Origin of the sequence: Phaeodactylibacter sp. (assembly GCF_022763345.1) — a bacterium.
In the GTDB taxonomy this organism is placed as follows: Bacteria; Bacteroidota; Bacteroidia; order Chitinophagales; family Saprospiraceae; genus Phaeodactylibacter.
The window spans coordinates 1-57671 of record NZ_JALEGS010000035.1; the positions used below are offsets into that span (position 1 = coordinate 1).

Sequence of the window (57671 nt, forward strand, 5' to 3'; positions counted from 1 at the left end):
GCAAAGCGCAAGTTTGGCAGGGGCTAGCCCCTGCCAAACTTGATTGGAACTACTATTTTACAATTATAGACTGTCTTAAGAAGCATAAGTCTACAGGGGGAGCCTTTATTACACCGAACGTCACATCGTTGATTTCACTGAAAGGGGAAAAGGTGGCTGGCGAAGCACTCGGTATCCAAAAATCTACAGATAGCCTTGGTCAGGTAATAGGCCCAATTATCGGTAGTTGGCTACTGACTTTGAATACATTCTTACCTTATTTACTAACAGGGATAATGGTGCTCTTAGTTGCCGGATACCTTCTCATCAGCAAAAAAATCATGATTCTATATGGAAGCAATTAATAAGGGGAAAAGCTTCGGAGAAAAATACACTCTTTTGATTCATCTGTTGTTTGGTGTTGTCATATTTTATTTTTTGGTCCACCCGCTAACGATGGTTATTTATTGGTTTGAAATGAACGACAAACCATTTACCACCCGTCAATTTTTGGAAATCGCTCCTGACAGGATGATGGATTCTTTTTCCTTTCAGATGACGGGCATGGCTATGGCCTTCGTATTGATTGGGGCATTAGTCGGCCTGGGTTCGGGGCTGTACTACCGAAATTTATTGCAGCAAGCAGCAAAACTGAGAAGGCAGGATAAACAACTTAAGGGGAGCCTTTTATCAATTATTAAAGAAGGGGAAAGTGATCAAGTAGAATTTAAATCTTCTTTGAGATTTGATTACCACCAAAACGCTATCAATAAATCCCTCGAGGGGGTAATAATAAAAACTATTGCCGGATTTATGAACACAAGCGGTGGAACACTACTCATCGGGCTGGATGACTCTGGGAATATTCTTGGTCTTGAACAAGACTATCAATCACTAAAAAAGAAAAACCGAGATGGCTTTGAGCTACAACTGTATCAGCTGATCACTAATGATATCGGCATTGAGTTTTGTACTCTTGTTGAAATTGATTTTTATGACTTGGATGAAAAAGATGTCTGCGTGCTACGAATAAAGGCAGCAATATCACCGGCTTATGTACATAGTAAAAACAAAACGTCCTTTTATATCCGAACCGGCAATTCCACTAAACCCTTAACAATTCAGGAAGCAGTGAAATACATAAATGCTCGGTGAGGAAAAAATTAATTGTAGACAAGAGCAACTCTACCTACCAAACAAGCTCTCAGTAAGCAACGGTCTGATTCAACCCGGAAATATATATATATAACTCCACTTATAGCTTAGCAAGATTTAATAAACATTGCCTAAAAAACCGCAAGTACTCCTGTCAAAAGATGTCTAACTTCATAACAGCAAATTAACCATCAACTAACCATCGCTGAATTATGAAAAACGACAAGAAATTTTTAATGCAATTTCTCTTTTTCCCCTTTCTGTTGCTTTGTATGAGTTTAACTACATCCAATGTATACGGGCAGGAAGAATGGACAGCACCTTCTTTAGCAGATAATTTTCAGAATCCTGTAGCAGGAGATGCCAATGCTGCAAATTTAGGACGAAGCCTTTTCAAACAGATGTGTGCTATTTGTCATGGAGATAGAGGTAAAGGAGATGGTCTGGCCGGAATGAATCTAAATCCAAGGCCATCAAACCTGCAAAGTACTGCGGTACAAGAACAAAGTGATGGCGCAATTTATTGGAAAATTACAAAGGGCAGGGCTCCAATGGCAGCATACCAGGAAACGCTTACAGAAAGGCAACGCTGGCAGTTGGTGAATTATATACGACAACTCTAATTGTTCAAGTTCAACCACTTTATATATGAAATATCAATTAAACATATTCACGTTGGCACTCGCCTTATTCATTTGCAATGTAGCCCTTGCCCAAGACGATCAAAATACGCAGCAAGGATATAGCCTTACAGATCAGCAAAGTGCAGCTATTGATTATCTTAAACCAGGAAAAAGTCGATTCTTACTGAGGGGTTATGCTCATTCAGGGCTAGAAATGACCAGCGAGGAGACCTCTTTCGTAGGGGGTGCCTTTAATCCTCTTTTTGTTTTTAGGCAGTCGGATCGATTGCTTTTTGAAGGTGAATTGGAGATCGAATTAGAAGGTGGCGAGACTCATTTGGGCCTAGAGTACGCAAACATGTCCTATCTGTTATCTGATGCCGTCACAGTAAGAGCAGGAAAGTTTTTACTTCCATTTGGCACCTATGTGCCGAATCTTCACCCGGCATGGATTAACAAATTCCCTACTAATCCCCTTGGTGCAGGTCATGACGGAATACTTCCTTCCGCTGACATTGGAATTGAACTTCGTGGAGCTTCTTATTTAGGAAATATCAAAACTAACTATTCGATCTATGCTGTTAATGGACCACAACTCAATGATGGAAGCGTAGAAGCCGAAGAAGGTGGCGTACTCCATTACGATATTGCACCTGACAATAATAAAGGTAAGTCTTTTGGAGGGCGAATAGGTTTTTTCCCAATGAATAATTCTGCCTTAGAAGTGGGGATTTCCGGCCTATATGGCAAAGTTGGAAACAAAGAAGGTGATTACGAAGATATTGCTGCCTTCCTCTACGCATTTGACATGTCTTATGTCCAAAGACTTTCGTCACTGCGAAGTGTAGTAGACATCAAGGCTCAATATGCAGCCGCAAACGTGGACGAGGCAGCATTTCCAGAAGAGGACGATCCAAGCGAGTTACATTCATTTGACAACTCAAGTTCTACATGGTTTGCCCAGTTATCCATCCGGCCCGCCTTTGTCAGTAGTAAGCTTGTACAAAACTTAGAGCTGGCAACACGATACTCTTCAATCGAAACCCCGGAAGGAGCCCCTTGGGAAGCCAATCAACAACAATGGGAAGTTGGCTTAAACTATTGGTTTGACTGGAGAACGCTAGTAAAGGTTTCCTATAGAACGGTTAGCGGCGAGGCAGGCGGACATAGTGAAAATGAGGAAGGTGGTAGCGAGGATTCATTTTTTATTCACTGGGCAATAGGTTTTTAATAACTCCATCAACAGAAGTACTACCATGAAAAGATCATTAATGATAACCGGACTCTTCTTATTAGCATTAGTCGCCATTGCAACGAATGCCTGTACTACCACAAATAGCTTAGCTGATACCAAGTCAGGAGCGCAACTTTGGGGTGAAAACTGTCTGCGATGCCATAATAGCCCGTCTCCCGAAACATTCAGCGACGCAGAATGGGATGTTGCCGTAATGCATATGCAAGTACGAGCAAATTTAACAACTACGGAAGCAACGAAAATCGCTGACTTTCTCAAGACAGCAAATTAGTAGAAGTTGTCAGGGGGCCTAAGGGATAGAATATACTAGCAGTGTTATTGAATATCCAGGGCCCCGTTTTCGCGTGGTACGCTCATAATTACCCTTGCTTATCTATTGTTTATTCTGAATTCGATAAAATGAAAAGACTACTTCATTTCTTAGTTCCTGTTTTTGTTTTAGTTATCTCATCTCTATCCGGATTTTCTCAAACAACAGGAATATATCTGACTTTTGAAGATTTCAGCAATGAATTCATCTCTCATGAGTTCTCTTGTAATGAAAAAGGGAGTAGAATCTCTCTTGGCAATCTAAAAAGGGATTGGATCAAGGTAAAATCCCCCAAAGGTAAATTCCGATATAAAAAGTCAGAAACCTATGGATATCTCGATTGTAATGGCCAACAATTCCGTTTCTTCGAAAACCAGCTATATCAGATTAGTGAAGTTGGCCACCTTATTGTTTATCAATTAGGAGACTCCGATACAAGCTTAGGAGAAGAACTCAATAGTTTTGCAACATTTCACTTCAGCCTTAACCTAAGTGGCCCAATACTACCTCTTAATCTGGATAATCTTAAACAGGCCTACCCGGAGAACCACCAATTTCATGATTTACTAGACGCAAACTTTAGCGGCGGGCAAGCAATATTTTCCTTTGACGAATTTCATAATACTTATAAAGTGAATAGGATACTTGGTGAGTGCTCCAACCATTAATCCTGTTTTAATCCACATCAAAGTAATATTTGAAGGGCATTACAGTATCTTTTAGCTAGCAGCGTGGATCACTATTGAGTGGTCCGCGCTTTATTTTTGGAATTACTGTACCTAAACAAAAAGCTGCAAATTTCTCTCAAAAAAGTATAACAGCTTCATCTTCCATTACCCTGATCTTTGCACTATAAAAGATAGAAATATGAGTGCAGAGGTTATCATGGAAAATAAAAATGATAGAAAGCAGTCTACTAAAGACCGTTTTCCCGTCACGGGGATGAGTTGTGCATCTTGCTCAGCCAGTGTGGAGTCTATCCTGAATCAACTACCGGGAGTACATGAAGCCTCGGTCAATTTCGCCAATACTACAGCAACAGTAGAATTTGACAATTCTCTTATCAGTGAACAAGAGCTACAGGCGGCACTACAAGCGGTAGGTTATGACCTGATCTTAGGTGATAATGATTCCAACGCATTAGAAGAGCAGGAGGATCGGGCTACACAATCCTATCAGAAAGCGTTGCGTAAAACGATCTGGGCCGCTGTACTAACACTTCCGGTTTTTATCCTTGGTATGTTTTATATGCACTGGGTTCCAGGTAGATGGATTTCACTGCCTCTCAGTGCGATAGTGCTATTCTGGTTTGGGCGTGATTTCTTTATTGGTGCGTATCGGCAAGCTAAATTCGGTAAGGCTAACATGGACACACTGGTAGCCTTGAGCACAGGGATAGCGTTCTTCTTTAGCTTATTCAACACTTTTTTTCCTGATTTTTTTACTTCCCGAGGCTTTGAGAGCCACGTTTACTACGAAGCGGCCACCGTTATAATAACCTTCATTTCGCTAGGCAAGTTATTGGAAGAGCGAGCAAAATCGAATACTTCTTCTGCTATTAAAAAATTGATTGGATTACAGCCAAAGACCATGCGAATCGTCGAGGACGGTATAGAAATGACTATTCCAATCGAACAAGTCAAGCAAGGACAGCGCATTGTAATCAAGCCCGGTGAAAAGATACCAGTTGACGGTAGTATTATCGCGGGAGATAGCTTCGTCGATGAAAGCATGATTACAGGCGAGCCAATCGCAGTTCACAAAACTGTTGGTGATGCATTATTTGCTGGTACTATTAACCAGAAAGGTAGCTTTCAATTTGAAGCTGAGAAAGTAGGTCAAGAGACTTTACTTGCTCAAATCATCCAAATGGTACAAGAAGCACAAGGCAGCAAAGCTCCTGTTCAGAGGCTGGTCGATAAGATTGCTGGAGTCTTCGTTCCCACGGTGATTGTGATCGCAATAATCACTTTTACGGCATGGATGATACTGGGTGGGCAAGATGCCTTTTTTCATGCATTATTAAATGCTATAGCAGTATTGGTAATCGCCTGTCCGTGTGCCCTTGGTCTTGCTACCCCTACAGCTATTATGGTAGGTATTGGGAAAGGTGCAGAGCACAATATTCTCATCAAAGATGCAGAAAGTCTGGAGTTAGGGTACAAGGTTAATGCCGTTATTCTGGATAAAACCGGAACAATTACGGAAGGACATCCAGAAGTACAGCAAACATACTGGACAAAATCGGCTACTTCATACGACAAGGGAGTATTACGCCGCATAGAAGAACAATCTGAGCACCCCTTAGCTGAAGCTATAATAAAGTATCTAGAACAAGAAGGAACCACGCCAAAAGGAGTCACTAACTTTAATAGCATTACCGGTAAAGGGGTACGAGGGACTGATGACAATGGAGTAACCTACTTCGTAGGTAATTTCACATTGGTAGAAGAGAATGATTTAGAGATCAATGCCAAAGTGAAGCAAACCTACGCGCAGTGGAGTGAAGAAGGTATGACTGTTATCTTCTTTGCCAACCAAAAAACCATACTCGGAATACTGGGTATTACCGATAAAGTAAAGCCTAGCTCGGCTAAAGCCATTGCCCAATTACAAAAGCGAGGCATAGCTGTACACATGCTAACCGGAGATAATGCTAAAACAGCCGCCGCTGTATCTGAACAGGTAGGTATTACGAAATTCCGGGCCGAAGTAATGCCTAGTGATAAGGCAGATTACGTGAAACTGCTTCAAGAAGAAGGTCATACGGTGGCCATGGTCGGTGATGGGATCAATGACTCACAAGCCCTGGCACAGGCAGATGTTAGTATCGCCATGGGTAAAGGGTCAGATATTGCTATTGACGTGGCAAAGATGACTCTGATTACATCTGATTTAATGGCTATTCCTAAAGCACTGAAACTATCGAAAAAGACTGTAATTGGGATTCGACAGAATCTATTCTGGGCCTTCATTTATAATTTAATCGGAATTCCTATTGCAGCGGGTCTACTGTACCCAATCAATGGATTTGAGCTTGACCCGATGATTGCCGGTGCGGCGATGGCACTTAGTTCCGTATCGGTAGTAGCCAACAGCTTACGTTTAAAACAAATAAAGATTTGATCGAACCATGAAAGAACTAAAATTCAAAACCAATATCAATTGTACAGGGTGTCTATCGAGAGTCACTCCTGTACTGGAAGCCAAAGAAGGCATAGCTAGCTGGCAGGTGGATTTACAGGATGATGACCGCACTTTAACGGTAGAAACAAGTGACTTAACGGCAGAAGAAGTGCAGACTACCGTTGCGGAGGCTGGTTTTAGTGCAGAGACGAAGTAGCAAGTATATATCCATTCTGACACTAGGCATTAAAGAGGAGCTACTATCAAGACAAGCTAGTACGCTCCTCTTTTTGTACAAGCTGGACACCTCTATGCTTGAGTAATTTATAAAATGTGCTTCTAGCTACACCTAAATGTTGGCAGATTTGACTTACTGAGAGGTTCCCTTCTCGGTATAAAGTCTCTGAGATGATGGCTTTGTCCTTAGCCTGTTGTGATAAACCTTTGGGTCGCCCACCCTTTCGACCACGCGCCCGAGCAGAATCTAGCCCGGCTTTGGTACGCTCACTGATAATATCCCGCTCGAATTCGGCAAGTGCCGCAAAGAGATGAAAAGTCAGCTTGCCTTGGGGAGTAGTCGTATCAATAGAATCATTGAGTGATTTCAGCCCAGCCCCTTTATCTTGTATCTCGGTCACGAGGTTGACTAGGTCTCGCAATGACCGCCCTAGCCTATCCAACTTCCAAATAATGACAATATCGTCTTTCCGAAGCTGGTCGATCATCCGGCGTAGTTCCGGCCGGTCGGATTTGGCACCGCTGGCTTTTTCCTCGAACATAATTTTGCAGCCCTCTTTTTCCAGGGCATCTTTCTGTAAAGAGAGTTTTTGGTCTTTGGTGCTTACTCTGGCGTATCCAATCTTCACAATAGTGTCTCCTAAAAGGGTTCAGTATTGGCTTTATCATACTTTGATAAAGTAGACCAGTTTTTTGTACGGCTGATGAAAAGAAAAAGTGGGAATGGAATGTGTGGGAGTGGTGTTCGAGAAAACGGTCGTTTTTGTGGACAGTTTTTTTGCACTTGACCATAATATGCCTTTATGGTATGATTATAGCGTAATACTGAAAGGTCATATTGATATGCAACATCGAAGCACATTTACCCTTGATGAGGAAGTCGCTCAATTTTTACTGACCAAAGAAAATAAGAGCGCATACATCAATACCCTTATCAGAAGAGATATTTCACAAGAATTGGAAGCAGCTATCCTCAAAGCGAATATTGAGGAAGCGGAAGATGCTCAATATTTGGAAGAACTTTCTGAGTGGGACAACACACTTAGCGATGGAGAGATTGGGTGATCCAACAATTAGAAATTCGTTGGGTAGACCTGAATCCGACCGTAGGAGCTGAGACCAGAAAAAAGAGGCCGTGCGTTATTTTGCAGTCAGATGTTGTTAATAGAAAATCACGAACCGTAATAGTTGCCCCTATTCTGCCAGATCACAAGAATTGGCCGTTCGTCGTCAATGTCGAACCATCCTCAGAAAACAAGCTCGATAAACCAAGGCATATCAACCTGAAGCAACTACGAGCGGTTGATACTTCGAGAGTAACAAACCTTCAAGGAAGGTTGGAATACCATTATTTACCAGACATCGAAGAAGCTATAAATATTGTATTTGATTTACAATAACTGTATTCTTATCAAACCATTCTACATCTAATAGGATGATTATCTTTACAGGAACTTCTTTGATGCTGACTGGCTCTATGGTGTAGACGGTCTGTTGGCAGATTACCGCTGACCATTCATAGGTGCACCCAGCTATATTGTTGGTAAGCCCTTTAAATTTTCATTCATGAAAATGCAAAGAATCAAAGAAGGGGTCTTGACTTTCCTTGCTGGCAGGCTGGCCTATGACTTCCTTCTATGGATCGTCGCTACATTCCTGTAGTAGACTCTTGGGCGAGATACAAAGTGCTGATGTACTTTGTATCCGCCCTTTCTTAGAATAGAATAAGCTGACTTTTCATCTTTGACTGAAAAACCGCCCTAAACAGGACGGAACACAAACCCATCTTCAATAAAGTATCCTTCAGCATCAAGGTCACGAGCAAAAGCAGCATAATCTATGTAAGTGCGTAAGCCTTCTGGAATCGAGTGAGCGTATAGTTCATCAAATGTTTCGGTAGCGTAGTCTAGGAATGAGTCATATTCACCAGCATAGGTATCTTCAAAGTTAGCTTTAGCTGATGCTAGGTCATCAATATTGTTGTAATAGATCGCGAAGGCTTCTCCGTGTTCAGTTAGTACTTCTACTATGCTGACGATAGTGTCCAAGCTTTCATATTCAGAGATGCGGATGCCACCGAGTTCAAAGTCGTGGATAGCGTATTCTTCGGCTACTTCATCGTACTGCTTGGAGTATGGACTGGTGCGAAGAATCTCGTTGATTTCTTCTTGAATTTCGTCGGTGTTAAGTCCTTCGACATTGATCCACTTACCGTGAAGAATACCGGCATTATAATCGGAGAGAGAGGCTACGTATATTTGATATGTATCGGTGGGAGTATTTTTCTGATGAGTCATGGTTCCTTTTCTTTGAATTGATAATTGGACATCTGCCCTTTTTGCGGAACCTGAATTCAGTGAAGGTGAGTCCTATGCCAGTCTAGAGCGGCCATTTATTGCGGCTTGTCCCAAAAAATTGCTGATCTATGTCGAAGCGTGACTTGCAGAGGGTGAGACAAGCTGTATCTTGGTGTAGCAGAAAAAGGGCCGATTGATCCAATAGCCCAAATTAGGGAACCATAGCGGCTAGAATAAAAATCATCACTGCTTACTCACATCTTGCAGAACCTATTCGTGAGATATTGGCTGCCTTTGGGGCAATGGGCTGTCTCCGCCTTAACACTGACGATTTCTCTTGCTATCAACAAATTGAAAAGCACGTTAACCCTTTATTAATAATTGGCATGTATAATGGTTTCATCAATAAATGAAATATTGCCATGAAGCCATTGAAAATTCAATATATATATCAAGATAGACATCATTTGAGGGAAGGTGAGTTTGTTGAGATTGAAGATTTCAACACTTTACAAAATGACGCTCCTTTGGGCTGGAAAAAAGATGATTCTTTTTGGCTTGTACCTGACTCTGTCGAAGAATGGGTTAGAGGTCATCACTATAATGATAATGTATCAGTGTCAGCAAGTTCTAGCAGCAGAGTAGGATACTTTGAAGTCGATGATGTATTATACTTGCAGATCGTAGACTCTGCATCCGGTGAAATAACAGGAGGTGCTAGGTTTTTAGACGCAGAGAAATTTCAGGGTAGTTTCAACGGCTCAGAAATAGAACAGGTATTCCCCAAGAACTCCCAAGGTGCACAAGCAGCAGCTCTAGAAATAGATAACAAAATTATGCTGTCAGCTGCTAGACAGCAAGTTGGGTTTATTTCCATTCAACCTACAACACCTCAAGAGGATGACCTCATAGATCGTGCCGTCGAGATAATGGGATCCAATAAAGGAGATATTTTCTGTGCAGATGTTGAAACTGTAAAAGATTTACAGAGGGGTATATCAGCGGCCGGATATGATTTAGGACCAAACTCAGAAAGCGGCACTATTGATTCATATACTCAACAGGCCATAGTTAATTTCACAATCGAATTTGGCGATGAAATATCTCAATATAGATCAACAGAGCAACCTCAAAGGCAACGCTAGTCTGCTGTATTAGAAGCAGCCGAAACTTGATCCATAGGTTTACACCCTACACTTTTCATGTACTCATCTAAATCTATCTCTTCCATTATCTCTTTTGCAAGGTCATCAACATAAGTGGTAGTGATATATTTATAAGCTTCTTCAAACCAAAAACGTGATTCTCGAAATTTTCGCTCTCTAGCTGCAAGTTTGCCAATCAAAGCCAGCAAGGTGCCATATCCAAGGAAGTCAACTTCATCCGGCGGTCTAGCAGCAAGCAGCTCATAATAGTGCTTAGCTCTTTGTATGCTTTTGGGAACTCCTCTCCCTAAAAAAAATGCTCCGGCTATTTCCAATTGGGCTTCAGCGTCTCCTAAATCAGCTTTTTCTTTAATGGGAATCAGGTCTGTATCAATTAACATTATTAATCTCTATATCTCTTATTTTTTCTTATTTTGGGCATGTTGTATTATACCATAAACTGCCTCTAATGAGCAAGGATAAACAGCCTCCTAAAGACTGGGTAGAAAGGGTTAGCGGAACAAATAAAGCACCCAATGAGGATAACAATAAAGCCCGTGGTCGTTCAATTGGTGAGATCAAATCTGCCTCTACTTCACCACCTACAGAGAAAAAGTCAGATAAACAAGAAGAGACAACACTAAAAAAGGGTAAAGAGACAGAAGGTAAAAAGTGGTCAGAAAAGATAACACCAAAGAAACCAATAAAGAAAGGAGTGGCAATAATAAAGGCAGTAGCCATTAAGACATCCCCTCCGCCTCAGAAATCCGAAGTGCAAAAAACTACCAAAACGCCTACTAAAAAGGAAGAAAGTAAACCACCAGAGAAGAAAGCGGTAAAACCCACTACTGAACCTAAGAAAGATACTTCCAAGATCAAAGGGGTAGCAAAACTGAAAGCGGCTGCACCAAAGAAGTCTCCTAAAGCCCCGAAGAAGCCACCTGTAAAAAAACCGCCCACTAAGGGCAGATAATTAATTCTATCTATCAAAACTTACTAACGTTTAATACATGGAAAATCCACCTCATCAGGTAGAACTTAAGGACGCTATAATTTTCATTTTGATCTCTGCAATTGGTGCTGTATTGGTAGGCTTTATTCTATCGTTTGGTTTCAACGCATTTACGGCAACCGACTCTTTCATTTTTCAGATTCTGCTGGCTCTAGTAGCACTAATAACAGGGTGGGTTGTAATAGGTGTATTTCTGAATTTCTTGAGTTCAAGATTTTTGATGCCAAGGTGCTTTGGCGCACGAATTATGAAATCTCATTTCGAAGAGAAAGAAGAAGAAATACCTCAAATATCAATAGTAACATATCTTGAGCGGAACGTATCTCTAATACTTATCCTTGTCGCTTTATTATTCTTTGTACTACCCCTCTGGCATGAGGCCAGTGGCTTCATTGAATATGTCTACGTAGTGTTGGCTTCGTTACTCGGATTTTCCTTTTTTTCAGGATACCGACGAATTACTTCCGATGCTTACTTAATGTCCAAAATGAATGACCCTTTATCGCTGTAATTAAAATCTTGACCTCTCGTTCATGAGTATAAGCGGCTCCACCCTATTCATGTAAAAAAAAGTGATATAGGCTAGAACTACCGAGTATATTACAGGTATGATAAGATCGGCTGTAACCCCGTTTTCGCCCCATACTTCCTGAAACTTGTTCCAGACAAAGATCAGCTGTACAATAAAGACTAGGTTGTACATTCTGAACAGATATATATGCCTAGTAAATGGAGCTGGCGGATTAAGCTTGTTCCTAGTAAGACTCAACCCTAGAATGCTCATTCCAGGTCGCATAATGATGTTTAGCATCAAAAACAAAATAGCAGTCGCTGCGATAAATCCGGTAACTATCCAAGGCAGATATTCAAAAGAAAAAGAATACTCTAAAGCCCAAAAATACAGATTATAAATAACGGCCAGATAGATCGCAACAGATACATAAAATGGTAAGTCCCGTAATTGTAAAGTCATAGCATTATACTTTTTGCTCTTTGAGCTTTTGTGTCACATAGTAAAAGTTGCCATTAGATTTCTCTTCGACGTATCGGTAATGCTCCAAAGCTTGCTCTGTGTTCCCTAAGGCTTCTTCAGACATAGCCTGTATATAGATGTTCCTAGTAATTTTACTGGCACCTACATTACCTTGAAGTAGCCTTTGATGTTCTTTCCCGTATAAGAGTGTGCTCTCATAATCTTGACTGAGGAAATGTATCTCCACTAAAACCTCATAATACTCAGGCTCGGGTATTTCGCCCCTATCGAATGCTTCTTCTACCTTCTTTCTCATCTCCGAAAGGCTTACATCTCCAAAAGTTGCTTTCAAGCTGATTAAACCTTCTCTTTGAATTCTGTTGTTGGCATCGTCCAAATAAGCAGATTCATTGCTCCTTAATAGTCTATCGACTTTACCTGAGAAGAAAAGCATTACTGCCCCTAGGGTGACGGCAAACAGCGAATAGGAATAGGGTAGGATTTCTAAGCTTTCAACACCCAAAAACAAAAATCCAGGAAGTGAAAAAAGAACCCCATAGATGATTAGTCGTAGTTCGTCTCTAGGAGAAAGGTAAGTACTTCTAAAGCCGGTCATGGCAAAAGAGTAGCCTAACATTAAACTGACCCCTATAGAAACGTAAAGTAAGTTCTGTAAGAGTTCAGCGATCCTTTCAGAGCCAGTGGTGTCTTTTATTACAATTGCCAAGTAAAATAAGGCAAAAGCTAGAATAGGATAGAAGCTTTTCCGAATAATAGAGACAAGTATGAATACTGCTCCTATAGCTCCCCAAACAAAGTATTGATTATTCAAGTATGTTTCTATCATGATATTACTATTGAATCTTCATCAGAAAGCTTATTGACCGTGCTCTTATTCGTATTCTGGGCAGAATCAGAAATAAGCTTCAGCCTGTCTCTTTCTGCTTTGATGAACATCATATCATATTCCCCATCTGTCATATCTAGCACTTTCCCTCTCACCCTGAGCTTGATACCGAACTCCTCAAGATATAAGCATTGCGCACTGAATAGGATAAATAGGCTGGTCATAAGAAAGAAGCTTAGATAGTAAGAAACTACGATAGGTAATTTCATGTCGATCAGGTATGATACCAAGATAACGGCAAGTACGATCAACAATATCGTAAGACCTGTCCCAGCCGTCTTTCTCGGCTCTACTATCATTCTCACATATTGCTCTGTCAGGACTTTTCCACGCTTACTTACCTTCCCTATCAAATCTTTGAAGTATCTCGAATCTCCTCTATAGTAAGAATATCTAACAACGTCTTTTTCATCGGCTTCTTGAAATACTTTTTTAAAATGCTTAATGCCCATATTTGTCGTAAAGACTAAAAAGAGCATTACTGGGCTTAGTAACAAGCAAATCAGGTATAAACCAATGGTTCCTTCGGAAGTCATAATGCTCTCGCCTCGGGGCAAAATTAGAGCAACAATTTCCGCACCTATGAAAGTGCCTTGAATAGCGCCGAAGTATCCATAGAAAGCTAAGCAAATAATCAGTGCGAAAGGCGAGAACGCCCTTTCCCCTAAATTCTCCCGGTAATAAAGCCTGGCAGGTATAGCTCCAATACTTACTATAAAAGCATAGCTCTGAATAAATGTGTCGATAATGAGATTGCCGCTTCTGGAAAAAGTAGTCAGACCTCTCGCCGCTGAGACCCCATCCATTTTTGTTAAAGACCCTTGTATCATATTAATCCTGTTTAAACTTTGCTTTGCGATAATTCTTCCCGTCACTCCATTCCCTACCTGAAATTGTAATAACGCCTTCAACTATATTGTCGTTACTAGCCCCACCACTCATTAAGGTGGTAAACTCTCTTGGCTCTACTTGATAATGTAACTGTTGGTTAAGGCTTGCTGATTGGCTATCACCCACACTTACCCCCGTAATATTCATAAAGGACTTACCAATAGTTCTTGCTGCCCACTCATTAGTCACAGCATCATTATTGGCATGGTATATCTTGGTAGATAAGTTACCAAGCAAGCTATCAGCTTTAGGCCGCGGATTGGCTCCGCCTATCGAAACATAATAGTTTGATAAGTTCTGACTTAAGAATACCGTACAGGCTCTTGAGCTTCTTGCCGTCGTCTGAAAAATTTGGTCGTAATCAGACAAAAATAGCTGACTCTCATCCACCCAGAGAAATATAGGAAGAGGATATTCTTTTGTGTTCCTTCGCTCTGTAGCCTGCTGCCAAAGCAGCTTGAATATTCCTTGAGCATATACCCCTGCCGCTAGATATTCCTTAACCGGAAAATCCAAAATAATAATTTTACCGTCAAATGTTATTTCGGGATAGAGGTTGGTACTCTGGGCAAAATGTCGTCTCAAAATTCCGGAAGTAAACGGTTCCGCAAGGCCCAGAAATGACTCTACTATTGTCGGTCTGGTCTTCTCAGGAAGCGTTGCAAACTCCCTCAAGAAATAATCGCTGATCAGAGTGAATTCCTCTGCTGCCTCTTCGTTTTCTTCATCGAGATTATTTCCGGCCTGGATGATACAACCCATACAGTAATTGCTATCACCCCAGTTTGAAATCTCTTCCTCGCTCATTTCGGCAAGACCATCAACTTCGTGCTCAAGCGGTGCCGCAGATAATAGTCGTCTCATGTTACGAATACTTATCTCTTCTTCAGCTAAACCAAGTAGCTGGATCATTCGGTTAATACATCTCCTTAGAGCATTGTCCCAATAACGCTCACTCTCTCCTCCTCCGCCGCCGCCGCTGAACCGATTGCCCATTTTATAAATCTCCATAAAGAGATTGGTCAAGTTAAAAACTTCACCAGCCCCTTTTCCTGACCTGGTCATCTCATATTGTAGAGGGTTGAATTCATATTCACTGCCTTCACTAAAAATGATTAGGTCATTTTCCCTATTTGTCTGTCTGGCATATTCTTCCCAGTTCTTCCGCTCATCTGGTTTGGCACAAAGGACCAAGCCGCCAAACCCATTTCTCAAAAATGCTTTAGCGATTGATTTACCCGAACCGGAGGACTTACCTGAACCGATTCCACCAAATATTTGAGTCCCTTTGACAGCATCTCTAATGGTCCAAAAGTCTCTAGGGTTGTTGGAGAATTTGATCAGCCATTTATCTAAGTCATAAGATTCCATACTCGTAGTTTTTTTCAATATCAAAAGGGTTGTCTCCAAATCTACTAGATTATGTATTCGAGACAGCACTGTCTTTTTCTTTTCGTTTCAGTTTTCCCGGGTTTTCCAGAATCCCCCTATTGCATTGATTTTCAATCGCTGCTACCTTGCGAACAAGTCCTCTAGCTGTGCTAAGGGGAGACGCCTGTAACTAAAATTTTAACTAGTCAAAACGAGCTAAACCATGCTTAGAATTACCGTCAGTAAGTCTGCATCAGGTGCCACTAAGTACTTTAGTGAAGGTTTGACCAAATCAGATTATTACGCCGAGAAGGGCGAAATAATCGGTCAATGGCACGGTCGATTAGCTAAGCGAATCGGCCTGCATGGGGACGTAAAAAGAGATGACTTTGCGGCTATCGCAGAGAACCAAAACCCGGTCTCCGGCGAACAACTGACGGCACGTAATTCCAGCTCGCGACGGGTGGGTTATGATTTCACTTTTTCAGTACCCAAATCCGTCTCGATCGTCTACGCTCAAACCAAAGATAAAGACATTCTGCGTGCCTTCGATAAAGCCGTGAATACAACCATGCACGAGATTGAAAAAAGCGCGGCTACACGGGTAAGAGCACGCGGTAAGAATACAAACAGGAATACAGCAAATCTACTTTGGGGCACATTCACGCACAGCGACGCACGGCCCGTTGGCGGCATTCCTGATCCACATTTACATCAACATGTATTTGTATTTAATGCCACTTATGACGAAAAAGAAGGACGCATCAAAGCCGCTCAATTTGGTGACATCAAACGTAATGCGTCCTATTTTGAGACGGTATTCAACTCCCGATTAGCAGACAAACTACAAGCTGTCGGCTACCAAATTGAGCGCAACGAACGTGACTTTGAACTGGCCGGTTTTGGTCGTACTACGATTGATAAATTCTCCAACCGTACCCGCCAGATCAATGATAAAGCGGCCGAGTTAGGCTTGACCTACGAAGAGGACAAAGCTGAACTCGGAGCCAAAACCAGAGCCGGAAAACGCACCGGTTACAGCCGGGAGGAGCTGCGGCAACAGTGGGCTTCTCGCCTCACTACTGCCGAAATGGAGCTGGTACGCAACGCTAAAAGCGACACCTCTAATGGTGGTACTCCGTGGCCTGGAAGGGGTAATGCTATTGAAAAGAAAAAAGAAATAACGCCTGATGAAGCAGTTACCTATGCCCTCGATCATGCTCTGGAAAGAAAGTCTGTTGCCACCGATAAAGAGCTAATGACCTTAGCTCTGAAGCGAAGTATGGGGTCAGCTACACCAGAGGCTATTAGAGACGCTTTAGAAGGCCGTAAAGGCCTACTCAAAGGAAAGGACAGTAAAACGGAAGAAACCATCTATACGACCCGCGAGTCGGTCAAAGAAGAGCAAATACTGCGAGATAAAGCCCGTAATGGTCGCGGCACCTTAGAGCCGCTTAATTCTGAGTATCAGATCAAGAATGAGCAACTGACTGCTGAACAGTCCGGAGCGGTACAGCATGTGCTTAATTCCCGTGACTTCATCACCGTCGTTGCCGGTGGTGCAGGTACCGGAAAGACCTGGTCGATCAAAGAAGTCGCCGAAGGGGTACGCGAACAAGGCATTGCTTTTGGTGCCTTTGCCCCCTCCTCTGCTGCCTCCCGTGAAGTACAACGCGGCGATGGTTTTGAAAACGCCACCACCATCGCAGAACTGCTACAAAGTGAGAAGCTGCAAGCTGGTGTAAAGGACGGAGTTATTTGGATCGATGAAGCGGGCATGGTCGGTAATCAGACCATGAATCGGATCATCGAAGTGGCCGAAACACAGAATGCGCGTATTCTGTTGACCGGTGATACAAAACAGCACGGCTCCGTAGAAAGGGGTGATGCGCTGCGAATTATTGAACAGTTTGGGGGTATCAAGCCAGCTACTATTACAAAGATCCAACGCCAAAAGAATGAGATGTACCGAAGTGCCATAAAATCCATATCCGGCGGAAACCTGGAAAACGGTTTGCAAACGCTGGATGAGATGGGGGCTATTCGGGAAGCGGATAGCTTTGCTGAAGCCCGTGAGAACGTAGCAGAAGAGTACGCTGAGGCACTCAAAAAAAAGGAAAATGTACTGATCGTAGCTACTACCCACGCACAAGGAAAAGCGGTCACGGAAACCATCCGTGACAAGCTCAAAGAAGAAGGAATTATCTGTGGTAAGGAACAGGTTTTTAAAACCCAGCAAAATCTCTCATTTACCGATGCGGAAAAGCAAGACCCGACTCGCTACGAGGAAGGTATGGTCGTACAATTTCATCAAAATGTTAGCGGTGGTATAAAACGTGGCACTAAGTACCAGGTTTTGGGTAAAGACGAAAACGGTGCAATACGTGTCATTACTCCCGACAAAAAAGAGGAGAGAGCACTACCGCTAGAAGCTGCCAGCAAGTTTTCGGTGTATCGTTTATCGACAACTCCTCTTGCTGTTGGCGACCAAATCAGGATAACTCAGAATGGTTTTTCCAACGAGAAAAAACGTCTCAATAACGGGAACACCCTCACCGTAAAGGGTTTCGACAAGAAAGGAAATATCATTGCCTCCACTGGCAGGAATGATGTAACGCTTGACCGCCATTTTGGAAACCTGACTCATGGTTATTATACCACCTCCCCTGCCTCGCAGGGAAAATCCGTCAATCGTGTGATATTGATGCAATCCTCCATGACGGGTAGAGCTGCAAGCAAAGAGCAATTCTATGTTTCCGCCTCGCGGGGGAAGTTTGCCATCTCCATCCATACGGATGATAAGCAAGGCTTGATGCAATCCGTTCAACGTTCAGCTCAGCGAATGACGGCTTCTGAACTCGCAGCTCAGCAACAATCTCAGGAAACGGGCATGAAGAGCAAGCTCAAAGTGATCGGTTCCATTTACCGCACCGGAAAATCCAAGCTTGCAAACATGGGCGAAAAATGGCAAAGTCAAAAGGATAAGGTTATCAGCATGATTCCTAAACCACCACAACCAGTGAAGAATGCACCAGTCAGAACAAAGTAAGTCTATCCCTGAATTCCTCCGCTATAAGCAGGGTTCGTCTTCAGCCATAAAAGCACTGGGAAACAATCCGTTCTATGGTCTTGCCCATGAACGCGACGGCATGGCCGTGGCCCTGAAATTCATGACTGCGCTAGGAGAACAAAAGGCTATCCATTATCATGACCTTGTATCACCAATGGAATACAATGGCGACACAGAAATACAATTATGCACAACCCGAATACAGGTCATAATCGTAGGTAAAAATCTACAACAGCTATTTGATAATATCATTCAGCATCGGGTCATCTGGATCAAAGAACCTGACAGCTCCTTCACGGATGTAGAGGAAGGTGAGGTGGAGGTTACTTCTATTCGCTTTGAGGATTTTCAGTAGAAATAGCTATTCGAGGACTTCCTATTCCGAAGCCCTCGAAATCGGCGTTTAGGCGGATTCTTTTTTCACTAGGGGTGCTTGCTGTATCTTATGAGCAAGAACAGAAGCTTCACGCTTCGTCACTTCCTTTCCGTCTACGCTAACCAGAAACTCACGGTAAGAAAGACTACCGTCAATCTCCAGTCTGACTCCTTTCTTGTAGGCTTTCACCTCTTCAATTAGGGCAGGGGCGAACACGATGACATCATGCCAAACCGATGCCTTGTCTTTCCATTCCTCCGTTTCTTTATCCTTATAGGAATCGGTAGTTGCTAGACGAAGAGCTGCAAAGGTTTTATGTTCTCCTTCTATGACCTTAGCTTCTGCTCCCAGATTGCCGATTAGTTTTACTGTATTGTTATATGCCATGATTATTCTCCTTTTATTAGGATTGATAAAATACCTTGCCTTTGGCATCAAGCAAGGAAAACTTTCAAGTTTGCAAGGATTAGAATAGTGTCTCCTGCATACTTTCTTCTCGGTTGATAGGGATATCTTCCCATTTAATTTTATGCTCCTCTTTTTGACTACCTGCCATTACTGAAGCTCCTCATCCAGTAAATTGATAATCTCTTGGGGTAGATATTTCCTAGGGCAGTCGAAACCGATGGTAAAGCCTGCACCTTCATCAGGCATTAGCTCCAGCCCGTCTTTTTTGATTGAACTGATTACGATATTGTGAAGCCCCCATTGATCGGATTCTACTTCGTAACCTGCGCTTTGCAAAACTTCCTGCACTCGGTAAGTCTCAATTTGTCCGTCCCCATCTCCGAAACCGAACTTGTCAAATGCTTCTTCCCAATCCCATTGGTAATTATTTCCACAATTCAAACATTTAGTAATAGGCATTTAAAACCTCCATTAGTTGTTATTAAAGGGTTATAGCGATCTCGCTATACCCTTCTGCCTTCCGGCGAGGATGGGGTAGCAACTGCAAAGAAAAATCGGCGAGAGTGGTGCGGGCAGTGAGCCTTTGGCTCACAACACGGTCGCAGCCTATTTTTATTGCTAGGCGCGAGGGTGAAACCCTTAGCATAAAACCTTGATTTTTAAGGCAAATTCTTTGGCCGTTTATCACCAATTTATCCTAGCTTTGATTGCTGTTTACCAGTCAAACAACCCATGTCTACCTCTTCTTCTTCAACGAACTGGAGATCCCATTCCAAGGGCAAGCTCCATGTCGCTTTTCGGAAGCAAAGTGGCAACTCGCCCAAAGGCTTCAAATGGATCATTGTATTACTATTTGGCCTTACCCTAGTCTCCACTTATCATATTTACAATAGCGGTAAAAAGACTGCGCCGGGAATTATTGAAACACCTGAAGGGGATATTGCCTTATCTCCAGAAAGGCAGGCTAAGCTGGCAAAGGAACTCGAAGAGATTGATAATGCTACTCAATACGCGCTCGTTGCGACAATCGACGGCGAATATCCCTGCCTCTCTTGTCCGTTTGGGCTGAAGGTCATATATTTATACAAAGGCAACGTCTGGAAATACGGCGTAACCCGCAAAGGAGAAGCCGAGCGATACCCCGGAGGAAACTATGGAGCCCCCAATTTGTTATTTCTTCCGATGTTCTATGGTACTTACAGCGAATGCCTGAAAGAAGAAAAAAGGCTGATCTATAATTACCCCTTATTGCCCGAAGCTTCAGCACGCGACGTTATTTTGTCACGACCACCAGGAAACAAATATGACACTTAGTCAAGAACATATAACAGCGGAGATACAGGATAAGGCTGGTGAACAGCACATATTTATCTCTGGTCGGATTTGGCACGAGCTATATCCAAAGGCAGACCCAGGTCTCTTCTTAAAGGTGCTACGTCAAGAAATCGACCTTAGCAAGTACGGTGAAGGTATTACCGACTTCTACTTCACCTTTGTTATTTTAGAAAAACTTACTCCAAATTTCTCTAATTGGGTCGGCAGTGATTACTACCCCGAAAAAGCTAGTGTGGACATCGGCATACGCTTGCCGTATCAGGAAGTCCTTGCGGGCGATAAGAAAGCCGTCATTAAACTAATGGAGAAAGCACTGCTAGCAGGCATCAATACTATTGCTGAACACGAAGAAGAATTTATCGGCCCTTTCGACTATAAAGTTTTTAAAGCTGATGTCGAAACCATCTTTGAAAACCCCGACTGGTATGTTGAGGATTTAGCTAATGATCTAAATAATGGTGGAGAGGAATAATACCCGCCCTGTCCTGTTTGCCGTTCTACTATGATGATTTGCTATTGAAAAGAAAAAACTAAGAACTTTTCTGCTGTTCTTGCCAGTATTGATTGTAATCCTTGTACCCTCCATATAAGTGGTTTTGTGGTCGAACTTTGTCCCCGAGTTCTTCCACAAATAGTTGAGTTGTTTTCTCCCCTGCACTATCATTGTCGAAAAATGTATAGACGGAACGATAGTTTTGTGAACGGATAAAATCTATCGCCCGCCGTCTCATATTGACCATATTCAGCACCACTACATCAACTGGAAGGACAGGGACATTCTTGATGGTCAACACCGTTAGGAAATCCATGAAGCCCTCAAAAACGGCTACCCTTTTTTCTTCCGTTCCAGGAATAAAGCTAATGTCTTTTGCTGTATTTCTGTCAGGAGTATCCGGTGCTTTTAGTATCCCTTTGAAATACTTATCGCGGCACTCATAATCACCCGACTCATTAGCAAAACCAAGGGTTTGATAAGATTTCCCCGTCTGTGCATTCGTGTATTCTATGTACACCAAATACGGCAGGGCTAGTTTGTGATTGATACAACGCTCTCCTGCCAAATACCCAATCAGATTCTTGTCCCAAACCTTCTCGTTTACCGATTCAATTACAAGCGTTTCAGGCTTCTTGGATTGTGGTGATTTTTCGATGACCACGTCTTTGAAAAGAGGAAGCTTCCTGATCGTATCAAAGCTTACCGGAGTACCACGGTAGGGAAACAAGTTTTTGAGGATTTGCAACGCCTCACTGATTCCAACCATTTCGTGTAGTTGTAAAAAGCCCAGCACCGTTCCGTTACCTTTTACGTCGCCCCGACCAAAGTCATTCCATATCCATTTATCTCCGAGATAGGAAGTGTGGAAACTTGGTTCTTGCTCATAGCGAAACGGGGATATGTACCAATGCTCGTTACCGTTCTTTGACCTGCTCACAGGTTCATGCCCAAAGCAACTAAGTAACTCCGGTATGGATATATTCTCTTTCGCCCATTGGCTATTGTAGATGATTTTCGGTTGCATGGTATACACTCAAGTAACACCATCAACCTAACGAGTATTAGAGATGGAAGCAAGCTTAAATAGCTCTTGCGCTATGGAAAACCCAGGAATACAATAGCTGTATTCGACACAGTTTAATTGCATAGGAGAATACAGATGGAAGTAAAGGAAAAATATACGGTTTCAGAGGCTACGGAGTTACTCGGATTCAAATCACGGAGTACCATAAACAGGCGGACAAAAACCACGGGAAAGGACAGTATCTCTTTTGAGAAAGATGAGGTCGGGAATAAGATCATTCGTTTTGTAGAACTACAACGTGCATTCCCAGATCGAGTAAAAAATGTCTTAGCCAGCAAAGGGAATACCCCAAATACAATCACCGCACACAGTGCAAAAGCACAATCGAATACAGGCAGAAATACGCCAAATGCCTTGCTTTTACAGCAGAAAGTCGAGACGTTGGAAGCCCAGTTAGAAAAGGAGAAAGAGGAACGTTTACGAGAACGCCGCGAAGCCAATGAACGAGATGGTAAGTCGGAAAATAGAGAGCATATGCTCCAACAACAGGTGTCTGAGCTAACAAAAACGCTTTCTCAACAAACTAGACTGCTGGAAGATCATCGTAAGCCATCCGAAAAAGCTAAACCTGAAAAGCCATCATTGGCCACCGAGATCAAAGACGTACTGAAGTTCTTCACCCTGGCAGTTCTAATGGTATCAGCATTGATTGCTATTGCTTATGTCTTTGTCTAGCTCTGCTAGTTCTTTTTTTGCTTTCAATAGCAATCTTCAAACTGATTCGCATCAGCGAATTCCTTTTCACTTCATTCGTGCGAAGCACTCGCTGCTATCGCTAGTGTTATAACTACGTTATATAGTGAGTTAGAGTAGTGTTACGGTCGGAAAAACCTTTCTGAAAAGCCCATCAATCCTACATCTCATCAAAAGAAGGGTTCCTAAAATGACGTATGGAGGTTCCTAAAGTGACGAACGGTGGTTCCTGAAATGACGAGTGGAAGTTCTTAAAATGACGAACGGTTTTCATTCTCTTCGGTTCCTGAAATGACGAAAAGGCTTGCATTGGATTTTACTCAGGATATGCTGGTTCCTGAAATGACGAAGAGCGTATTGTGACTAACCATTCCCAAAGCAACTTGCCACTCATACCGGAGCGACACCCCAACAAAGACTTCTTCATTGCCGACATCTTTGACAGCCTTCCATTCAAGGACGATATGGCTTCGATGGAGCATCCATTATTTAGCCTGTCTAAGAAGCGAGACTTCAGAAATCTATACTACCAGCATGGTAATATCTCAATCACTATAAAACCGACTACCGACGGCCTGCCTACGATCTTTGATAAAGATGTGTTGTTATACTGCGGATCACTTTTGATGGAGCAAATTAACAATAATGATTTGCCTCCACGTACACTTCGTATTTCATCTCATGACTTATTGGTAGCTACTAATCGCAAAACTAGTGGGGAAGGGTATGCGCTGCTGAAAAAAGCTTTGGATCGGCTGAAGGGCGTCAGTATTAAAACCAACATCAAGACCAACCGCGCTGAAGTAACCAGTGCTTTCGGCCTAATTGAGAGCTACCGCATCATCGAAAGCAGTAGGGTCAAAGACAGAATGGTAAGATTGGAAGTCACGCTTTCTGAATGGTTCTATAACTCTATTCTTGGTAAGGAAGTCCTCACTATCAACCGCGACTATTTTCGCTTAGGCAAGGCACTGGAAAGAAGATTATATGAAATAGCTCGTAAGCATTGTGGTCGTAAAGAGCAATGGGAAATTTCACTAGGAAGATTAAAGGAGAAAACCGGCTCTACCTCCACGCTCAAGAAATTTCGCTTTTTCATCCGTCAAATTGAAAAGGACGACCATTTACCGGATTACTGGCTTCACCTCACCAAAGAGGATATTGTCCGATTCGGCAAAAGACAACAGTCAAAGTTGGGACTGGATGATATACCAAGTATCAAGCGAGACACTTTGCAAAAGGCAAGAGAGATGGTAGAAAATGCCTCTACCGGCTGGTCATTTGATGAGCTGCATAGGCAATTCTCACACCAGCTCATGAAAGACTTTCGCCCTAAAAATGTGGATGGAGCGTTTATCAACTTTGTGAAGAAGAAGTTGCGGGAAAGGCCATAGGCTAACGATCTAGTTCAAAGCCCTTATTGGGGCTATCCTTACCTTTCTGAGTAGGCCGGGGAATTTGTCTGCTAGTATCTCGGAGTTTACTAATGGTTTTAGACTGGGTGCGCTCTTTAGCGTACTGCTCACTCCCAGCTACCAAGCCTTGAAAGAACTCATCCTGGTTACCCCTAACGGCGTCCGTTAGGCTATCTGCTAAATCGGGACGGTGCTTCTGTATAATATACCCGGCGTTAAACCCTTCTAACAAAGATTCATCCATTGAAGCCATAATCTTAACGGTTAGATTTTCTTTCTAAAAATTCAAGGATGGAAGTTTTGCTATAGAAGATATGCTTCATTCCAGGCGGTGCACTATACTTGATCTCATTCTGGTCTCTATATTTCTTCAATGTCGTGGCCGATGTTATCTGTAATATAGCCATAGCCTCTTTAGCTGTGATCCAATCACCTTCTTCATCGCTACCCGTTCTTAGCTCAGCCGCCAGTGCCTTCACCAAATTTTTTAGCAAAGGATTTTCTAAACAGATTTCCAGAAGTTTTGCCGATTGTTCTGCCATTTATTTAGGTATATAAGCTCACGAATAAAGATAGTAAAAAGCCCCATGTGAGTAAAATTCCCGAGCTATTCAGGCAGGTAGGGCAAAGTGTGTTACTAACATAAGAGACGTAAAATCCGTACCTTGCAAGTAATACAAACAAAAAAGGCTAGGCACAAGGCCTAGCCAATTTTTCGATAAATTCTCATCAAAACGTCAACTCATTTGTCAACGCTGCTGAATCTAAATTCGTAAAGCGTTGATATTCAAGACGAGCATTCGCTTTTTTGTAGACCCACTAGGTCCACATATCAATGCAATTATACGAGGTTTTCCGGTTATTTGCTGATAAAATGGCAGATTTAAGCCGTTTTTAAGCAAAAACGTCCAGCATGGCGGAAAAGACTGGAACACTGACGACTGCTAAAACGACTGCTAGGAATTAAGGCTTTGGTTAGAATATTTTGGTGGTAAACCCAAAAAAATATGGGCAAATTACCAAAACCAAGATTCAACCTCAAAGCTCCGAACGCCGATTCGGAAACGCTAATCTTCCTTGTTTTCCGGTACAAGGGTAAACGGCTCCAATACTCCACTGGTCTCAATATTAATCCTCAAGATTGGGATAGTAGGGCGCAACGTCCTTTCGCCAGAGAGCGAAGGAACGACCTGTTCGTCATCAAACGCAAGTTGGATGATCTGGCGACCTATTGCATAGATATTTTTATCGCTACGGAATATGGCCAAATTTCGACAGAAGCTTTTAAAACGGAGTTGGACATCAAAACAGGCAAAATGGAAACTCCTGAGCCTTTAAAATCCGATCCTGACACTAGACCAACATTCCTAGAGTTCCTCGACCTCGAAGTAGCCGAAATGAAAGCTGCAAAGATGAAGCGTGGTAGCTGGAAGGTCTTCGAGCTACATGCCGGTCGGCTGAAGAAGTTTGCCGCCGATGTATATGGTACTCGCGGCTTTACTTACGAGGATGTAGACTGGAATTTCCGCTTAGAGCTGATCGACTGGTTAGCGAAGCAGGATGCTCAATTAGAATACGGCAATAAGACGCTGAAAGTCCTGCGGCAATTTTTGGAGCGGGCGCGACGAAAGAAACTCCATTCCCATACTGATTATCTCGGGGAAGGGTGGGTTGTCTCGAAGAAGAAAGCAGAAGGACAACTGGTAACGCTTTCCCATGATGAACTCGGCATTCTCGCCGAAATGAAACTGGCAGGCTTTCTTGCTAAGGTCAGAGATATATGTCTGATCGGGGCAGGGACGGGACAACGATGGAGCGACTTTTCGCGCTACAGTCAGGATCACTTCTACCGCACCTTAAAAGGTGTGACCATTCTTTCGGTCATCTCGACTAAGACCGATACACCGGTCAAAGTACCCGTCAATCTCTTTCCCTGGCTACTTCCTGTTTTGGAGCGTAACGATTACGCTACTCCCAAAATGTCGATGCAGAAGTTCAATGACGGACTAAAGCAGCTTTGCGAGCTGGCGGGCTTCGATGAACGCCTGCTCGTAGTAGAGCAGTATATCGGGCGTAAGGCTACAGTTAAGAAGTCCTTCGCGCCCAAATACGAGCTGGTCTCTTCTCACATCTGCCGCAGAAGTTTTGCTACCAACCTATACCGCATGGGCTACAGTCTTGCCCAGATCATGCCGATGACCGGTCATGCTACCGAGTCACAGCTAAGGAAATATATCGGCATAGACGGCGAGATGAATGCCGAAGAAATAGCTCTTCAGATAATGCAACAAAAACAGGCCGGTACTTATCGGCACGGCTCCGACCTACGGATCGTGAACGGCTAATTATTTCAGTGCTCTTGAAAAGAAAAAAGAAATGAAAGATTCAAATAACACTCTCATCAATGATGATTTCAGCAGGTCGATAAAGCGGCTGCGCTCCATATTGCCCAGACTCAGTTTCGGGCTGCTCATTGCTACTTATCTTATTTCAGCTATTATCATGGGCATCTTTCATACTCAGAATGCTCCCAATATCGGCTTCACCATAGCTGCCTTCCTGGTGCCGCTGGCCATACAAGCGGGAAGGGGAACGCTGGTCTTCTTCTTCCAGCTAAACCCTGCTCATATTCAGGGAAGGTTCTCATTCGGTATCATTGCCGCAACTGTATTGCTATTGCTCTCCATAGCGGAAGCTTGCCTTGTACTTTATCCCTTTGGTGTTTCTTGGATAGTATCCGTCTGTACGCTCATGCTTATTGGCTGGGTGATCGAGATAATGATACTTAGGGAGACCATCTTTTCTACTCAGATGGAGCTATTCCAAGATCAGGAAAGATGGCAACAGGTGAGACAATTTTATACCGCCAAAAACGACCTGAATAATTTCATCAAAGGAATAGGGACAGAGCAGGACGAAGAAATAAAATCCCTTCCTGAACCGAAAGAGGAACAGCCTCAACCTTCCAAAGAGGAAAAAGAGCTGGCAAAGCATCTATCAGAACTAAAAGGGCTTTTGGAGGGAAACGCATAAAGCCCTCCGTCGATCCTTCGGACGGGGGGCTGAACAAGCCCTTGATTTTCTACGGTGTAGAACTGGATAAAGATGACTCCTATCTACAGCATAATCTTTCTAGGCTCGAAAAACGCTTTAAGGAGCGATACCTGAATTCTCTAGAGAAGAATAGGAAACGGGAAGAACAGGGAAAAGCACCTCACCAAACTACGCTTAAATCGGCTACTGACAATAAAAGAAGGTTTCAGATGGTGCGCCTACTGCGGCACCTTTTATTAGCCGAACCGCTCGATCTTTCTCTATAAATCTGGGGCTAAAATGTTAAAAACTGTTAAAGTTTGGCGTTTTAGCCCCTTTTCGGAATTTCCCAGATTATCCCACTTGGTGACAGATGGTTTCAGAACCAAAATTTAACGATGTCATATGGTATCATTTGATGTCAAATTGAACCACTATTTACTGATTTTCAGTTACTTGCGTCTAATATTGGTTTTCCATAGATTGCGATAAATTCATCAAAAACAATCAGAATATTATGGAAAACAACGTCATGTTACACTCTATTACCCCGCACCAGTTAAAGGAGATTTTGCGGGAAATGATCCGCGAAGAATTTGAAGCGGTCAATGAAGAAGTACAGCGGGTTATCGGGGAAGATGACCTGGTTAGTACCGGCACCGCCTGCCGACTACTCGGTATGTGCTCGAAGCAACTCCGCTATTTAGTCAATGAAGGGCATTTTACCGTTTACCACCACATGAAAGAGAAGCGATATGCAAGGGCTGAGTTATTGGATTTCCGCAATAAGCATAAGATCAACAGGCTCAAGCGAGCTATGTCTGACCGGAAAAGCACAAGCCGAAGTTAGAACGGAGGATTTGCTTTTCTCACAAAAGAGACCTGCGTCAGATAGAATTCCGTAGTATGCGACGAGCTGCTACGGAATTTTATTTAGAGCAAGCCTATACCGCCGCCGCTAGGCGGCCGCGCCACTTCACAAAAAAGTGATACGCGACCGAAACAGGGAAGGCGGGGCGGATGGTCTGCCGCCCCTGGATGCCTTACTTTCCTAGAATGTGGTCAACTGCTTTCTGAGCATCTGCGGCGGCTTTAAAGATGAGTTTATTATCCTCCTTCAGTACCTTTAGCCATCCTTCCAGATAGGCGGCACTATTGTCTATTTCGTCGTCTCCATCAATACCCGTATGACCTGCTAAAAAGGCGGCTCCCATTTCCGCTATCAGTTCCTCGCGGCTGTATCGCTCGCTCTTAAACTTGGCGGGTTTGGTGATGCCCTCACGGTTCAACCTGCTTTCGTGGCCGGTGCTGTGGGTCATCTCGTGGAAGAGGGTCAGATAGTACGCTTCGGGGGTCTTGAATTGCTCAAGCTGCGGCATATTGAGTTTGTCCGAGCTGGGAGCATAATAAGCTTGGTCGGCGTTCTCGTGTACTAGCACGGGGGCGTTCTGATAACCATCTACAACTGCCTCACAAGCTGCTATTCTCTCGTGCGGGGTGAGGGTGATTTCCGGCGTTTCTACTTCTACGCCTTCCACATCTGCGATATTAAAAACGTGGTAGAATTTCAAAAAGGCGATGCGCTGCGTTTCTCCGCCCATTTCGTTAATGGCCTGCGCTTGCTCCGCGTTGATGTTCTTCCCGCTCTCATCCTTGTAATAGGATTTATAAAAATAGACCCGTTCGGCTTTGGCTCCCTTCTTGATGTTGCCGCCCATCGCTTTGGCTTGCTTAAAGCTCATATAGTAGGGAATCGGATGCTCACAGAATAGATTGAGGATAAAGGCATTTACTCCGCTGTAAATATGCCCTGTGGCGGCATTACGTGCAAGACCGTAGCGGCTCCAAGTTGGCTGCCAAGGCTTAACACCTGCTTCGATTTTGCGAATAATACGGTCGGTCAGTTCTTGATAAATGTCGACCTTTTGAGTTCTTTGTGTGCGCTTAGTCATGTTCTAATTCCTTTTAGATTGAGTAATAAGGGTTTACCCCTTCTGCCTTTCCGGCGAGGATTCACAGGGGTGAGAATGGTCTAGGGGAGGGGAATCACCCGTTTTGCAGGCACTGCCGAAAAGCGGGGATACCCCTAGTGATTCGAGGGGAGTTAGTCCCCTTGTGTTAGTCTGTTCGGTATGTTTCTATTTGCTGCCATGTGATTTGAATTGTTTAAGTGCCTTACGGCCTTCGGTAAAAAGGAAACTCCCGATCCGGGAGCGGAGGAAATCGGCTTGATTTGAGCGTTCTGCCCGAGATCAAGCCTTGTAAATGAGGTATCCTCCCGTTACGCAGTCATGGCAGCGGAGAACAAAATATCGACAAGGGTGAGGGGCTATTATTTGAGAGGTACGAACAAAAAATCGTCCTGAAAGCAAAGCGACCCTTTTCTATATTGCAGGGCGTAGCTTCCTTAGACGAAGGAATGGGAGGAGACCGGAAACAAGGCGGTGGCAGGACGCGACACAAGCAGATTTACGAAGTCGACCATCACGCTGACGACGCTCCCTTGGTTCCTGAACTGGCAGCGGTTTTTAAGCTAAAACCGTGACAGTTTAGGGGGAGCTTGAGGAGGGGTGAAAATTGTCTAGTAGGCGGCTCAGGGGTGGTAACGGCTTGCCACATGGCATAAACCGCAGGTTCGGAGCGAACGCGGAGTAGTGGACGCCTCCACTCAAGCTAGGCTGAAATAGAGACCATGAGAGAGACCATCTTTAAACTTAGCTTGTCTTTAGTAATGCTTCTCCCTATTTTCTACAAAAAATTATTTTGTGAATGAAGATAATTTCTTGGAATTGCCAAATGGCATTTAGAAAAAAGTTCGAGCCAATTCTTGCCTCTGACCCAGATATTGTAGTCATCCAGGAATGTGAACATCCAGATAAACTTAAGTTTGGAAAATTGATGCCATCCCCTAATAATTACATATGGTATGGGGACAACTTAAATAAGGGGATAGGAGTATTTTCTTTTAATCAGGATATAAAGCTAGAAAAACTTACTAGACATGATCCATCATACAAATATGTCATTCCTGTGAAGGTAACGGGCTGTTTCAATTTCAATTTATTTGCAATTTGGGCAATGGGAAACAAATCAAATTGGTCTCAAAGATATATTGGCCAAGTTTGGAGTAGTCTGAATTACTATCATGAAGAATTGAAAGAAAAATCGATTATAATTGGTGATTTCAACTGGAATAAGATTTGGGATAATGCAACGAATCTATCTGGAAACCTTACTCAGACATACAACTATTTGAAAAAGAAAGGCTATATAAGCATCTATCATCATCAGAATGATGAACCCTTAGGGAAAGAATCAACGCCTACATTTTATCTTCAAAGAAACAAAGCAAAGCCATATCATATTGACTACAGCTTTTATAAAACAGGCCTATTCACCCGGGTAAAAAAATTCAGAATTGGAGACTATCCTAAATGGATTAAATTGAGTGACCATATGCCAATTGAGATAATTTTCGAATAGTCTTTATCAGATGGAGAATCATAGCAGCTAAAAAAATAAAGTAGAGTTCTGCCAAGTCGATACCTAAAGCATGAGGGTGTGAAATAATTAATTCAATTTAATCGTCAATAAATTTGTTAAAGTAACTAAGATCAACTTCATATACCGTTTTAGGCTTGAGACCCAGCTCAACCTTTTCAAACATTTCAACAAGCTTATTTCCATCAACAAGCTCAATTTGTGGTGCTCCTTCTCGATTAGCTTCTTTCACCGCCTCATTTGTGAATGTACCAGTTGTAAGAATAATGCCTTTATCTGCTCTTCCTATCATGGCATTTCTAAAATCCCCTACCATGGCTCTAGAAACACTACCCTTATATCTTTTGCATTGGAACAAAACTTTGAAACTCACAAAAGGATTTATTTCTAGTGTTCCATACCCGTCAATACCTCCATCCCTTGAACCTCCTGTGATATAGACATTCTCAAAACCGTGCTCTCTAAGTAATTCTCGGCAGACTTTTTCAAATCCTAAAGGGCTAAGGCTTTGAAGAATGAAAAGAAGATCATTGGAAATTTCAAAATCTTCAGGAAAGCTTTCCTCCTTTTTGTTAACGACTTCCTTGTCTAAGGAATCTTTTCTTGCTTTCTGATTAATCTTAACCCACTTCTTGCATATTTTGACTGCTTGCTCTTCAGTAACTTTTGCGGATTTCCCTTTTTCTGTAAGTTTCCAGGTTCCACGAACAGATGAATCTAATAACCCTTCCCAAACCAGATATTGGCGAGCCCATGCAACTTGATTGTGAAATTTATTTTGACCGCTACCTAAAACTTCATCAAGAATCTCATCGGACAAATTAAGGTTCTCGGCAATTTTTGAAGAAACTTCACGTGGTTTACCAGAATCGCCAAGATCTCTTAAGGCATCAAGTAAAGGGCCAAACCATTTTGTAAATTCTGCTCGTTTAGTTTTTTTTGCCATATTACCTTCTCTAAGCTAATTCCAATAATTGGCAAGTAATTCTGCCTGCTTAAGAACTGTTTCTGTAGCCTTTGCCTGCTTATCGGGAGGGTAGCCGTATTTCCTCAAGGTGCGCTTGACAAGTACTCGAAGCTTTGCTCTGACACTTTCTTTAATAGTCCAGTCTATTGTAGCATTTCTCCTAACCTTTTCGACTAGCTCTCTGGCAATATCACGTAGGGTGTCATCTCCTAATACCTTTACGGAACTATCATTTATCTCTAGCGCATCATAGAAAGCAAGCTCGTCTTCTGACAAATTAAGTTTTTCGCCTCTTCGTTCAGCGTCCTTAATCTCTTTAGCAAGTTTAATAAGCTCCTGAATAACTTCAGCAGCGGTAAGAACCTTATTCTGGTATTTCTTAATTGAGTTCTCTAGCATATCAGAAAGAGACTTACTCTGGATGAGGTTCTTCTTCGCCCTAACTTTTATCTCATCGTTAAGAAGTTTTCTGAGTGTTTCCAAAGCAACATTCTGATGTTGCATCCCTTTAATTTCCATTAGGAAATCGTCTGATAATATTGATATGTCAGGCTTTTTGATACCAGCAGCATCAAATACGTCGATAACTTTTTCCGAGACTAAAGCCTTATCAATAACTTGCTTAATAGCGGTCTCGATTTCCTCATTCGACTTGCCTTGTCCAGTTGCGTCAAACTTTGCGAGTCTTGCCTTTACAGCCTGAAAGAAAGCAACCTCATCCTTTGCGTCCATTGCCTGCTCATGGGGAATAGCAAGCGCGAACGCTTTTGATAATGCCGTCACCTCATCAAGGTATCTTTTCTTACCATCTTCAAGTGATAAGATATGTTCCTCGGCAGCAAGAATGAGAGAAAGCTTTTGTGAAGTTTCAGCAGCAAAGTACTCCTCATAAGGAAAGCCGTAGAACATTTGAGAAACGACTTCTATCTTCTCAAGCATCAGTTCAACAGCCTGTTCCTGTGCAATCGTTGGGTCTCCTTTTCCACCACTTTCTGAATAGAAAGCAAGAGCCTTTTTAAGATCAGATGCAATCCCCAGATAGTCAACAACAAGTCCGCCGGGTTTATCTTTGTAGACTCTGTTTACTCGGGCAATAGCTTGCATTAAGTTATGCCCTTTCATCGGCTTATCTATGTACAAGGTGTGCATAGAAGGAGCGTCAAATCCGGTAAGCCACATATCTCTTACTATAACCAGCTTTAGCTCATCAGCATTATCCTTCATCCGATCAGCTAATACTCTCCTTTGCTGTTTGGTCGTATGATGTTTTGCCATCTTTGGGCCATCTGAAGAAGAGGCAGTCATAATCACCTTTATTACCCCCTTATCTAGGTCGTCGCTATGCCATTCCGGTTTGAGTTCAATAATTGCTTCATATAAGTCAACGGCAATCCTTCTGGACATCGACACGATCATTCCTTTCCCTTCAAAGACTTCCTGTCTTTGCTCAAAATGGTAAACTATGTCCTTGGCAATATTCTTGACGCGCTGCTCACTCCCAACAAGAGCTTCAAGCTGAGTCCATTTTGCTTTGGCCTTTTGGGTTTCAGATAGTTCATCTAATTCCTCATCCAATTCCTTTACCAGCTCTTTTCCTTCATCAGTTAAGGACACTTTAGCTAAACGGCTCTCATAATAGATACGGACAGTCGCACCATCGTCAACAGCCTGGGCAATATCGTATATGTCAACATAGTCCCCGAAAACCGCAGGAGTATTTACGTCCGAGCTTTCGATAGGTGTACCGGTGAATCCTAGATAGGTGGCATTTGGAAGAGCATCTCTCAAGTATTTAGCGAAGCCATATACAACCTTCTGACCGATGACTTTTCCTTGGTCATCTTTTTCATCTACAGTTTTTGCCTTGAAACCATACTGCGTTCGGTGTGCTTCATCGGCTATAACAATAATGTTCTTCCTATCAGACAACTGCTCATAGACGTTCCCTTCCTCCGGTTGGAACTTCTGAATGGTTGTAAATACTACGCCACCAGAAGCGACCTTTAGCAAAGTTTTCAGATGATCTCTATTGTCAGCTTGTATTGGGTCTTGTCTAAGTAATTGAGTAGATGAAGCAAAAGTATCAAAGAGCTGATCGTCTAGATCGTTCCGGTCAGTAATGACCAAAATTGTGGGGTTATCGAGCTTTAGAACAATCTTTCCGGTATAAAACACCATCGACAAAGACTTCCCGGAACCTTGAGTATGCCACACTACTCCACCTTTGCCATCACCATTAGCAGCGGCAGCCTCTTGTGTGCTCACGACAGCTTTATTTACAGCGTAGTACTGATGGTAGGCAGCAAGTTTCTTGACTGTCTCTATGGAAGTAATACCCGTCTTAGCATTTATCTTTTTGGATTTTTCAAAAACGATAAAGTGTCTGACAAGATCGAGAAGGGTTCTCTTGTTCAGCATCCCTTTAATAAGGGTTTCTAGCTGACTGACTAGATGAGAGGCTTCAGCTTTACCGTCAGAAGACTTCCAGGACATGAAGCGAGTAAATCCTGCTGAAAGCGATCCGGCTCTAGCCTCTAAACCATCAGATATTACCGTAAAGGCATTATAGGTAAAGAGGCTAGGGATTGTTTCCTTGTAAGTCTGGAACTGCCTGAAAGCTGATTTAATTGTGGCGTTTTCATCCGCAGCATTCTTTAGCTCTATTACTACAAGGGGAATACCGTTCACAAAGAGAATGACATCAGGTCTTTTATTAGTGTTATTCTCAATTACCGTGAACTGATTGGCTACTACAAACTCGTTATTTTCAGGATTATTAAAATCGATTAGCCATACGTAATCACCTCGTTGGTCTCCGTCTTTTTCGTAAGTAACCTTTACTCCCTCAGTCAACAGCCGATGAAATGCCTCATTATCGGTAATAAGTTCTGGCGATTTAAGCCGTTGAATTTGTTTGATCGCATCTTGCTGTGCATCATAAGGAACTTTGGAGTTTATTCTACCAACTGCCTTCTGAAGGCGGTCTAAGAGTAATACTTCTTCGTAACTTGATCTTTCTGGATTGTCTCCGTCCGGAGCAATCTCAGGAGCATAGACATACTGATAGCCTAGGTTCTCTAGTAACTCTATAGAGAAATTCTCAATGATATTTTCAGTAATCTTGCTCATTCTTCTTCATCCGTAAGGAATGCTTTATATTCAGTTAGATATGCGCTGTCGTCAACATTAAAAAGTATTTCACTGGCCGTGTAGGAATATAGTCCCATCTGAAATTCTCCGTAAAGCTCATCCCAAAACAGGTTGAAATCCTCACAATCTAAGTAATCCACTTTGTCTTCCGGTGATTCAGCAACAAGTCTAGGATTCTCATTTTCAAAGTTACGTATTAAAAAACAGGCTACAATCGCTGTAGTCTCTATCAAAAATTCTTTAGTCAGCTCATCGATTCGATCATTACGCTGTTCAATTTCCTCTAAAGTTCGTCCATGTGCAGTAGCACCTATTTCATTTCTTAAGTTACCCATCTGCTGCCCGATAGTAGCTAAGGCTGATGATACTTGAGTAACTAGATCAGTCTTTGTATAGCCGAGAGCCGCGAAGGCATTCTTAAGAACACTATTGACACTGGCTGTAGCGCTTAGTTCTACCTGCTTCTGAGAGCAAATCTCTTTTCCAATAGACTCTAACAAAGCCTTTGCGTTTTCAGCGGATTGACTGAAGTCACTTTCCAAGTAGGTTTCTATTCTTAAAACATACTCTTCTAAGGGTTGCCACCTGCCATATTGTTCAATGAGACCTTTTAGCTTTATCATAGGAACACGGGATTAGGTTACCTTTATGTCTCCACTAATCAATTTAGATAGAAGAGTGTTTCTTAGTTTCTCCAAGGTTTGCATTTGAGTCTTGTTTTGATTAATTTTTTCCAAACTTGGCCTAATAATCCCAGAAAACTCAATAGCTTTATTTTTGTTAGGAATAGAAAATTCTACATTTAGCATCACGCTCGGTCTAACTCGCTGATGACTACCACTAGTACCAGAGGCTGCCATCTCTAACTCAGACGTAACTGCATCTGATTTGAATAAATAATACAAAAAAGGAAATACGTCTAGATTCTTGGGTTTGAATACCTGAAACTCAGTTGAGCAAATCGAATTTGGTTCAACGCTCCCATAAATAGGCCAAACTCTTGGGAAACGAGGGTTTAACTTAGAAACAAGAATTGTATTAGATGTTACCTGATATTTACTACTTCTAATTTCTGATCCTAACTCCAAATTCGGCTCGCCTCCGTTATCGTATGCTGGAATGCTATAATGTGAAAACAAGACATCTGGGTTAGAGGACGGTGATACGCTATTTTTTAGATGAATTACATACTCTTTTATTCTATGTGTTTCCCAACTGTCATCGGAGGGATCGACGAACCAATGTCTAAAGAGATTGCCTGCGATCAACTCTAAAGTAATATTTTGATTATATAGTAAATTCAGTTTTTGATCTAGACTACTTAGAATAGATGAAATACTTTCTTGTTCTGAGAGTGGAGGAATATTTATTTTAAGTCCCTCTAATTGACTTTTTGAAACGTTAGGAAAAGTTGACCCTGTAGCACTGTTTAATAGTACCGGCAGATTATATTCTATTACTGCCCTAAGAAAGTACTTATATTTTATTCCTTTTTTATGTCTGATTGCAGCTAACCCTCTTCCGATAGCATATTTTTTATCCGACCAGTTCATCCTACCTGTGGTCGATCCCCTAACGCAGAATAAAATATCATTCGGAACGCTATACTTTTTAGCATCAGTTGTGAATTGAATCGCCTCTGGATTCTTAATTCCAAACTCCGTGGGCCCATTAAGCAAGGGTGTCCCGACTCCCTCTCTATTGCACGTATGCCCTTTAGGAGACTGCCCCATTTCTATCTCAGCAATATCCTGTAGAGAGCCTTCTTCCCAATCACTCATTGACTTTAATCTTTTTAAGGTTAGCAATGATTATTTCATTGAGCTTTTCCTCTTCTTGAATTTGTTCTTCGAACTCCTTTTTAAGAGATAAGAATCTTTCGTTAAAATCAAATTCATCATCATCATCTGGTATCCCTATATATCTTCCAGGAGTAAGAACGTACTCGAATTCTTTTATCTTTTCAATAGATGCAGAGCTGCAAAACCCTGGAATATCTTTGTAATCACCATCTAGCCGCTTCCAATTATGATATGTCTCGGCAACTTTTCCAATATCTGCTTCGGAAAACTCACGAGTACGACGATTAATTAGATAACCTAAATTTCTAGCATCTATAAAAAGGACTTCATCTTTTCTATCTCTATACTTTCCATTTGATCGATTTCTACTAAGAAACCATAGTGAAGCAGGTATTTGGGTGTTTAAGAAAAGCTTGGTTGGCAAATTCACTATGCAATCAATTAGACCCTCATCAATAAGTGTTTTCCTAATTTTATCTTCTCCTCCCGTGTTTGAAGTCAAAGCTCCCTTAGCAAGAACAAATCCAGCTAAACCACTTGGGGAAAGATGATATAAGAAGTGTTGAACCCAAGCAAAGTTAGCGTTTCCTGTAGGCGGAATACCATATTGCCACCTGCCATCTTTTCGAAGTAAATCGCCACTCCAATCGCTAATATTGAAGGGAGGGTTTGCAATAATATAATCCGCTTTCAGGTCTTTATGGGCATCGTTGAGAAAAGACCCCTCATTATTCCACTTCACTTGGGAACTATCAATTCCTCTAATTGCTAAGTTCATTTTGCATAGTCTCCAAGTGGTGAGATTACTCTCCTGCCCATAGATTGAAATATCGTTTATCTTTCCTTGATGTTCAGTCACAAACTTTTCCGACTGAACAAACATCCCTCCTGATCCACAACAAGGATCAAAAACTCTACCCTTGTAAGGTTCCAGCATTTCAACCAAGAGTTCTACTACACTTCTTGGAGTATAGAACTGGCCTCCCTTTTTACCTTCGGCAAGAGCAAACTGTCCGAGAAAATATTCAAAAACATGACCTAAAACATCAGCACTTCTAGACTTTGCATCTCCTAGGGCTATATTACTTATTAAGTCAATTAGCCCTCCTAGACTTGTAGGATCTAAGTTTTGCCTCGCATATATCTTTGGTAGAACGCCTTTTAGAGAAGGGTTATCCTTTTCTATAGCAACCATTGCATCATCAATAACCTTTCCAATATCCGGCTGCTTTCCCTTTGACCGTATAAAATTCCACCTCGCTGACATGGGTACGAAAAAGACATTTTCGGCCTTATATTCATCCTTGTCTTCGGGGTCTGCCCCTTCATAAATTCCTTCCCCTTTCTTAAGCTTATCATATAGCTCTTCGAAAGCATCAGATATGTACTTCAAAAAAATGAGGCCTAGAACCACATGTTTATACTCAGCAGCATCAATGTTTTTCCTTAACTTATCCGCAGCCTTCCAGAGCTGTTGCTCAAGCGACTCAAGTTTGTCGTCAGTTTTGTTTTTTGCCATGTCTTCTTTAAATTCAAGAATGATCTCAGAAACATTTATCTCTTCTTCAGTATCTAATTCAGTCAAAACTTAGCTCCTAGTAAATTTGATAGATGCTTCTGTTATAGGATGTATCAGCAAAAATGTTAAATTTTTTCGCAAATTGCCAATCAGGCTTCTTCTGTCTCCTCGACATCTTCGTAAACCTCTAGTTCTTCTGCATCTTGTTCTTGCTTAATTATAAAGGCGTCCAGAGCTTTAGTTATGCGACTGAGTCGATTATCAAAGAATTTAGCGAAGTCATTCTCCCAAATGCCATCTTCTTCAATATCAATGAAGTGAGTCTTCATAGTAGATGCTAACTCTGGGTTTTTATCAGCAAATACAGTCATGTATTTGGCAGGAGCCTTTGCTCTGATCGTATTCTTATTGAGGTAGCCATCTACGATGGTGATGTTCACAATGTGGTTAACGAAAAAGTAATCAGAATCCGAGTTCTTCTCCATCCATGATTTTGGAAAGAAGTGATGATAGTTTCTACTGGAAGCAATCTTTAGCCAGCTATTGTCGATAATAACATCGAGGTTGTTATCAAAAGACTTTGGCTTTTGCTTTGCATACAAACATAGAATAGCTTTGATGAAGGACTTGCCCGTACTGAAATGACCGTTGCCTTCCACGAATTCTTCATTGACTGTGACTGACCATTCATACTTTGGAAGCTCTCCTGTGATAATCTTATCGATTTTTTCGATGTCCTTAGCCAACTTACTTTCAACGCCCGACGAATACCGAAATCCAAGAGAAGCGCGCCAGAAGAAATCTTCAAGGCGTTTCTTCATTTCACCGCTAGGATTCTTTTTATGACGGTGGAAAAAGTAGGCAAATGGTACTATCAGTGCATTATAAGGAAGGATACGTCCAACAGCAATTCCATAGCTTCTGAAAAAGTCGATACTACTCTTAATACACTCCGTTGCATCTTCCCAAATCTCAATAAACCTCATTTTGTCGAGCTTGAGAATCGACTTCCGTGTGCAGTCTTTTTCTAACAAGATGGCAACCACTTGAAGGATAGTTGCCGACGGGACAGTCTCGTAATGACATGCCTTTAGCTCATTAGTAAGGGCTTCGTACTTTTCAGCCAGATCGAACACTTTCTGTTGCTCTTCGCCTTCTTCAAGGTCAAAGATATGGTAGGTCTTGGCTACCATAATTTCAAAAAGTGTAAGTGCTTTTCCTCCAACATTCAATCGGGTGAATACTTCAGTAGCAACATCTATCGGAGCATTCTTCAGGTTGATGACCGAGAAATTATAGGATTGAATGGCTTCTTTGTATCGTTTCAGAATGGAATGACGTTCTCTAGGGTATTTTGCTAAAAGCATAAAATCACCCTCCATCAAGTCGGTAAGCCTTATTATGTCGAATTCACCTTTTCCTTCGATTTCGGTGATTACAATTTCATCGCCTTCACTGGCCGTCAAGTCGATGTAGATTTCAGAGTAATCAAGCAGCTTATTATTCTCGTCCCGAATTTGAACTCCTTTCATTGCTGCATATAGAGAAGTAAGTCTTTGCTGGCCATCGAGTACATAGTTAACATACTCTCCATGAGTAGGATCAGGTAATTCGATGCTCCCAAGGTTTCGGACAGAACGTAAACGTTCATTTGTCCGCCAATAAATGAATGTGCCAATAGGATACTTTTTGAGAATACTATCAAGCAACTTTGCGGATGCCTTTATCCCCCAAACAAACTTCCTCTGGAATTGTGGGATTTTTACTTGTCCTGTCTCAATGTCGCTTATCAGGTCTGAATACTTTACTGGAACATTCTCTAGAGATGTCTTAGACTGGGTCATAAAATGCTTATTATTCTGCGCGTATTAATCTGTTATAGATATACGAGTAAATCTACACAAAAGTTACCTTATACTGCTTTCAGGTACTTGTACATTGTGCTTTTGGAAATACTAAGATACCTACAGATTTCTGCTACAGACATATCTCCCTTATCGTATAAAGACTTGGCGATTATCGCTTTATCCTGCGCTTCTTTAGAAAGCCCCTTCGGGCGACCACCTTTTCGCCCTCTGGCACGGGCAGATTCTAGCCCTGCTTTGGTACGCTCACTGATGATGTCACGCTCAAACTCAGCCAGTGCTGCAAATAGATGAAAGGTCAGCTTGCCTTGTGGAGTAGTTGTATCAATGGAGTCATTGAGTGATTTCAGTCCTGCCCCTTTATCCTGTATCTCGGTAACGAGGTTAACCAGGTCTCGCAGTGACCGCCCTAGTCTATCCAGTTTCCATATAATGACAATATCGCCCTTGCGGAGCTGGTCGATCATCCTGCGAAGTTCCGGCCGGTCAGATTTGGCACCGCTGGCTTTTTCTTCAAAGATGAGTTCGCAGCCTTCTTTCTGCAAGGCATCTTTCTGTAAAGAGAGGTTTTGGTCTTTGGTGCTTACTCTGGCGTATCCGATCTTCAAGATAGTGTCTCCTAAAAGGGTTCACTATCGGCTTTATCATACTTTGATAAAGTAGACCAGTTTTTTATACAGCTAATGAAAAGAAAAAAGGAAAATGGAGTTTGGGGATACGGTGTCCGGTAAAACGGTCGTTTTTTCGGACGGTCTAATAAGAGACCTAACTAGTTGATCACCTTCCAATTCTAGAATATCTTTGCGATCTCGTTTCTCATAGGATAAAGGTGGAACTAAACTGATAATTACTGCGTATAAAAGACTTAATGGAATTACAATCTTCAAAATTATGATAGAGTCTATTGAACAAGGAAGGAAAGAGGATGGCAATCGCTCAATAGCAGATAAGATAATTAAGCGTTTGCATGACATAGAAAAAACGGTCGAAAACAATAGAGGAAGATGGGTATGGGAACTTCTTCAGAATGCTAAAGACAGTATTTCTGAATGCCAAGGCAGAAAGGTGGCTGTGCAGATTGAAATCACAAATGATTCTGTCATTTTCAGTCATAATGGACTTCCTTTCACGGAGAAGGATGTAAGAGGAATTATTAATCAAATATCCTCCAAAGAAGTAGAAGAAGGGGAAATCAGTAAAAATACGGGGAGGTTTGGGACAGGCTTCATAACAACCCACTTACTTTCAAGGGTAATAGACATCAAGGGCATCGTAAAAACGAATAATAAAGAGCTTTACAGCTTTGAGTTTCCCCTTGATAGAACAGGAAAAACTACAGGACATCTAGTTCCCAATATTGAGAAAGCATGGGATAGATTTCATCGCTCTGTGGAAAAACTAAATGGGAGCTATAATCAATCAACTTTAAATACTTCTTTCCGCTATGAGCTAAAATCAGATGAACAAAAGAAGATTGCCAAAATTGGGATCGAAGAATTTAAGGAGTTAGTTCCTTTTGTTCTAGTATTTGTTCCACAAATTGAAAGCGTGAGGATTATCGACCGCATTGATAACAAAGATGTACTATATAAGCCCAACGGTTCTTTGGAGGATGGCTTAATCGCCTCAATATCTAGGATTGAAAATTTTATAGAGAACTCTATTCTAGTTCTAAATATTTCTGATCAAGAAGTTTCCATTGCAACGATAGTAAAAACAAACCAAGAAGGGTATGTCATCGGGGACATCAAAAATATTCCAAAACTATTTTGCGATTTTCCGTTGATTGGTACTGAGTCGTTTCACTTTCCTGTCATAATCAACAGCTTCTATTTTAATCCACAAACTGAACGGGATGGTATTTGGCTCAAAGGAGACGATGACGATGAAGTAGCAGAAAATCGACGGTTGCTTAAAAAAGCAACGGAGTTGTACAAAACTCTTATTTCGAATATTTCTACAAAGCCTTATTTCAACCTTTATAACATAGCAGAGAGCAGAATACCTGCAACTAATCGGAATTACTTTGACGAAGAGTGGTTTAAGGTCAATATTCAAAATCCAATTCGAGAACTTCTTCTAAATGCTAATCTAGTTGAGCTTGAAGATAAAGAACTTGGCAAAAAAGCAATAAAAGAGTTGTGGTTCCCTCATAAATCTTATCCTGATGGTGTCCGAGATAAGATATGGGAATTCTGCTATGATCTTTTCCCAGAGAGTGTCTGTAGAAGAAATCATACAAAAGAATGGAGTCACTTATCTTGGAAAGATTGGAACATATTAACCTATGCAGATTTAGTTTCTGACGTTGAGAAACTAGGTGAGTTGTCAAAACTGGCAACAAGCCTAGATGTGGAAGAAAACGAGGCTATAGAATGGCTTAACCGTTTTGTGGCATTCATTCTGGAAGATGAGACTAACCAAATACTTTTTGAAAGGAGTGCTATTATTCCTAACATGTATGGTAAGTTTCATAAGCGAGCTGAATTGTTTATTGATAAAATAAATGATGATGAGTTGATCGAAATACTGCTCTTGTTAAATGAAGACTGGAAAGAGCTTCTTCTTCATAAATCAGTAGGTTTTGGGAAGTATCAAGTAAAGGAAAAAAAGGATATATCTAATCGGATAACAGAAATTCTTAAGAATACAAGAGATCGGGGAGATAATTACAAACAGGCAATAAGCCTATTGTCTGAATGGTTTGACTACAATCATCCTGACCTGGGCAAAGATTTATTCTCAGAGTTATATAGGAAAAGAGCAGAGCTTTTCATGAACACTATCAGCGATAAAGATAGTCTATACAAAGTGATGAGAAGCAAAACTGACTTAGCTCAATTGTCAAAGATAGCTCAAGCTGTCGATGAAAATCCTCAACTACTCGAAAAGATCAAAATAGCAGATGAGTTTTCTGGGTTATTGAAAGAATTCAACCTAAAAAGTGTCGAGGAGTTGAAAAGCCTTTTAGCAAATTCAACAAACAGCCAAAAGAATAGGCCTGCAAAGGTTGAAATTACTAAAGAGGTCTTAGCTAGCTTAGGGATAAGCTCAATTGATGAGCTTGAAGAAGCCCTAAAAGATAAGGACCTTGCAGACCTGTTTCATGCTTCAAAACCGAATTTCAGTGCCTTCCTGTATGCTCAAAACCTTATCACAAGAGCAAAGACTAACATCATTGCTCACTTGAAACAGCACCCACAGTATGATTGTGAAGAACTGGAAGAACTAGCCACTACCGTATTAGGAGGAATCAAAAAGAATGGAGTATCTATCTTAGTAGTAGTTCGCCCATCTGATAACGGTGAGGTGATCATTTACTATAGTTCAGAAAAAGACACCTTAGATTTTGCAGAAGCTGAATTATGGATAGATAATGGACGGGAGACACCAAGGCATCTTACCCTTGGTAGAATTTTAAAAACTACGGGTATCAATAAAATTCCAGTTTAGGCATGGACATCAACCAAGAAATAACACAGCTCGTTGGGCAACCCGAAGGCATTAGCCTTGAATACAAGGCAGTACTACCACCTTCTAGAAATATTGCTCAGTTGATAAGCTCTTTTGCCAACGCCGAGGGAGGTTTTATAATATTAGGCGTTTCTGACTTGGGCGAAGTAAATGGATTAAGCGAAGATTTTCATGCCAATACGATCACACACAAAGCTTTAGACCTCTTATCACCACAGCCACGAGTTCAATATCAATACGTTACCGTTCAAGGCAAAAAGCTTTATGTAATAAAGGTTGAAAAGGCTGATTCCATAATTCTTCTCGAAGGGAAGACTTATGTACGAGAGGGAGCTACTTCTAAGCTATTGAATGCTTCAGAGGTAAAGTTCAAGAAAAATGGATACAAAAGGATCAAAGAGATTAATGATGAACTAGAAACTTCTAGAAAAGATGCTACTGAATCCAAGGTAAAACTAATCGAACACTATCAGAATATCCTAAAACTTATTGATGACTTGGAAGATAAATTATACCCAAGTGATCCTAATACTCCCACAGAGAATGCTGAAGGCAAGGTACTAGCACGAATGTTGTATTCTTCGTTTGTAGATAATTTTGAAACCTATCTTTCGGATTTGTTGTACGAGATTTTTCTGGCGCGACCTGAGACTTTAAAATCGACTCAAACCGTGACTATCGAAGAAGTACTGAATTGTTCAGACCTTCAAGAGTTCGTTAAATATTGGTCTAAACAAAAGCTGCATAAACTTCAAAAGGGTAGTGTAAAAGGCTTTATCAAAGACAACAAGCAGATTCGTGACCTAAATGTATTTGACAAGAGCATGGAAGATGAGGTTGAGAAATTGCTGCAAATAAGGCACCTGTATTCTCATAGGAATGGAATTGTCGACGAAAAATTTCTACAGTACTTCAGGTCAGGTTATGTTCTGAATGCGGAACATACCATGTCTATTAGTGAAATTTGCGATAAGCTGAGCTACTTAATTGATATTGTGAATCAAATTGATGGAAAAGCTTCAGCGAAATATAAACTTGCCAGTGCCAGCTAGAATTGAAGACCCTCCATTAAGCAGGAAGCCCATTAGTAATCCGCCCTAAACAGGACGGAATACATGACCATCTTCGATGAAATAACCTTCTGCGTCAAGGTCGCGGGCATAGGCTTCGTAGTCAATGTAGATGCTTAAGCCTTCAGGTATGGAGTGTGCATAAAGTTCATCAAAGCTTTCGGTGGCGTAGTCTAGGAAAGAGTCATACTCACCTAAATAGGCATCTTCAAAGTTGTTGCTGGCTATTTCCAGGTTGTCGACATTGTTGTAATAAATCGCAAAAGCTTCACCGTGTTCGGCTAGTGCTTCTACTATGCTGACGATAGTGTCCAGGCTTTCATATTCGGAGATGCGGATACCACCTAGTTCAAAATCGTGGATAGCCCATTCTTCGGCTACTTCACCGTATTGCTTGGTGTATGGACTGGTGCGGAGAATTTCGTTGATTTCTTCTTGAATCTCGTCAGCGGTGAGACCTTCGACATCAACCCACTTACCGTGAAGAATACCAGCATTATAGTCGGATAAAGAAGCGATGTAGATTTGATAAGTGTCTGATGATGATTTTTTCTGATTTGACATGGTTCCTATTTGTTAAGTTGGTAATTGGGCATCTGCCCTTTTTGCGGAACCTAGAATCAGTGAAGGTGAACCCTGTGCAAGGAAAGAACAGCCATTTATTGCGGCTTGTCCCAAAAAATTGATGGTCTAAGACGAAGCGTGCCTTGCAGAGGGTGAGACAAGATGTATCTTAGTGCAGCTGAAAAAGGGAAGAATGATCCAATACCCAAATTAGGGAACCATAACGGCTGGAATAAAAATCATCACCGTTTACTCTCATCTTGCAAAGCTTAACCGAATTGACATTTGTCGTCTTCAATGTATTGGACTGACGGCCTTAACACTGACGATTTCTCTTGCTATCGATTTAAGTCCGTGCTATCATATACCGATAAATGAAGGAGTTGTGTGATGGCACAGATCATCGTAAGAAATTTAGACGATAACGTGAAAGACCTACTTGCTATGAATGCCAAGCTACATGGGCATAGCATGGAAGAAGAAGTACGTCAAATTATCAAGAATGCGGTTTCGAAAAAGGAGACAGGTTTTGGTACTGAGTTAGCTGAATACTTTAAGGAAGTGGGACTAGACTTCGAAATCGAAGAACAGAAAGGCTTTACAACTCGTAATCCGTTCGAGGATGAATGATAATATTGGATACAAATATTGTCTCCGAAATAATGAAGACGGAGCCTGAACCCAATGTAATGAAGTGGTACAACTCTACCGGCAGAGAACTGATCTGGCAGAATGCCATTTCCGTTTATGAAATTCAGTTCGGTCTCAACTTAATGCCTGATGGCAGGAAAAAAGAAATATTGCAGAATTCATTCAACCGAATGCTCAGGGAGAAGTTTCCCCAAAGAATAATAGAGTTCGATGCTAATGCCGCAATAGCCGCTGGGGAATTAAATGCCGAGCAAAAACGGAATGGCAGGAACTGTGACATTCGAGATGTACAAATTGCCGGAATCGCTCTAGGGCGCGGAGCTTGTCTCGCCACAAGAAATGTTAAGGATTTCGAGTTTGAGGGCTTGAAGGTGATTAATCCTTATGAAATAGGATAATCAACTCAATTGTTTTATTCTACTTTCGATCCACCTAACTTTATCCTCCCCAATAGATGAGCCTTTTTCTTCACTTGCTAGCCACATTTTATAGACCTCAATAGCCTTGTCATTCTGGCAACCAGCTTGATATAAGTTAGCGAAGAGGCGAAAATCCTCATCGGAAAAATAGATACTGCTATCGTTCATTTTTAATCCAATAAGGGTATCTAAATTATCAAGGGCTTCCTTCGAGTTCCGTTTGTAGAAAAGAGCTTTAATCAAGCTTCGATAATAGTAAGTTTTATCACCTTGACTCTCCTGTATTGCCTCATCGCAAATAGCTATAACTTGATCCCAATCCCATTTGCCTTCACTGGTGTGAAGTAAGTTCGGTTGATTACCTTTTCTTTGGATATCAGCAGACAGTTTTTTGCCGTGGTTCTGAAGTAAATCTTGTTCAAAAACCTCTGCTTGTTGGGGTCTCCCCGCTGCACGCAAAAACGCAGCGAGATATGATTTGAACTCTATCGATATGTCTTCAGTAGCATTGGCATTTAATCCCTCGGATAGCATTAAGACAAACCCATCAATATCCGAAGTGCTCTTAAATGGATAGGAGGCCTCTTCGATGAACTCACGGAAGCCTATTTTATATTTGCCTTCAAGGTAGAGCTTCAATAATTGATTTGCCTTGGCTTTGGACTGTGTAAAATCTCCGATCTGACCATACAGAAATGTGAGCTTACTAATAATTTCGTAATGCAAGTAAGGATTCACTGCTTGGTCTATCTCTAGTGCCTTTTCATAATATTCAATTGCCTCCTGTACATCACACTGGAACTCACGCTTCTCGGCCAATCCCAAATATGCGGCTGAATATTCCTTTGGAGATTGAACCTCATATTTGCTTTGTAGGATGGTCAAATAATGAAGTGCATCTTCATACTCACCTTCGCCAATTTTCAACCAAATTAAAGTGTCCAGAGAACCACTAATATCATATCTCGGGTTGTTGACTACTTGCTCATACCAGTTGATGGCTTCTGAATACTCCCTTTCTTCTTCTGGCTTAAGTGACTCTATTTTATCAAGTTTTTTAGCTATCAGGCTCGCTATAAAAGGATCATCATTAGCTTCGCTTGCTTTAATTAGATAGTCCAGGCTTTTCTGTGCATCCTTATAGTACCAATATAATCCGTTAAGAATATCCTTACCACCTTCTTCTTTTCTCCATATAGAAATGTATCTGATGGAATGAAACAAAAGAACCAAAGCAACTATTCCTAGCATTATCAAGCCAGCTTGCCATTCCCCCCAAATGAAAAGAAAGATGATAAATATCAAAGCAGCAATGGTAAGCTGCAATGGTGTTTTAGTGAAAATTGCAGCCAATAATGGGGATTCAAAGCGGGCAGAATTAATAAGCTGGCCATCAAGTCCCTTTACTAGGCTGCCAAGTTTATTTTCTAAGGGAGAACTTTTTCCTTTTTGGACTTTGTCTTCTGACACCCCTTTCTTGGGTGTTGTACGATTTAGTCTCGGATAAATTAAAATTCTGTAAACTACTATGCCAACTATCAGAAAAAGTAGAATCCAACTCATCAGCGGAGTGTTAGCTCCAGGACTCAGATTGCCTTGTAAAAGAATCATTCATTGATGTTTTAAAAAACTTCTTGGATTTTATACCTTAAAATGACAATTTACATTATTCACTTTAGGTAGTGAAAAATTGTTCTCTGATTCAATCGAATTTCCACGATTTTCCAGCATAGCTCTTGGGTCACAAGCTGAATCACCAAAACTATTAATATTCTCATTTAGCTGATTTAATTGCTCTTCAGACAATCTACCCCTTCCGGCTAACTCTAAGTCATTTATCAGTTCGTCAATGGAAATAGTGTCATTGTTGATTGACCTAACAGAGCTGGAATGATATTCCCATGCGTAGTGGTTCCAAAAGCCTGTTTTCGTTCTTTGGTTTTGCAATACTTGAACCCACCCTTCACAACCTGAAATCATCTCACATGATTTAATTCTACCCGAGCGGATCAAGTCAGTCATCGCATTGATACCAGCAAAGTAGTGCTCATTTTTTTCCTCTTCCCAAGTTTTGCCATTCATTGGCGTAGGCCAAAGTTCGCCCAGCTCATGGAGTTCATTGATTACCTCTCTCACTATTAATAGGTCTTCATAAATCTGTTGTAATTGCTCTTTAGTTCTTCCTGGCACCATACATCTCCTTGTTCGCAGCCATTATACCATCAATTAGTAAAGAAATGGTTAACGCTCTTGAGACTATTTCGGAAAACTCCGGAAGACCCAAAACCGAATGCCTCGATCCCTTAGAAATACGCCTTACCAAGGATAATTTGTAGGCATATTTCTTAACCACAAACTTTACCAACATGGCAAAGAAGATCATTATTCCGCCAAAGAAAAATATGCGGAAGCAAATCGAGAGCACTGTCCGCAGAGGACCAAAAATTCAAAGTCAAGCTATCCTTGCCAAAGGAGCTAGCCAAAGCTACACCGCCGGTGTTCAGCGTTCGCGCGTTCCTAATCCGAGTGAAAACCAACGAGGTCGGATTCTTTCCAGGGATGAACGAAGTTTGACCCGCTAATCTTTAAAGCACTTTTGCTCTATAATTACTAGTACTACCTCTAGGCTCCTTTTGCCGATTTTTAGTTCCGCCAATCGATGCTGTATAGCTCTTGGCGGAATTTTTATTGGTAAGCCCATGTTCTTCTTGCACTTGACCTGCATACGCAGCATCTAAATGGCCATCAAGTAGGTCTAGAATGAATCGCCTATTCTCTACATACAAACGATATTCTTCAAGAAATAGACACACCGCACTTACCGCTAACACAAACGCCAAATCGGAATATCCTAGATACTGTTTGATTAGATAAGCAAGTACAAGAACGGCGAAAGGCTCAACGAGCATCCGAATTCTGATGGGGGTAAATTCAAAATCTCCTATTTGCTTTCCTGAAAGCCAACCAAAGAACACACTATCACCGCTATAATTAGAGTGGATGACCTCATTTTTCGCTCTTCTTGTATATACGCTTACAAGATGACCAATTCCAAGAATTATAACTATTGAAACTAGAACTAATAGCGAGTATGGCAATTGCGGACTAAATCCCGGATAGTCGTTCCCGCCAACATAGATATAATAGGGAACAGCGAAGGGGGCGGTTACAGCCGCTAGAATCTTCAACCCAAATACCTCCTGCAATCCTCTGCCAAGCATGTACTGTACGTTCAGTGCGTAAGCAGCAGGGGTAAGGTTAATGAGTAGTACGATGAAATAAACGAGTATTATTGTTAAGAAACCAAAACTACGCTCTCCAAGCCTAGTCCTCAAAAAGGATTTAGTGATAAAGGCAGATATACCAATAAAGTAACTGAATAGGGAAGAAATAAGACCTCCCGTTGCACTAGGAGAACCGCTAAGAATTCCCTTTGTACTATCACCTAATTGGCCAATTACTGCGTGATCAGATAATGGTTTACCGGTTCGAGTTCTATATCTCATGATTATTTTTGTTTAAATACTGCCTTAATAAAATTAGCACCATTACTCCATCGCTTACCGGCACTAGTCACATAAGCCTCCACATCAAAATCATTAACCTCCGATCCGGAGAGTAACAGTGTAAACTCCTGCGGTTCGACTTGAAAGTGAAGTGCCTCACTAACGGAAATTGAATCGTTTTGAGACGATACGCTTGAAGCTGTTTTTATCTGAAAGGTCTTTCCGATGGTATTTGCTGCCCATTCATTCGTGACATAGTCGTTGTTGGCATGGAAAATCTTAGTGGCAAGGTTACCAAGTAAGGAATTCACTCTTTGTTGTGGATGCTTACCGCCAATCGTAGCATAGTAATTGGAGATGTTCTGAGACAGCATAACCGTACATGCTCTCGAACTCCTGGCTGTTGTTTGAAACATCATATCCTCTTCGCTGAGGAAATATTGTGACTCATCTACCCACATGAATACGGGCACAGGGTACTTCTTTGTGTCCCTACGTTCTACTGCCTGTTGCCATAATCTCTTATAGATTGACTGGGCATAAATACCTAATTGCAAGTACTTCTTTATCGGGAAGTCCAGAACGATAATTTTTCCTTCAAAGGTTACCTCCGGCAAAATCTCTTCGCTGGTGGTTCCAGCAAAATACTCAGCCAGTAAGCCTGAACGAAAAGGACTCGCAAAAGCATAGAAATACTCTGTAATGGAGCTACGAGTCTTTTCAGCCAGAATAGCAAAATCAGTAAGGAAGTATCCCTTAACCACCTCTAAAGTAGTACTGTCTTGTTTATTCAATTCTTGGTTCTCTGCCCATACCATGCAGTAGATAGTGTAACTGTTATTTGCCCACTCATTTAGATTGTTATAGGCTTCTTCGTTTCCATCGCTGCTGAGCCCCACAAGCTGGTTGTAATCATTACGATAATCTTGTCCTGTCGGAGCCTCACGAATGACCTTGGTAATGTTCGCCACCGTGATGTCTTGCCTGGATAGTTTTAGCAGATCAATTGAGGCTTTGATGAGTCTCTGTAATGCCATATCCCAGAAAGGATCATCGCCGGAACCGGCACCTCCTCCATTTAAACGATTGCCCATTTTCGCTAAGGAAGTAAAGAGAGCTACAAGGTTCTCAGTTTGACCTGCTCCCTCTCCTTCTCTGGTCAACTCATACTCTAGGGGATTGAAACGATACTTACTCTGTTCGCTAAAGATCAAGAGGTCTTTGCTACGACCTGTTTGCTTAGCATATTCAATCCACAACTCCGTTTCATCTACCTTGCCGGTTAGAATTATTCCGCCAAATCCTGAGCGTAAAAAAGACATCGCTAATGCTCGGCCACTGCCCGAAGTTTTGCCCGACCCGATGCCTCCAAAAATCTGCACTCCTCGCACGGCATCACGTACCGTCCAGATGTCATCAGGATGGTCTGAAAAAGCGATCAATGGATGGTCAAGATCAGTGACCTTTTTACTAAACTTTCTTGTCATTCTCTTTGAGATTTTTTCTTTCATCAGCAAAATAGCTGATCTCAAATCTACTCTTTGTAGTGACCGAAATAGTACTATCGGCTTCTCCCCGTTCCAGTTTTCCCGCGTTTTCCAAATTCACCCTATTGCACTGATTTTCAATCACTGCTACCTTGCGAATAAGTCCTCTAGCTGTGCTAAGGGGAGACGCCTGTAACTAAAATTTAAACTAGTCAAAACGAGCTAAAACATGCTAAGAATTACCGTAAGTAAGTCCGCATCCGGTGCCACTAAATACTTTAGCGAGGGTTTGACTAAATCAGATTATTACGCCGAGAAGGGCGAAATAATCGGTCAATGGCGCGGTCGATTAGCAGAGCGAATCGGCCTCCACGGCGACGTAAAAAGAGATGAATTTGCAGCTATTGCCGAGAACCAGAATCCGGTCTCCGGCGAACAATTGACAGCGCGTAATTCAAGCTCGCGACGGGTCGGATATGACTTCACTTTCTCCGTTCCTAAATCCGTCTCGATAGTCTATGCTCAGACCAAAGATAAAGACATTCTTCGAGCATTTGATGAGGCCGTAAATACCACCATGAATGAGATCGAAGAAAGTGCTGCTACAAGGGTAAGAGCACGCGGAAAAAATACAAATCGGAATACAGCAAATCTACTCTGGGGAACATTCACACATACCGATGCAAGACCAGTTGGCGGTATTCCTGACCCACATTTACACCAGCATGTATTTGTATTCAATGCCACTTACGACAAAAAAGAAGGAAAGATAAAGGCTGCTCAATTTGGTGACATCAAACGTAATGCGTCCTATTTTGAGACTGTATTCAACTCACGATTAGCAGATAGGCTGCAAGCTGTCGGCTACCAAATTGAGCGCAATGAACGTGATTTTGAACTTGCCGGTTTTGGTCGTTCCACCATTGACAAGTTCTCCAATCGTACCCGCCAGATCAATGATAAAGCCGACGAGTTAGGCTTGACTTACGAAGAAGACAGAGCCGAACTCGGAGCCAAAACCAGAGCAGGCAAGCGCACCGGCTATAGCCGGGATGAGCTGCGGCAGCAGTGGGCTTCTCGCCTCACTACTGCCGAAATGGAGTTGATACGCAACGCTAAGAGCGACAACTCTAGCGGTGGTACCTGGACGCTTGGGAAGGGTAGTGCTATTGAAAAGAAAAAAGGAATAACGCCTGATGAAGCAGTTACCTATGCACTTGATCATGCACTAGAAAGAAAGTCTGTTGCTACGGATAAAGAGCTGATGACATTAGCTCTCAAGCGGAGCATGGGAGCAGCTACACCAGAGGCTATTAGAGAGGCTCTGGAAAGCCGTAAAGACCTTCTCAAAGGCAAGGATAGTAAAACGGAAGAAACCATCTATACGACCCGTGAATCGGTAAAAGAAGAGCAAATACTACGAGATAAATCCCGTAACGGTCGTGGTACATTCAAGCCGCTCAATCCCGATTATGAGATAAAGAATGAGCAATTGACTGCTGAACAGGCCGGAGCCGTGCAGCATGTGCTTAATTCCCGTGACTTCATCACCGTTGTTGCCGGTGGTGCCGGCACAGGAAAGACCTGGTCGATCAAAGAAGTTGCTGAAGGAGTACGCGAACAGGGAATCGCTTTCGGTGCCTTCGCCCCCTCTTCTGCCGCTTCGCGTGAAGTTCAACGTGGTGACGGTTTTAAAAACGCCACCACCATTGCGGAATTACTCCAAAGTGAAAAGCTGCAAGCCGATGTGAAAGACGGGGTCATCTGGATAGATGAAGCAGGCATGGTCGGCAATCAGACCATGAACCGTATTATCGAAGTAGCCGAAAAGCAGAATGCCCGTATTCTGTTGACGGGTGATATAAAACAGCATGGCTCCGTAGAAAGGGGGGATGCGCTGCGGATCATTGAGCAGTTCGGCGGCATCAAAGCTGCTACCATCACGAAGATCCAACGCCAGAAAAATGAGGTTTATAGAAGTGCCATAAAATCCATATCTGGCGGAAACCTGGAAAACGGTTTACAAACGCTGGATGAGATGGGAGCTATTAGAGAAGCGGACAGCTTTACAGAAGCCCGCGAAAATGTAGCTGAAGAATACGCTGAAGCTCTCAAACAAAAGGAGAATGTGCTCATCGTAGCTACTACTCATAAACAAGGAAAAGCTGTCACTCACACTATCCGAGAGAAGTTAAAGAAAGAAGGCGTAATCCGTGGAAAGGAGCGGATTTATACCACTCAGCAAAACCTGTCCCTGACCGACGCAGAAAAGCAAGACCCAACGAATTATCAGAAAGGACTAGTCATACAATTCCATCAAAATGTAAAGGGCGGTATAAAACGTGGCACTAAGTACCAGGTTTTAGGCAAAGACGAAAACGGCGCAATACGTGTCACCACTCCTGACAGAAAAGAGGAAAGAACGTTGCCCCTAGAAGCAGCTAGTAAGTTTTCCGTGTATCGTTTAGCGGCAACACCTCTTGCGGTTGGCGACCAGATTAGAATTACTCAAAACGGATTTTCTAATGAGAAAAAACGTCTCAATAACGGGAACACCCTCACAGTAAAAGGATTTGACAAGAAAGGAAATATCATTGCCTCCACGGGCAGGAATGATGTGACCCTCGACCGACACTTTGGAAACCTAACTCATGGTTACTATACCACCTCTCCTGCCTCTCAGGGAAAATCCGTCAACCGTGTGATATTGATGCAATCCTCCATGACCGGAAGAGCTGCAAGTAAAGAGCAGTTCTACGTTTCCGCTTCTAGGGGAAAGTTTGAAATCTCCATCCATACCGATGATAAACAGGGTTTGATGCAATCCGTCCAGCGTTCCGCACAACGGATGACTGCATCCGAACTCGCCTCTCAACAACAATCACAAGAGAAGGGCATAAAAGACAAGCTTAAAGTGATCGGCTCCATTTATCGGGCAGGAAAATCTAAGCTTGAAAGCGTCGGAAATAAGTGGCAAAATCAAAAGGATAAAGTGATCAGCATGATTCCTAAACCACCTCAACCAGTGAAGAATGCACCAGTCAGAACAAAGTAAATCCATACCTGAGTTTCTCCGCTATAAGCACGGTTCATCTGCTGCTGTAAAAGGTTTAGGAAATAATCCGTTTTACGGCCTCGCTCATGAACGCGACGGTATGTCCGTAGCTCTCAAATTCACAACTGCGCTCGGAGAACAAAAGGCTATCCATTATCACGACCTTGTATCACCAATGGAATACAATGGCGACACAGAAATACAATTGTGCACAACCCGAATACAGGTCATAATCGTAGGGAAAAACCTACAACAGCTATTCGATAATATCATTCAACATCGCGTCATCTGGATCAAGGAACCTGACAGCTCGTTCACCGACGTAGAGAAAGATGAGGTGCAGGTTTCATCCATTCGCTTTGAGGATTTTCAGTAGGTATTTTTTCTCTCAAAATCGCGACTTGGCACGTCTTATTCTACCCTAAATCTATTCAAAGACGCAGGAGCAGCACCGATGTTCCTGCGGCGCAATTTTGTACACCGAATACAGTCAGGAATACACCAAATGCACACTCGAATACAGGAAAAATACAGCTATATTGAGAAGCTACGGAAGAGCTGAAATCTAGTGTTTGAGGGCTTCTCGTAGAGGAACCCTCAAACCGATTTTATGCAGCGTCCTTTTTTACAAGTGGTGCTTGCTGTATTTTATATGCAAGTACAGAAGCTTCCCTTTTGGTCACTTCTTTCCCGTCTATGCCTACCAAAAATTCACGATAAGAAATACTGCCGTCAATTTCCAGTCTTGCTCCTTTCTTGTAAGATTTGACCTCCTCTATCAGCGCAGGACTGAATACAATGACATCATGCCAAATAGTGGCTTTGTCTTTCCACTCTTCCGTTTCCTTATCCTTATAGGTATCAGTAGTGGCTAGACGTAAGGCTGCAAAGGTTTTATTCTCTCCTTCGATGATTTTAGCTTCCGCTCCTAGGTTACCGATGAGTTTTACTGTGTTGTTATATGCCATAATTATTCTCCTTTAATTAGAGTTGATAAAATACCCTGCCCTTGGCATCGGGCAAGGAAAACTTTTAAGCCCGCAGTATTTAGAATAAGGTTTCCTGCCTGCTCTCTTCTTTGTATTGCTGCCAGTCAGTTGAGTCTGCGTCCTTTTCCAGTAGATACTTCACCAGTTCGACCGCACCTCCTGCTTCTGTTATTTCTGTTTCGGTCAGAAAGATGCTCCTGTAGCCTGTTTCTGTAATCGGAAGGGGTTGCCTTGCCCTCACCTCAATATGGTCATATAGCGCAACCCATTTGGGTTTATAGGTTATTTCGATGTCGATACCTTCCCACCATATTCCGTACTCATACTTTTCAGGGAGCTTTCTGCACATTGGCCAAGATTCATCATCCAAGCTATTAGGGATTTCTACCCAGTCATGGGCATCCATCAAAGCCTGAAGGCTATCGAAATCTTCCGTTTCTTCTCCTTTATAGTTTCCACAGAAACCGCCCTCGCCAGTTTCCTTATTGTCATAATAATGGACGGTGATGTTGGGGCGGTAGTAATATCCGCCCTCTGCTTTTAGATGTTTTTCAAATTCTTCTACAGTCATGGGCATTCCCTCTTAGTATTCACTTGGTAAAATCAGCACTTGGTCAATTAGCCAAAGGTCTATTTGCTCCAATGGAAAATCCGTAAACGGGATTTTGAAGCTTTTGAGCAGGTTGTCATTCCCGTCTTCTACCTTTATCAAGGCGGAATTATCTTCCTTTACAATTAGCTTCCACACTTGGAAAGACTCTCCGTCCAAAGCTGGAATTTCGCAATAGCCAAAAATGAAGTCGATAAGCCAATAAGCACTTGCCTGTTCTGCTAAATACTTCACCCCGTCCGTATATTTATGCTCAGGAAATAACGGGTTAAAATAGTATTGCTCCGTTCCTGTAAATTCCTTTAGGCCTAATTTGAGTTTATTTGCATCCTTCTTTTCCATTTTCTTCCACTTAGTTGTTATTAAAGGGTTATAGCTGTCTCGCTTTACCCTTCTGCCTTCCGGCGAGGATGGGGTAGCAACTACAAAGAAAAATCGGTGAGAGTGGTGCGGGCAGCCCGTCCGGGCAACACGGTCGCAACCTATTTTTATTGCTAGGCGCGAGGGTGAAATCCTTAGAAGAAATTTATGATGCTATTGAAAAGAAAAATTAAGAAGCTTTCTGCTGTTCCTGCCAGTGCTGGTTATAATCCTTATAGCCTTGGTATAGATGATTCTGTGGTTTAACAACATCTCCAAGCTCATCCTGAAATAGCTTGGTCGTTTTCTCCCCTGCACTATCATTGTCGAAAAACGTGTATATAGCTTGGTAATTCTGAGAACGGATAAAATCCATAGCTCTCCGTCTCATATTCACCATATTGAGCACTACAACATCAACAGGAAGTACAGGGATATTTTTGATGGTCAGTACCGTCAAAAAGTCCATAAAGCCTTCAAAGACGGCTACCTCATCACCCTTTGACCCAGGAATAAAGCTGATGTCTTTTGCTGTATTTCTATCATGTGCATCTTGTGCTTTTAATATTCCTTTGAAATACTTGTCGCGGCACTCATAATCGCCCGACTCATTAGCAAAACCAAGAGTCTGGTATGATTTACCAGTCTGTGCATTGGTATATTTTATACATGCCAAATATGGCAGGGCTAGTTTGTGATTGATACAACGCTCTCCTGCTAAGTAGCCGATTAGGGCTTTATCCCAAATTTTTTCAGTAGTACTCTCTATTTTTAAGCTCCCTTGATCCTTTTGGCTGGGAGCACCCTGCCCCGCTAATGACATATTTTCAAACAGCGGTAGTTTTTTTACTTTATTCCATGAGATAGGCTGTCCTCTGTGAGGAAATAGATTTCTCAAAATATTTAGAGATTCACTCACAGATACATTTTCATGTAATTTAAGGAATCCGATCACGTTACCATTGCCTTTCACATCCCCTCTTCCAAAATCGTTCCATATCCATTTACCTCCTAGATAAGAGGTATGAAAGCTTGGTTCTTTTTCATATCTGAATGGTGAATTATACCAATATTCATGCCCGCTTTTGGTGATTTTAACAGGCTCATGCCCAAACACACTTAGGAGTTCTGGCAGAGAAATATTCTCTTTTGCCCATTGTGCATTATAGCTAAATACTTCAGACATGAGTCAATTATCATAATAAAGAAATCTTGTTATCGTGCTAGCACGATTAACGGCTTTCTTGTTTTTTTAAATTGGTTTCATAATGCTCAAAGCACTTAACCAATAATTCAGACATAGTTACGTCGTTGTTTACAGCATAATTCTTAAATCTTTTCCTGAATGAATTGGGAACTTTGAAGTTAAGCGGGCGTATCTCCTCTTTCACAACTTTTGTAAGCTGAGTATTTGGTTTTTCCTTAGTTTTCTCGTTAGTGACAACTTCCGCCAGATTGTTACTGGCTTCATCTTCTTTGGGTGGCAACCCT

At 42.0% G+C, this 57671-nt stretch carries 57 protein-coding genes and 1 pseudogene (1 of these 58 running past the window's edge); 30 read left to right on the forward strand and 28 right to left on the reverse strand.

Annotated elements, in window-relative coordinates; all coding sequences use genetic code 11:
* The 8 genes and pseudogenes from MRY86_RS09300 to MRY86_RS09335 all read left to right on the forward strand — a co-directional run.
* Positions 1-344: pseudogene (locus tag MRY86_RS09300) on the forward strand (hypothetical protein); the annotation flags it as partial.
* A complete protein-coding gene (locus tag MRY86_RS09305; RefSeq protein WP_293571293.1) occupies positions 331-1134 on the forward strand; it encodes an ATP-binding protein in 804 nt (267 codons plus the stop codon). The pseudogene MRY86_RS09300 and the gene MRY86_RS09305, both read left to right, overlap by 14 nt.
* Before the next feature lie 212 nt (positions 1135-1346).
* Entirely contained in the window at positions 1347-1757 is a 411-nt protein-coding gene (locus MRY86_RS09310) for a cytochrome c (protein WP_156825646.1), read from the forward strand.
* Between the two features lie 25 nt (positions 1758-1782).
* Complete coding sequence (locus MRY86_RS09315) at positions 1783-2988, forward strand: hypothetical protein (RefSeq protein ID WP_020534859.1); 1206 nt, start codon at positions 1783-1785, stop codon at positions 2986-2988.
* Between the two features lie 25 nt (positions 2989-3013).
* Positions 3014-3283 (forward strand): cytochrome c, encoded by a 270-nt coding sequence (locus MRY86_RS09320; protein ID WP_156825647.1) that lies wholly within the window; start codon positions 3014-3016, stop codon positions 3281-3283.
* A gap of 128 nt (positions 3284-3411) precedes the next feature.
* Complete coding sequence (locus MRY86_RS09325) at positions 3412-3990, forward strand: hypothetical protein (RefSeq protein WP_020534861.1); 579 nt, start codon at positions 3412-3414, stop codon at positions 3988-3990.
* Positions 3991-4189: 199 nt separating this feature from the next.
* Positions 4190-6448, forward strand: a complete 2259-nt coding sequence (locus MRY86_RS09330; RefSeq protein ID WP_293571302.1) for a heavy metal translocating P-type ATPase — start codon at positions 4190-4192, stop codon at positions 6446-6448.
* A 7-nt stretch (positions 6449-6455) separates the two neighbouring features.
* Complete coding sequence (locus MRY86_RS09335) at positions 6456-6665, forward strand: heavy-metal-associated domain-containing protein (protein WP_293571304.1); 210 nt, start codon at positions 6456-6458, stop codon at positions 6663-6665.
* A gap of 46 nt (positions 6666-6711) precedes the next feature.
* Here the strand turns inward: MRY86_RS09335 and MRY86_RS09340 are convergent, their stop codons facing one another.
* Positions 6712-7314: a recombinase family protein gene (locus MRY86_RS09340; protein ID WP_293571305.1), complete on the reverse strand. Its 603-nt coding sequence runs from the start codon at positions 7312-7314 to the stop codon at positions 6712-6714.
* A gap of 136 nt (positions 7315-7450) precedes the next feature.
* Between MRY86_RS09340 and MRY86_RS09345 the strand changes: the two genes are divergently transcribed.
* On the forward strand, positions 7451-7750 hold the full coding sequence (locus MRY86_RS09345; RefSeq protein WP_293571306.1) for a hypothetical protein: 300 nt from the start codon (positions 7451-7453) through the stop codon (positions 7748-7750).
* On the forward strand, positions 7747-8085 hold the full coding sequence (locus MRY86_RS27160; RefSeq protein ID WP_366145561.1) for a type II toxin-antitoxin system PemK/MazF family toxin: 339 nt from the start codon (positions 7747-7749) through the stop codon (positions 8083-8085). Before MRY86_RS09345 ends, MRY86_RS27160 begins: the two co-directional genes overlap by 4 nt.
* 360 nt (positions 8086-8445) lie before the next feature.
* Here MRY86_RS27160 and MRY86_RS09350 read toward each other — a convergent pair whose 3' ends face one another.
* Positions 8446-8982, reverse strand: a complete 537-nt coding sequence (locus MRY86_RS09350) for an antirestriction protein ArdA (RefSeq protein WP_293571308.1) — start codon at positions 8980-8982, stop codon at positions 8446-8448.
* 422 nt (positions 8983-9404) lie between these two features.
* Between MRY86_RS09350 and MRY86_RS09355 the strand changes: the two genes are divergently transcribed.
* Positions 9405-10127, forward strand: coding sequence for a hypothetical protein (locus MRY86_RS09355; RefSeq protein ID WP_293571310.1), 723 nt, complete (start codon positions 9405-9407; stop codon positions 10125-10127).
* On the opposite strand, the gene MRY86_RS09360 is transcribed toward MRY86_RS09355, so the two are convergent.
* A complete protein-coding gene (locus tag MRY86_RS09360) occupies positions 10124-10528 on the reverse strand; it encodes a hypothetical protein (protein ID WP_293571312.1) in 405 nt (134 codons plus the stop codon). The genes MRY86_RS09355 and MRY86_RS09360 overlap by 4 nt on opposite strands.
* 68 nt (positions 10529-10596) lie before the next feature.
* Between MRY86_RS09360 and MRY86_RS09365 the strand changes: the two genes are divergently transcribed.
* Together MRY86_RS09365 and MRY86_RS09370 are read left to right on the forward strand one after the other, a co-directional pair.
* Positions 10597-11100 (forward strand): hypothetical protein, encoded by a 504-nt coding sequence (locus MRY86_RS09365; RefSeq protein WP_293571314.1) that lies wholly within the window; start codon positions 10597-10599, stop codon positions 11098-11100.
* A 37-nt stretch (positions 11101-11137) separates the two neighbouring features.
* Positions 11138-11650 carry a hypothetical protein gene (locus MRY86_RS09370; protein ID WP_293571315.1) on the forward strand — a complete coding sequence of 171 codons (513 nt, stop codon included), beginning with the start codon at positions 11138-11140 and terminating at the stop codon, positions 11648-11650.
* A 466-nt stretch (positions 11651-12116) separates the two neighbouring features.
* Here MRY86_RS09370 and MRY86_RS09375 read toward each other — a convergent pair whose 3' ends face one another.
* Genes MRY86_RS09375 through MRY86_RS09385 form a run of 3 tightly spaced genes read right to left on the reverse strand, consistent with a single transcriptional unit; the run spans position 12117 to position 15281 of the window.
* Complete coding sequence (locus MRY86_RS09375) at positions 12117-12959, reverse strand: hypothetical protein (protein WP_293571317.1); 843 nt, start codon at positions 12957-12959, stop codon at positions 12117-12119.
* Positions 12956-13849 carry a hypothetical protein gene (locus tag MRY86_RS09380; protein ID WP_293571319.1) on the reverse strand — a complete coding sequence of 298 codons (894 nt, stop codon included), beginning with the start codon at positions 13847-13849 and terminating at the stop codon, positions 12956-12958. The genes MRY86_RS09375 and MRY86_RS09380 overlap by 4 nt, the downstream gene beginning before the upstream one ends.
* Before the next feature lies 1 nt (position 13850).
* Positions 13851-15281: a hypothetical protein gene (locus MRY86_RS09385; protein ID WP_293571321.1), complete on the reverse strand. Its 1431-nt coding sequence runs from the start codon at positions 15279-15281 to the stop codon at positions 13851-13853.
* Positions 15282-15504: 223 nt separating this feature from the next.
* Between MRY86_RS09385 and mobF (MRY86_RS09390) the strand changes: the two genes are divergently transcribed.
* Together mobF (MRY86_RS09390) and MRY86_RS09395 are read left to right on the forward strand one after the other, a co-directional pair.
* Positions 15505-18330 carry a MobF family relaxase gene (gene mobF, locus MRY86_RS09390; RefSeq protein WP_293571323.1) on the forward strand — a complete coding sequence of 942 codons (2826 nt, stop codon included), beginning with the start codon at positions 15505-15507 and terminating at the stop codon, positions 18328-18330.
* On the forward strand, positions 18308-18706 hold the full coding sequence (locus tag MRY86_RS09395) for a hypothetical protein (protein WP_293571325.1): 399 nt from the start codon (positions 18308-18310) through the stop codon (positions 18704-18706). Before mobF (MRY86_RS09390) ends, MRY86_RS09395 begins: the two co-directional genes overlap by 23 nt.
* 48 nt (positions 18707-18754) lie before the next feature.
* Here MRY86_RS09395 and MRY86_RS09400 read toward each other — a convergent pair whose 3' ends face one another.
* Both MRY86_RS09400 and MRY86_RS09405 read right to left on the reverse strand, forming a co-directional pair.
* Positions 18755-19114 carry a single-stranded DNA-binding protein gene (locus MRY86_RS09400; protein ID WP_293571327.1) on the reverse strand — a complete coding sequence of 120 codons (360 nt, stop codon included), beginning with the start codon at positions 19112-19114 and terminating at the stop codon, positions 18755-18757.
* A 168-nt stretch (positions 19115-19282) separates the two neighbouring features.
* Positions 19283-19594: a hypothetical protein gene (locus MRY86_RS09405; RefSeq protein WP_293571329.1), complete on the reverse strand. Its 312-nt coding sequence runs from the start codon at positions 19592-19594 to the stop codon at positions 19283-19285.
* A 273-nt stretch (positions 19595-19867) separates the two neighbouring features.
* Here MRY86_RS09405 and MRY86_RS09410 point away from each other — a divergent pair, with 273 nt between their 5' ends.
* Both MRY86_RS09410 and MRY86_RS09415 read left to right on the forward strand, forming a co-directional pair.
* Entirely contained in the window at positions 19868-20449 is a 582-nt protein-coding gene (locus MRY86_RS09410; protein ID WP_293571331.1) for a hypothetical protein, read from the forward strand.
* Positions 20439-20942, forward strand: coding sequence for a hypothetical protein (locus MRY86_RS09415; protein WP_293571333.1), 504 nt, complete (start codon positions 20439-20441; stop codon positions 20940-20942). The genes MRY86_RS09410 and MRY86_RS09415 overlap by 11 nt, the downstream gene beginning before the upstream one ends.
* Before the next feature lie 58 nt (positions 20943-21000).
* Here the strand turns inward: MRY86_RS09415 and MRY86_RS09420 are convergent, their stop codons facing one another.
* Positions 21001-21990, reverse strand: a complete 990-nt coding sequence (locus MRY86_RS09420) for a toprim domain-containing protein (RefSeq protein WP_293571334.1) — start codon at positions 21988-21990, stop codon at positions 21001-21003.
* 135 nt (positions 21991-22125) lie between these two features.
* Here MRY86_RS09420 and MRY86_RS09425 point away from each other — a divergent pair, with 135 nt between their 5' ends.
* Together MRY86_RS09425 and MRY86_RS09430 are read left to right on the forward strand one after the other, a co-directional pair.
* Positions 22126-22725, forward strand: a complete 600-nt coding sequence (locus tag MRY86_RS09425) for a hypothetical protein (RefSeq protein WP_293571335.1) — start codon at positions 22126-22128, stop codon at positions 22723-22725.
* 401 nt (positions 22726-23126) lie between these two features.
* Complete coding sequence (locus tag MRY86_RS09430; RefSeq protein WP_293571337.1) at positions 23127-24137, forward strand: replication initiator protein A; 1011 nt, start codon at positions 23127-23129, stop codon at positions 24135-24137.
* Between the two features lie 278 nt (positions 24138-24415).
* On the opposite strand, the gene MRY86_RS09435 is transcribed toward MRY86_RS09430, so the two are convergent.
* Positions 24416-24700 carry a helix-turn-helix domain-containing protein gene (locus MRY86_RS09435; protein WP_293571338.1) on the reverse strand — a complete coding sequence of 95 codons (285 nt, stop codon included), beginning with the start codon at positions 24698-24700 and terminating at the stop codon, positions 24416-24418.
* 465 nt (positions 24701-25165) lie between these two features.
* Between MRY86_RS09435 and MRY86_RS09440 the strand changes: the two genes are divergently transcribed.
* The 3 genes from MRY86_RS09440 to MRY86_RS09450 all read left to right on the forward strand — a co-directional run bounded on the left by MRY86_RS09440 (position 25166) and on the right by MRY86_RS09450 (position 28041).
* Positions 25166-26503: a phage integrase SAM-like domain-containing protein gene (locus tag MRY86_RS09440; protein WP_293571339.1), complete on the forward strand. Its 1338-nt coding sequence runs from the start codon at positions 25166-25168 to the stop codon at positions 26501-26503.
* A 31-nt stretch (positions 26504-26534) separates the two neighbouring features.
* Positions 26535-27191, forward strand: a complete 657-nt coding sequence (locus tag MRY86_RS09445; protein WP_293571341.1) for a hypothetical protein — start codon at positions 26535-26537, stop codon at positions 27189-27191.
* Between the two features lie 532 nt (positions 27192-27723).
* A complete protein-coding gene (locus MRY86_RS09450) occupies positions 27724-28041 on the forward strand; it encodes a hypothetical protein (protein WP_293571342.1) in 318 nt (105 codons plus the stop codon).
* A gap of 193 nt (positions 28042-28234) precedes the next feature.
* Here the strand turns inward: MRY86_RS09450 and MRY86_RS09455 are convergent, their stop codons facing one another.
* Entirely contained in the window at positions 28235-29143 is a 909-nt protein-coding gene (locus MRY86_RS09455) for a zincin-like metallopeptidase domain-containing protein (protein WP_293571344.1), read from the reverse strand.
* A gap of 817 nt (positions 29144-29960) precedes the next feature.
* On the opposite strand from MRY86_RS09455, the gene MRY86_RS09460 reads away from it, so the two are divergent.
* On the forward strand, positions 29961-30674 hold the full coding sequence (locus MRY86_RS09460) for an endonuclease/exonuclease/phosphatase family protein (protein WP_293571346.1): 714 nt from the start codon (positions 29961-29963) through the stop codon (positions 30672-30674).
* Between the two features lie 97 nt (positions 30675-30771).
* On the opposite strand, the gene MRY86_RS09465 is transcribed toward MRY86_RS09460, so the two are convergent.
* From MRY86_RS09465 to MRY86_RS09495, 7 genes are all read right to left on the reverse strand, one after another.
* The gene (locus MRY86_RS09465) at positions 30772-31638 is read right to left on the reverse strand and encodes a restriction endonuclease (RefSeq protein WP_293571348.1); all 867 of its coding nucleotides are present in this window, start codon (positions 31636-31638) and stop codon (positions 30772-30774) included.
* 15 nt (positions 31639-31653) lie between these two features.
* Entirely contained in the window at positions 31654-34788 is a 3135-nt protein-coding gene (locus tag MRY86_RS09470) for a type I restriction endonuclease subunit R (RefSeq protein ID WP_293571350.1), read from the reverse strand.
* The gene (locus MRY86_RS09475; RefSeq protein WP_293571351.1) at positions 34785-35432 is read right to left on the reverse strand and encodes an abortive infection family protein; all 648 of its coding nucleotides are present in this window, start codon (positions 35430-35432) and stop codon (positions 34785-34787) included. The genes MRY86_RS09470 and MRY86_RS09475 overlap by 4 nt, the downstream gene beginning before the upstream one ends.
* A gap of 12 nt (positions 35433-35444) precedes the next feature.
* Positions 35445-36590: a restriction endonuclease subunit S gene (locus MRY86_RS09480; RefSeq protein WP_293571352.1), complete on the reverse strand. Its 1146-nt coding sequence runs from the start codon at positions 36588-36590 to the stop codon at positions 35445-35447.
* Positions 36583-38130 carry a class I SAM-dependent DNA methyltransferase gene (locus tag MRY86_RS09485; protein WP_366145562.1) on the reverse strand — a complete coding sequence of 516 codons (1548 nt, stop codon included), beginning with the start codon at positions 38128-38130 and terminating at the stop codon, positions 36583-36585. The genes MRY86_RS09480 and MRY86_RS09485 overlap by 8 nt, the downstream gene beginning before the upstream one ends.
* Positions 38131-38279: 149 nt before the next feature.
* Positions 38280-39974, reverse strand: a complete 1695-nt coding sequence (locus tag MRY86_RS09490) for a DUF262 domain-containing protein (RefSeq protein WP_293571356.1) — start codon at positions 39972-39974, stop codon at positions 38280-38282.
* Between the two features lie 68 nt (positions 39975-40042).
* The gene (locus tag MRY86_RS09495; RefSeq protein WP_293571358.1) at positions 40043-40603 is read right to left on the reverse strand and encodes a recombinase family protein; all 561 of its coding nucleotides are present in this window, start codon (positions 40601-40603) and stop codon (positions 40043-40045) included.
* Between the two features lie 283 nt (positions 40604-40886).
* On the opposite strand from MRY86_RS09495, the gene MRY86_RS09500 reads away from it, so the two are divergent.
* Positions 40887-43448: a hypothetical protein gene (locus MRY86_RS09500; protein ID WP_293571359.1), complete on the forward strand. Its 2562-nt coding sequence runs from the start codon at positions 40887-40889 to the stop codon at positions 43446-43448.
* A 2-nt stretch (positions 43449-43450) separates the two neighbouring features.
* Entirely contained in the window at positions 43451-44521 is a 1071-nt protein-coding gene (locus MRY86_RS09505; RefSeq protein ID WP_293571361.1) for an ATP-binding protein, read from the forward strand.
* 45 nt (positions 44522-44566) lie between these two features.
* Here the strand turns inward: MRY86_RS09505 and MRY86_RS09510 are convergent, their stop codons facing one another.
* Complete coding sequence (locus MRY86_RS09510) at positions 44567-45103, reverse strand: antirestriction protein ArdA (RefSeq protein ID WP_293571363.1); 537 nt, start codon at positions 45101-45103, stop codon at positions 44567-44569.
* 390 nt (positions 45104-45493) lie between these two features.
* Here MRY86_RS09510 and MRY86_RS09515 point away from each other — a divergent pair, with 390 nt between their 5' ends.
* Positions 45494-45733 (forward strand): hypothetical protein, encoded by a 240-nt coding sequence (locus tag MRY86_RS09515; protein WP_293571365.1) that lies wholly within the window; start codon positions 45494-45496, stop codon positions 45731-45733.
* Positions 45730-46152, forward strand: coding sequence for a type II toxin-antitoxin system VapC family toxin (locus MRY86_RS09520; RefSeq protein ID WP_293571367.1), 423 nt, complete (start codon positions 45730-45732; stop codon positions 46150-46152). The genes MRY86_RS09515 and MRY86_RS09520 overlap by 4 nt, the downstream gene beginning before the upstream one ends.
* On the opposite strand, the gene MRY86_RS09525 is transcribed toward MRY86_RS09520, so the two are convergent.
* Positions 46153-47784: a tetratricopeptide repeat protein gene (locus tag MRY86_RS09525; protein ID WP_293571368.1), complete on the reverse strand. Its 1632-nt coding sequence runs from the start codon at positions 47782-47784 to the stop codon at positions 46153-46155.
* 30 nt (positions 47785-47814) lie between these two features.
* Positions 47815-48366: a hypothetical protein gene (locus MRY86_RS09530; RefSeq protein WP_293571369.1), complete on the reverse strand. Its 552-nt coding sequence runs from the start codon at positions 48364-48366 to the stop codon at positions 47815-47817.
* A 173-nt stretch (positions 48367-48539) separates the two neighbouring features.
* Here MRY86_RS09530 and MRY86_RS09535 point away from each other — a divergent pair, with 173 nt between their 5' ends.
* Complete coding sequence (locus MRY86_RS09535; protein ID WP_293571370.1) at positions 48540-48755, forward strand: hypothetical protein; 216 nt, start codon at positions 48540-48542, stop codon at positions 48753-48755.
* A gap of 3 nt (positions 48756-48758) precedes the next feature.
* On the opposite strand, the gene MRY86_RS09540 is transcribed toward MRY86_RS09535, so the two are convergent.
* Both MRY86_RS09540 and MRY86_RS09545 read right to left on the reverse strand, forming a co-directional pair.
* Positions 48759-49679, reverse strand: a complete 921-nt coding sequence (locus MRY86_RS09540; RefSeq protein ID WP_293571371.1) for a hypothetical protein — start codon at positions 49677-49679, stop codon at positions 48759-48761.
* Positions 49680-49681: 2 nt separating this feature from the next.
* Positions 49682-51211: a TraM recognition domain-containing protein gene (locus MRY86_RS09545; RefSeq protein ID WP_293571373.1), complete on the reverse strand. Its 1530-nt coding sequence runs from the start codon at positions 51209-51211 to the stop codon at positions 49682-49684.
* A 184-nt stretch (positions 51212-51395) separates the two neighbouring features.
* Between MRY86_RS09545 and mobF (MRY86_RS09550) the strand changes: the two genes are divergently transcribed.
* A complete protein-coding gene (gene mobF, locus MRY86_RS09550) occupies positions 51396-54221 on the forward strand; it encodes a MobF family relaxase (RefSeq protein ID WP_293571375.1) in 2826 nt (941 codons plus the stop codon).
* Complete coding sequence (locus MRY86_RS09555; RefSeq protein WP_293571376.1) at positions 54199-54597, forward strand: hypothetical protein; 399 nt, start codon at positions 54199-54201, stop codon at positions 54595-54597. Before mobF (MRY86_RS09550) ends, MRY86_RS09555 begins: the two co-directional genes overlap by 23 nt.
* A 232-nt stretch (positions 54598-54829) precedes the next feature.
* On the opposite strand, the gene MRY86_RS09560 is transcribed toward MRY86_RS09555, so the two are convergent.
* From MRY86_RS09560 to MRY86_RS09580, 5 genes are all read right to left on the reverse strand, one after another.
* On the reverse strand, positions 54830-55189 hold the full coding sequence (locus MRY86_RS09560; RefSeq protein WP_293571378.1) for a single-stranded DNA-binding protein: 360 nt from the start codon (positions 55187-55189) through the stop codon (positions 54830-54832).
* 79 nt (positions 55190-55268) lie between these two features.
* The gene (locus tag MRY86_RS09565; RefSeq protein ID WP_293571380.1) at positions 55269-55781 is read right to left on the reverse strand and encodes a hypothetical protein; all 513 of its coding nucleotides are present in this window, start codon (positions 55779-55781) and stop codon (positions 55269-55271) included.
* Between the two features lie 12 nt (positions 55782-55793).
* On the reverse strand, positions 55794-56162 hold the full coding sequence (locus MRY86_RS09570; protein ID WP_293571382.1) for a DUF6876 family protein: 369 nt from the start codon (positions 56160-56162) through the stop codon (positions 55794-55796).
* 208 nt (positions 56163-56370) lie between these two features.
* Complete coding sequence (locus MRY86_RS09575; RefSeq protein WP_293571383.1) at positions 56371-57366, reverse strand: toprim domain-containing protein; 996 nt, start codon at positions 57364-57366, stop codon at positions 56371-56373.
* A gap of 46 nt (positions 57367-57412) precedes the next feature.
* Positions 57413-57671, reverse strand: partial view of a hypothetical protein gene (locus MRY86_RS09580; protein ID WP_293571385.1) — the 3' portion only. Its footprint extends 41 nt past the window's final position; the window shows 259 of its 300 coding nt (coding positions 42-300); its start codon lies off the right edge, out of view; the stop codon is at positions 57413-57415.

Coding starts and splice junctions, on each gene's coding strand:
- MRY86_RS09480 (WP_293571352.1), bottom strand. CDS start 36,590: ATGAGTGATTGGGAAGAAGGCTCTCTACAGGATATTGCTGAGATAGAA.
- MRY86_RS09555 (WP_293571376.1), top strand. CDS start 54,199: ATGCACCAGTCAGAACAAAGTAAATCCATACCTGAGTTTCTCCGCTAT.
- MRY86_RS09445 (WP_293571341.1), top strand. CDS start 26,535: ATGAAAGATTCAAATAACACTCTCATCAATGATGATTTCAGCAGGTCG.
- MRY86_RS09525 (WP_293571368.1), bottom strand. CDS start 47,784: ATGATTCTTTTACAAGGCAATCTGAGTCCTGGAGCTAACACTCCGCTG.
- MRY86_RS09440 (WP_293571339.1), top strand. CDS start 25,166: ATGGGCAAATTACCAAAACCAAGATTCAACCTCAAAGCTCCGAACGCC.
- MRY86_RS09470 (WP_293571350.1), bottom strand. CDS start 34,788: ATGAGCAAGATTACTGAAAATATCATTGAGAATTTCTCTATAGAGTTA.
- MRY86_RS09450 (WP_293571342.1), top strand. CDS start 27,724: ATGTTACACTCTATTACCCCGCACCAGTTAAAGGAGATTTTGCGGGAA.
- MRY86_RS09385 (WP_293571321.1), bottom strand. CDS start 15,281: ATGGAATCTTATGACTTAGATAAATGGCTGATCAAATTCTCCAACAAC.
- MRY86_RS09575 (WP_293571383.1), bottom strand. CDS start 57,366: ATGTCTGAAGTATTTAGCTATAATGCACAATGGGCAAAAGAGAATATT.
- MRY86_RS09435 (WP_293571338.1), bottom strand. CDS start 24,700: ATGGCAGAACAATCGGCAAAACTTCTGGAAATCTGTTTAGAAAATCCT.
- MRY86_RS09395 (WP_293571325.1), top strand. CDS start 18,308: ATGCACCAGTCAGAACAAAGTAAGTCTATCCCTGAATTCCTCCGCTAT.
- MRY86_RS09515 (WP_293571365.1), top strand. CDS start 45,494: ATGGCACAGATCATCGTAAGAAATTTAGACGATAACGTGAAAGACCTA.
- mobF (WP_293571375.1), top strand. CDS start 51,396: ATGCTAAGAATTACCGTAAGTAAGTCCGCATCCGGTGCCACTAAATAC.
- MRY86_RS09400 (WP_293571327.1), bottom strand. CDS start 19,114: ATGGCATATAACAATACAGTAAAACTAATCGGCAATCTGGGAGCAGAA.
- MRY86_RS09365 (WP_293571314.1), top strand. CDS start 10,597: ATGAGCAAGGATAAACAGCCTCCTAAAGACTGGGTAGAAAGGGTTAGC.
- MRY86_RS09455 (WP_293571344.1), bottom strand. CDS start 29,143: ATGACTAAGCGCACACAAAGAACTCAAAAGGTCGACATTTATCAAGAA.
- MRY86_RS09305 (WP_293571293.1), top strand. CDS start 331: ATGGAAGCAATTAATAAGGGGAAAAGCTTCGGAGAAAAATACACTCTT.
- MRY86_RS09355 (WP_293571310.1), top strand. CDS start 9,405: ATGAAGCCATTGAAAATTCAATATATATATCAAGATAGACATCATTTG.
- MRY86_RS09560 (WP_293571378.1), bottom strand. CDS start 55,189: ATGGCATATAACAACACAGTAAAACTCATCGGTAACCTAGGAGCGGAA.
- MRY86_RS09315 (WP_020534859.1), top strand. CDS start 1,783: ATGAAATATCAATTAAACATATTCACGTTGGCACTCGCCTTATTCATT.
- MRY86_RS09325 (WP_020534861.1), top strand. CDS start 3,412: ATGAAAAGACTACTTCATTTCTTAGTTCCTGTTTTTGTTTTAGTTATC.
- MRY86_RS09570 (WP_293571382.1), bottom strand. CDS start 56,162: ATGGAAAAGAAGGATGCAAATAAACTCAAATTAGGCCTAAAGGAATTT.
- MRY86_RS09410 (WP_293571331.1), top strand. CDS start 19,868: ATGTCTACCTCTTCTTCTTCAACGAACTGGAGATCCCATTCCAAGGGC.
- MRY86_RS09475 (WP_293571351.1), bottom strand. CDS start 35,432: ATGATAAAGCTAAAAGGTCTCATTGAACAATATGGCAGGTGGCAACCC.
- MRY86_RS09405 (WP_293571329.1), bottom strand. CDS start 19,594: ATGCCTATTACTAAATGTTTGAATTGTGGAAATAATTACCAATGGGAT.
- MRY86_RS09565 (WP_293571380.1), bottom strand. CDS start 55,781: ATGACTGTAGAAGAATTTGAAAAACATCTAAAAGCAGAGGGCGGATAT.
- MRY86_RS09415 (WP_293571333.1), top strand. CDS start 20,439: ATGACACTTAGTCAAGAACATATAACAGCGGAGATACAGGATAAGGCT.
- MRY86_RS09350 (WP_293571308.1), bottom strand. CDS start 8,982: ATGACTCATCAGAAAAATACTCCCACCGATACATATCAAATATACGTA.
- MRY86_RS09360 (WP_293571312.1), bottom strand. CDS start 10,528: ATGTTAATTGATACAGACCTGATTCCCATTAAAGAAAAAGCTGATTTA.
- MRY86_RS09460 (WP_293571346.1), top strand. CDS start 29,961: ATGAAGATAATTTCTTGGAATTGCCAAATGGCATTTAGAAAAAAGTTC.
- MRY86_RS09330 (WP_293571302.1), top strand. CDS start 4,190: ATGAGTGCAGAGGTTATCATGGAAAATAAAAATGATAGAAAGCAGTCT.
- MRY86_RS09505 (WP_293571361.1), top strand. CDS start 43,451: ATGGACATCAACCAAGAAATAACACAGCTCGTTGGGCAACCCGAAGGC.
- MRY86_RS09510 (WP_293571363.1), bottom strand. CDS start 45,103: ATGTCAAATCAGAAAAAATCATCATCAGACACTTATCAAATCTACATC.
- MRY86_RS09335 (WP_293571304.1), top strand. CDS start 6,456: ATGAAAGAACTAAAATTCAAAACCAATATCAATTGTACAGGGTGTCTA.
- MRY86_RS09540 (WP_293571371.1), bottom strand. CDS start 49,679: ATGAGATATAGAACTCGAACCGGTAAACCATTATCTGATCACGCAGTA.
- MRY86_RS09530 (WP_293571369.1), bottom strand. CDS start 48,366: ATGGTGCCAGGAAGAACTAAAGAGCAATTACAACAGATTTATGAAGAC.
- MRY86_RS09380 (WP_293571319.1), bottom strand. CDS start 13,849: ATGATACAAGGGTCTTTAACAAAAATGGATGGGGTCTCAGCGGCGAGA.
- mobF (WP_293571323.1), top strand. CDS start 15,505: ATGCTTAGAATTACCGTCAGTAAGTCTGCATCAGGTGCCACTAAGTAC.
- MRY86_RS09500 (WP_293571359.1), top strand. CDS start 40,887: ATGATAGAGTCTATTGAACAAGGAAGGAAAGAGGATGGCAATCGCTCA.
- MRY86_RS09485 (WP_366145562.1), bottom strand. CDS start 38,130: ATGGCAAAAAACAAAACTGACGACAAACTTGAGTCGCTTGAGCAACAG.
- MRY86_RS09465 (WP_293571348.1), bottom strand. CDS start 31,638: ATGGCAAAAAAAACTAAACGAGCAGAATTTACAAAATGGTTTGGCCCT.
- MRY86_RS09320 (WP_156825647.1), top strand. CDS start 3,014: ATGAAAAGATCATTAATGATAACCGGACTCTTCTTATTAGCATTAGTC.
- MRY86_RS09425 (WP_293571335.1), top strand. CDS start 22,126: ATGGAAGTAAAGGAAAAATATACGGTTTCAGAGGCTACGGAGTTACTC.
- MRY86_RS09310 (WP_156825646.1), top strand. CDS start 1,347: ATGAAAAACGACAAGAAATTTTTAATGCAATTTCTCTTTTTCCCCTTT.
- MRY86_RS09535 (WP_293571370.1), top strand. CDS start 48,540: ATGGCAAAGAAGATCATTATTCCGCCAAAGAAAAATATGCGGAAGCAA.
- MRY86_RS09490 (WP_293571356.1), bottom strand. CDS start 39,974: ATGACCCAGTCTAAGACATCTCTAGAGAATGTTCCAGTAAAGTATTCA.
- MRY86_RS09370 (WP_293571315.1), top strand. CDS start 11,138: ATGGAAAATCCACCTCATCAGGTAGAACTTAAGGACGCTATAATTTTC.
- MRY86_RS09420 (WP_293571334.1), bottom strand. CDS start 21,990: ATGCAACCGAAAATCATCTACAATAGCCAATGGGCGAAAGAGAATATA.
- MRY86_RS09375 (WP_293571317.1), bottom strand. CDS start 12,959: ATGATAGAAACATACTTGAATAATCAATACTTTGTTTGGGGAGCTATA.
- MRY86_RS09520 (WP_293571367.1), top strand. CDS start 45,730: ATGATAATATTGGATACAAATATTGTCTCCGAAATAATGAAGACGGAG.